Below are 54810 nucleotides of genomic sequence, written 5' to 3' on the forward strand. Positions count from 1 at the left end.
GAGGTGGCTCGGCGAAGCCGAGACGGAGTGGGGGTCGACCAGCGCTGCATAAGACAATGCATGCGCCAAGCTGCCATTCACGCTATCGCCAAGACCAGCCGCTTGGAAATGTGTGCATGCCGTAGACAAGGGTGAAGGGAAATAAAAAACCGGCGTCAGCTTGCTTCTGACGCCGGTCATTCAGGTTTTGGGATCGTCGCACCTGATTTTTCCAAGGAAAAACCGAGGTTGGTTCGATCCGACGCTGACCCGTGGGCGGGGGGCTTGGGGTTTACGAGCCGGTGCCGGACCGAACCGTCTCAGGCAACGCCGGTAAATTCGTCGGACATTGGGGCATGAGCGCGGATTATTTGTGGCGAGAATGTGGCAGAGCATCACCAATTCCAACATGTGTTTCGCAAACGTGACTGGACGTTTGGGAAACCGCGCGACCATCGGGCCTGCTTAGCCAGGCCTTGCAATTCGACCGCGAAAGCGCGAACCTTGGCCGGCGCATGATTCAATCGAAGGATCGAGGCATGACCGATCACAGCAGCGGGACGGAGGATGGGGAAGCATCCGGAATATTGATCCCGTTGCACGAGGCGCGCAACGCCCGCCTCGACCAGCCGGTGCGATTCGACCGGCGCGAGCTCGACCAGATTCTGAGGCTTTACGGACGCATGGTGGCGGCCAATGAATGGCGCGACTACGCGATCGACCATCTCACTGATCGCGCTGTCTTTTCCGTCTTCCGCCGGGCCAGCGAAGTGCCGCTTTTCCAGATCGTCAAGGACCCCAGGCTGGCACGCCGGCAAGGCGCTTTTGCCGTCATCGCCGCAGGCGGCCGCATCCTGAAGCGCAGCCAGGAACTCGGCCGCGTGCTTGGCGTGTTCGATGCGAAGCTCAAGGTTGTCGAGGCGTAGTCCGGAAAGAGGAAGTGAGGAACTGGAGAAAAGGACTCTGAATACCTTTCTTCAATTGCCCAATTCCCCAGTTCTTCAATTCCCCTTGAGCCTTTCGCGAAACTTCCGTTCCGGCAGCGAATTCGGATCGGGCGGCAATTCCGCGCCGCCATTCAGCGAAAGCTGCATGAACACCGTGTCCAGCCAGCGTCCGTGCTTGTAGCCCGATCCTTCCAAGCGACCGGAATGGCGGAAGCCGAGCTTCTCGTGCAGCCGCACCGAGGCGCTGTCCGGGTGGCCATCGCCGATCACCGCGATGATCTGGCGGAAGCCCGCCGCGCGCGCCATCTCGATCAGCGCCCGCATCAGCAGGAAGCCGACGCCCTGCCCCTTGGCCTCCGGCGCGACATAGACCGAATCCTCGATGACGAATCGGTAAGCGGGGCGCGGTCGGAACGGCCCGGCATAGGCATAGCCGAGCACGGCGCCGTCCTTCTCCGCCACGAGATAAGGAAAGCCGCCCGCCGCCAGGCTGTCGAATCGGTTGCCCATTTCGGCGCGGCTGGGCGGCTCCAGCTCGTAGCTCGCCGTGCCATGCGCGACCGCATCGGCATAGATTTCGGTGATTCGGTCGAGGTCGGCCGCGGTGGCGCCCCTGATCGCAACATTGCTCATAATTTGTGCAGGTTCTCTTTCCTGCCTCGATAACAGCAGAGGACTGCGCAAAAAGAAAGGGCGGCCATTGGGCCGCCCTTCGCAAAGTCTATGGTCCACTGAGACCGGGTAACCGCCTTTAGAGCAATTCCAGGAAAGTGTGCGCGGTTTTCCGTCCGGAATTGCGTCAAACAAGGAGATAGAGGGTTCGCCGTTTCCGTGAAACGGCGAACTGCCCTAGCGGCGGTCGCCCATGAACTGCAGCAGGAACATGAACAGGTTGATGAAGTCGAGATAGAGGCGCAGCGCGCCCATGATCGCCTTGCGGCCGGCGACGTCGGCGACGTCACCTTCGAAATACATCTCCTTGATCTTCTGCGTGTCGTAGGCGGTGAGGCCGGCGAACACCAGCACGCCGATCGCCGAGATGGCGAAGCCAAGCGCCGACGACTGCAGGAAGATGTTGATCAGCATCGCGATCAGCAGGCCGATCACGCCCATGATCAGGAACGAGCCGAACGCCGACAGGTCGCGCCTGGTCGTGTAGCCGTAGAGCGACAGGCCGCCGAAGGCCGCGGCCGTGGCGAAGAAGGTCTGGGTGATGCTGGTGCCGGTGTAGACGAGGAAGATCGTCGACAGCGACAGGCCGACAAGGCCGGCATAGACCCAGAATGTGGCCTGCGCCGCGCCCACGCTCATCGACTGGATACGGAACGACAGGAACATCACGGCGGCGAGCGGCGCCAGGATGACGGCCCAGCGGAACGCGCTTGCATAGATGAGCTGGCCGAAGGCGGTCAGCTGGCCGTCGCCGGTGACGGCGAGCTGGAAGGCGCCCCAGGCGGCAAGGCCGGTGATCAAAAGGCCAAGCCCCATGAGGTTGTAGACCTTGATCATATAGGCGCGCAGGCCCTGATCGATATCGACGCGCGCGCCGGGGGCGGCGGACGTCTGGTAGTTGCGAATGGGATCAGCCATTGGAAATCCTCTGTTGCTTCTGCCCCGTCCGGTGACAGGTCCGCTCGGAGCGGTCCAGGGACCAGGCGCCGCTGGCGGAGCTCCAGCATGCCTAGCGCGAAATATGATGGTTCTTGACGTCAAGAACAAGACGGTAACGGGCCGTAACGCTTTGTGAGAAGGCAAAAGGCCGGTTTTCGGGTCTTCCAGGCGGCATTCTTACAAAGATTTAACCGGGCGGACGGCTCTCGGCCCTCCGTCAGAGGTTGCGCAGCACCGGCGCTGCCCTGTGGCCAAGCACCCGCCAGGTGCCGGCAAGGCCGATTCCAACGGTGACCGCCAGCGAAACCAGGATCGTCGCCACCGCGACCTCCGGCATGAAATGCGACGGCAGCGTCATGATATGCGCGACCACGAACCAGGCGGCGATGCCGCCGGCGGCAAGCGCGAACAGCGCCGTCGCGAGGCCGATCAGCATATATTCCAGGGAGAAGGCCGTAATCAGCATCCGTCGCGTCGCGCCGAGCGTCTTCAGCACCACCGCGTCGTGGATGCGCGCCCGGTTGCCGGCGGCAAGCGCGCCGGAGAGCACCAGCACCGAGGCGATCAGCGCCACGCCGGCAGCGGCGCGGATCGCCGTGCCCAATTGCGCGACCAGCCGGTTGACGATGTCGAGCGCGTCCTTGACGCGAACCGTCGTCACCGCCGGAAAGGCGCGGGTGACAGCGTTGAGCAGCCTTGCGTCGTCGGCCGTGCTGGCTTGTTTGTCGGTCAGCGTCGCCAGCCAGCCATGCGGCGCCCCGGCAAAGGTGTTGGGCGAGAAATCCATGACGAAGTTGATGCCCATCGTCTCCCATTGCACCTGGCGGAAATTGGCTATTTTCGCCGTGACGTTGCGTCCCAGCACATTGACGGTCACGGTGTCGCCGAGCTTCAGCCCGATCGCCTTGCCTTCCTCGGCCGAGAACGACACCAGCGGCTCGCCGGAATAGTCCTGCGGCCACCACGCACCTTCGGTCAGCGTCGCGTTCTCCGGCTGTTTCGCGTCATAGGTCAGGCCGCGGTCGCCGCGCAGCACCCAGGCGCCGTCGGCCGGGATCTTCACCTTGTCGACGTCGACGCCGTTGAGCGCCATGATACGGCCGCGCAGCATCGGCACCTTGACCAGTGTTCCCCGAGGCGCCTCCTTGCCGACGAGGCTGGCGAAGGCGTCGACCTCGCTGCTCTGGATATTGACGAAGAAGAAGTTCGGCGCCCGCTCCGGCAGGCTGCCGGAGATCTGCCGCCTGAGATTCCCGTCGATCAGCGCCAGCGTCACCAGCAGGGTCAGCCCGAGGCCAAGCGACAGCACCACCGAGGGCGTCAGCGCGCCCGGACGGTGGATGTTGCCGAGCGCCAGCCGCAGCGAAACGGAACGCACGCGCGGGCTTTTTTTTGCCGCCCACTGCACCAGCATCGCCACCAGCCGCAGCACCAGGAAGGCAAAGACCGTGGCGCCGACGAAGATCGAGGCGATGCGGTAGTCGTTGGCCGAGAGGATCGCCAGCGCCGCCAGCGCCAGCACGATCGCCAGAGCAGCGCCCGTATAGGGCAGGCGCGGCAGGCCGCGGCTCTCGAATCCCATTTCGCGGAACAGCGCCGTCGCCGGCACGTCGCGGGCGCGGCCGAGCGGCAGCAGCGCGAAGGCCAGCGTCACCAGCAGGCCGAACAGTGCGGCCATGGCAAGCGCGCCAGGATAGAAGCCGCCTTGCGCGGGCACCGGGATGACGGACTGCAGGAGCGCGCTCGCCACGAACGGCATCGCGGCGCCCAGGATCAGCCCGAGCACGATGCCGAGGCCCGCGATCAACAGGATCTGCACCAGATAGACGGTGAAGACGAAACCGCCCGAGGCGCCGAGGCTCTTGAAGGTGGCGATGACGCCGCGCTTGCCGTCGAGATAGGCGCGCACGGCATTCGCCACGCCGACGCCGCCGACCACCAGCGCCGTCAGCCCGACGAGCGTCAGGAACTGCGAGAAGCGCTCGATGTTGGCGGAGAGCGCGGGGGCGGCGTTGCTGCGCGTGCGGATCGACCAGCCGGCCTGCGGGAAATCCTTCGCGGCCTCGGCCTGGATGTCCTTGATCCGGGCCTCGGACGCGCCGTCGGGCAGCCGCACCTTATAGGCATTCTCGACCAGGCTGCCGGGCTGCACCAGGCCGGATGCGGCAAGGCCCTCGCGCGAAATCATCAGCCGTGGCGCGAAACCGAAACCGTCCGACACCGCATCCGGCTCGCTGACCAGCCTGGCCCGCAACTCGAAAATGGCGCTGCCGAGCTTCAGCCTGTCGCCGATGTGAACATTGAGCCGGTCGAACAACAGGTCGGGCGCGGCGGCGCCGAACACGCCGGACCTTTCGCCGAACAATTGGTCCTTCGGCAGCGCCGGATCCGTCTCCAGCGCGCCGTAGAGCGGATAGGCGTCGTCGACGGCCTTTGCCTCGACCAGCGCCTGGTCGGAGCCGTCCTCCAGCCGCGCCATCGAGCGCATGCCGGAAGTCAGTGAGACCGTGCCGAGGCCTTTGATGAAGCCGAGCTCGGCATCCGAAGCGCTGCGCTGGTTGACCTGGAAGCGCAAATCGCCGCCAAGCAGCGTCTGGCCCTGATTGGCGACGCCGGCGGAAATCGCCTGCGCCACCGAATTGACGCCGCCGATCGCCGCGACGCCCAGCGCGATGCAGGCAAGGAAGATCATGAAGCCGGACAGGCCGCCGCGCATCTCGCGCAGCGAGAAGCGGATGGCGAGCTTCAATGTCCGCATCAGGCGGGAACCTTCACGGCTTTCGGCGCGTCCTCGATCCGCCCCGAGCGCATCGAGACCTGCCGCGCGCAACGCGCGGCAAGCGCCGGGTCGTGCGTCACCAGCACCAGCGTCATGCCGCGTTCCGCCGCCTTGGCGAACAGAAGATCGGCGATCTGCTTTCCCGTCACCTGGTCGAGATTGCCGGTCGGCTCGTCGGCAATGAGGATGCGCGGCGACGGCGCCAGCGCCCGGGCGATCGCCACGCGCTGCTGCTCGCCGCCGGAGAGCTCGCCCGGATAGTGCGTCACGCGGTCGCTCAGGCCGACGGCGGCGAGATCGCGCGCGGCGACGCCGAACGGGTCGGCATGGCCGGCAAGCTCGAGCGGCACCGCGACGTTCTCGAGCGCCGTCATGTTGGGAATGAGATGGAAGGACTGAAAGACGATGCCAATGTTTCGTCCACGAAACGATGCGATCTGGTCCTCGCTTTTGCCGTTGAGCAGCTCACCGGCGATCTGGACCGTACCCGAATCGACCCGTTCCAGACCGGCAAGAACCATCAACAGGGTTGATTTGCCCGAGCCCGACGGTCCAACGATGCCGGTGGCTTCACCGGCCGCCACGTCGAGGCTCACACCCTTCAGCACATGGACGGAGGACGCGCCCTCGCCGAGCGTCAGCGATACGTCCCTCAGCGCGATGACGGCTTCTGTCACAATGAAAGTGCCCTATATGTGGAAAAAGGGAGACGGCCCGTGTCTCTTTCCTTGGGTTGTTTCGGTCATATGGGGCTCGCCGCATGGCATTCAAACACCGTTTTGCCGCAGCCCTCATCCTTTTCCTCGCCGTTTGCGGCGCCATTACGCCGGCGCGCGCCGTCACCTTCACCATCGTCGGCTTCGGCGACAGCCTGATGGCAGGCTTCGGCCTTGGCCCAGGCCAGGGTTTCACCGACAGGCTGCAGGCGGCGCTGAAGGCTAAGGGCCTCGACATCACCGTCGCCAATGCCGGCGTCTCCGGCGACACATCGAGCGGCGGGCTGGCGCGGCTCGACTGGTCGGTGCCGGACGGCACGAGGCTCGTCATTCTCGAACTCGGCGCCAACGATATGCTGCGCGGCGTCGCTCCCGACATCGCCGAGAAGAACCTCGACGCCATGCTGGGCAAGCTGAAGCAGCGCGCCATCCCGGTGCTGCTCGCCGGCATGCGCGCCGCGCCCAATCTCGGCGCCGACTACCAGAAGACCTTCGACGCCATCTACCCGAAGCTTGCCGCTAAATATGCCGTTCCGCTCTATCCGTTCTTTCTCGACGGCGTCGCCGGCCACCCCGATCTGCAGCTGGAGGACGGCCTGCACCCCAATCCGAAGGGCGTCGACGTGATCGTCGAGCGCATCCTGCCCACCGTCGAGAGGGCGATCGCCGACAATGGCGGCCCGTCGTGAGTCCAAAACGCCACGGTTTCCGCTGGGGAAACTTTGTGGACAACAAAGCTCTTGCCCCGCGCTTGTATCGATGATTCGCTAGGGACGAGAGTTTCGATTCGAGGACAGGAGGCTTCACATGCCACGTCTTTTCACCGCCCTCGAAATTCCGCGTGATGCCGCCCTCTCTTTGTCCCTGCTCCGGGGCGGGTTGCCAGGAGCGCGCTGGATCGACGTCGAAAACTACCATCTGACGCTGCGCTTCATCGGCGATGTCGAAGGCCATGTCGCCGACGAGATCGCCAACGCCCTCGACCGGGTCGACCGCCCCTCTTTTCAAATGACGCTCTCCGGCGTCGGCGCCTTCGGCGGCAAGAAGCCGCATGCGGTGTGGGCCGGCGTGTCGGCTTCGCCCGACCTGGCGGCGCTGCAGGGCGAGATCGACCGCATCTGCCAGCGGCTCGGCCTGCCGGCCGACCCGCGCAAATTCTCACCGCATGTGACGCTGGCGCGCCTGCGCAATGGGAGCCCGCTCGATGTCGCGCAATATCTTTCGGCGCGCGGCAATTTCGCGGCGCTGCCCTTCCGCGTCGGCCGCTTCGTCCTGATGTCGTCGCGCGATTCGGTCGGCGGCGGCCCCTACATCGTCGAAGAAGCCTGGCCGCTGGTCGGCGAAGCGCTGGCCTCGAGCCGCTTCGCCAGCGCCTCAGATGCCTCGCGGATCATGCGATAGACCGAAGCGAAGGCCTCGGCGCCGTCGTAATAGGGATCCGGCACGTCCGCGCTCTGTCCCGTGGCAAAATCCAGATAGAGATGGATGCGGTTGTGCGCGGCCTGCGGCGCCAGCGCCTTGAGTTCGCGCACATTCGCCTTGTCCATGCCGAGGATCAGGTCGAAGCGCGAAAAATCCTCCGCCAGCACCTTGCGCGCCCCTCTGCCCTGAAATGTCGACGCCATGCTTTGCCGCCACCGCCACAGAGCGTGGATCGGGCGCGGAGCCGACCTCCCAGCCGCTGGTCGCGGCCGAATCGAGCACGATGCGCCTGGCCAGCCCGCGCTCGGCCGGCACGCTGTGGAAAACGCCCTCGGCAAGCGGTGACCGGCAGATGTTGCCGAGGCAGACGAACAGAATGGATTTTAAGGGCTTTTCGCGCATCGATCCGGCAGGTTTAAATCTTTGCTTTCATGCATGTCGTCACCCCAAAACCGCCGCGCACTTTTGGGCGACATGCATTATGGTGCAGGCCATTTTCGAATAGCACAGGGACCACACATGAACAGGGAAAAGCTGACCAAGGACGCGATCACCACGGCTCTGGCCGAGCTCGGCGGCTGGTCGCTCGCCGCCGACGGCGCTTCCATCAAACGCAGCTTCGTCTTCAAGAATTTCTCCGAGGCCTTCGCCTTCATGACCCGCGTGGCGCTGGCGGCCGAAAAGATGGACCATCACCCGGACTGGTCGAATGTCTACAAGACCGTCGACGTGACGCTGAACACGCATGACGCCGGCGGCATCACGGCGCTGGATATCGAGTTGGCAAAGCGGATGAACCGATATTTCGGCTGAGTCGAAAAGACTCGCCTTTCTTCGTCATTCCAGGGCGAAGCAAGGAGCGAAGCCCGTGGATGACGATGGGAAGGATGCCTCGGCCAATCGCAGAAACTAGGCGATTGCCAGCCAGGTCACCGCTGGCCAGCAGCCCTTTCCGATTTTCCGGCCAAGCAACCGCCCAAACTCTTGTAGCAGCCCCCCGCTTTCACCACATTTTCCCGCGGTGGGCCGGCGCAACGATGCGACCGGCCGCCAAGGAGCGACTGATGACGCAAGGTACCGGTTTCGATTTCTTCGGCTTCGGCGACAAGCTTGCCGGCGAGGGCGAGGTCCGCGAGAAATTCTGGCGCACCGCGAGGAAGGCGGCGCGGCAGATTCCGTTCATGGACGAGGTGGTCGCCGCCTACTATTGCGCCATGGACAAGGACACGCCGATGCGGGCCAAGGCGATCCTGCTCGGCGCGCTGGGCTATTTCGTCCTGCCGTTCGACTTCATTCCCGATTTCGTCGTCGGCCTCGGCTTCACCGACGACCTTGCCGTGCTGACCGCCGCGATCACCGCCGTCAGCGCCCATATCACGCCTGCCCACAGGCAGGCCGCCAGGGACGCGCTGGCGGACAAGAACTGATCTCGCCTCGCCTCACGCCCGTAAATCAGCGCGTGCGAAAAGACAAACTCTTGCCGTTTTCGTGGCATCCAACTCCGCGCCGGGACGTCGCGCCGGCCTCAATCCACAGTGGCGGCGCGGATGGTGGCGGTTTCCTGGGGTGAGTTCCTTTTCTTCGAGGACAATTCACCGTTTGGTAACCCTGATTAAATCAAAATGAAGCGACGGCAGGACGCCACGCGGCCCGCCTCCGCACCATTTGGAATACGGGAAGAACGATGCGCGGATTGATTGCTATAGTTTCCAGCCTGGTCCTGGTGGCCTCGGCAGTGCCGGTGTTGGCGCAACAGGCGACCAAGATCGGCCAGCACAATGCCTGGGGCACCTACAGCTATCAGTCGGCTGCCGGCAAGGTCTGCTATGTGCTGACCGTGCCCACCGACAAGCAGCCGGCGACGCTCGACCATGGCGACATGTTCTTCTTCGTCAGCCAGCGGCCCGGACAGCAGGTCTCCTACGAGCCGCAGTTCATCGCCGGCTACAACTTCCAGGAAGGCTCGAAGGCCACCGTCACCATCGACAAGAAATCCTTCTCGATGTTCACCCGCGGCAAGTCGGCCTGGGTCGAGAACGCCGCCGAAGAGCCGGTGCTGATCGCAGCCATGAAGACCGGCTCCGACATGAAGGTGCAGGCGAAGTCCGGCCGCGGCAACCCCACCTCCTACGTCTTCTCCCTCAAGGGCATCTCGGCCGCGCTGTCCTCGATCGCCAAGTGCAAATAGGCAAGAGCCACAAACCGCCAAAACGACGAATGAACTGACGCAAGGCCGGGCCATCAGGTCCGGCCTTTTCCCTTCAGCTTGCCTTGTATCCGCGCCGGTTCGTCTCGGCGGGCGGCGTCGGCGAGGCACGGCCGGGAATTCATACCCGCGGCCAATCGCCCGGAAAAATTTCGCGGCCGACGGAATAGTTTCCCGCCGAGCCCGGTAGATAGCGCAAAGAGGGAGAACACGTTTTGACGCGGCCCGTCATTTTCAGGGCCGCGCCGGAAACAGGGAGCGGCGGCAAGCACTGGGGATGAGTGTCTTTCAGGGCTTGCAGTCGGGAGGAGCACGCTCCCAGCCGGCCCAGCGGTTGCCTGTCCCCCTGTCCCTGACCGCTGGGCCGCTTTTCACGCCGGCTTTGGCTGGACAGCGCAGTAAGGTAGGCCCGGCTTGCGCCAACACGGGCATGAGACGGGCGGCATGAGATGGGATGAAAGCGGAGTTCGACGTCATACCGCACCTGGAGGATCTGTGGCGTTACGGCAGGGTGCTCACCGGCAATGATTCCGACGCCGATGACCTTGTACAGGAATCTCTCGCCCGTGCGTTGTCGATGGCCGGCAGCTACGATCCCTCCCGGCCGCTGCTTCCCTGGCTGATCAGGATTGTCCGCAATACCTTCTTCACCGGTGCCAGTCAGGCCGATGCCGACAGGCGGCGCCTTGCGTCCATCGCCGACATGTCGGATGCCGCCTCGCCGCCGCCGCAGGAGCACAGCGCCGAACTTTCCAACGTCGGCAGGGCCCTCGCCCGGATGCCGACCGACCAGGCCGAAATACTGCACCTGGTCGGCGTGCTGGGTTTTACCTATTCCGAGGCGGCCGAACTTCTGGGCGTGCCGACGGGAACCGTGATGTCCCGTCTCAGCCGGGCTCGCGCTGCCTTGAAGCACAACATGGAAAATATGGATGACGGAGCTTCCCGTCATCTGAAGATCATTGGAGGGCGTGATGTGGCCCGATAGTCGCGTTTCCGAGCAGGATATCGGCCGCTTGCTGGATGGCGAGCTGTCGCCGTCGCAGCGATCCGAGCTGCAGGCCCGGCTTGCCCGCGAGCCGGAACTGGCAGCGGAGGTCTTTGCCCACGCGCAACGCATGGAAGCGTTGCGCGATTCCCAACCAAGGCGATTGTTTCCGCCCGGCGCGACCGTCGACAAGGCGAGACAGCTGGAACAGGCGCTTCGCCGCAGGCGGATGTTCGCGATGCTCCGACTTCAGGTCGCCGCCGTCGCGCTAATCGCGATCGGATGGTCGGCCAACTCGCTGACCGTGCCGCTTCGCCAGGGCGGCAAGACGGCGGATGAAACCTTCATCCTGGCCGCGCGGGATGCGCTGCGCGTCGCGCAACTCAATGCCGGTCCCGAAAAGGGCGTCGAGCTCAAACAGGACAAGATCCAGCGGCTGGTTGGCGCCGTCAACGTCAGCATGCCGACGCTGCCCTCGGCATGGGTGGTCAAGGATGTCCAGGTGCAGCCCTGGAACGGACAGCAGAGCCTGGTCGTGACGGCCGATACACCAAGCGTCGGGCGCATCACACTTGTGGCGGCTCCGATGAACGGCGAGGACGCCGTTCCCCCGACGCCTGCCACCGACGGCCGCGTGCCGACGGTTTACTGGCAGTCTGGGGGTACCGCCTATGCGCTGATGGGGTCCGCCGCGCCGGATCGGCTCGAAGTGGAAGCAAAGCAGATCGAGGTCGCCACGCGCCGGAGCGTCGCGCCCAAGACAAGAGGCTGATCGCGGCCGTCGGCTGCCGGACAAGGGAGACAGAATGCACGCGAAGCTGGAATTCACGATCCGCCCATGCCGCATGCCGTCGGATAAGTCCGCGCGATGAAACTCCTGCCGTTCGAAAGGAGATACTATCCGTCCACCTGTCCCGTTTGCGCCGGAGTGGCCCTGGAAGCCGAGGTCATGCTCCGCAAGGTGGAGTTCCAGTGTGCCGCCTGCGGGCCATTCGAGATCACCTCCGCTGCTCGCACCGCGATGAAGGGCCTGTCGCAGGAGCACCGCCGATTGTGGCTGTCGCAAGCGCGGCTGCCGAATTCGACCGTCCCCCTGATTGCCTGCGCGAACGAGATGCTGTCGCAGGTTACCGGCTCCCCAGGTGACCCGGGAAGGTGACCCGGGAAGCGCTGCGCGCGGGCGCTTCCCGACGGCCCGGCATCTCGGCTTGGAGGTTGCGGGGCCGTTTTCGCGCAAGAAGAGATGAGCACGGCTTCATCGACCAGGGACTTATTTGCGATGCGCAGATTGGAAGACTACGAGGAAATCGCACTGATCGGTTATCCTTGCGATGGAGAATACATCGCCGTGATGGCGAATGGCGGGCAGCGGAACTGGCTGCTCGGCGGCGAGCTCTGCGAATGGAACGGCGCCATCCTCGCCGATCAAGCCGCTGCCTTACTCCGATATTATCCGCGGGGGTCGCGCCTCGTCCTCGTTACGATCAAAGGTGACAACCTCGTTGCGATCCGGGACTGCGACACCGCCACGGGCCCGGCAAAGTCGCAGGCGACTGCGAATGCAAAACCGGGCGAAGGGCAAGCCGGTCCGGCCGAGGACGCGCGGCTCGCCGATTTTCGCGCCGCGGCGATGCTGCGCGATTCCGCGTCCATGTCGTTCGACCCGGCCACCGAAATTGCGCTGTCGACGATCGCGGCGCGCATGAAGCTCGGACGCATGGAATTAATCCGTGTCGCGCTTCGCGAGTGGCTGGCGATGCGTGCAGCCATGTGCTTCCCTCCAGACGAAGGCGCGCCATATGGCTCGCAGGCGCCGGACGGTTTCGGCTGACCGCATCGCGCTTCGAGTTACCGCCGAGTAGCCATGCCCCAGGAATCGCCCGCCGACAGGTCCGCTCTCGATCTCTATGAGCCGATCGATGTCCTGAAACCCGTCGCTCCCGATCTGTGGATCGTGGATGGACCACGGATCGGCTTCGGCGTCGGACCGTTTGAATTTCCTTTCACCACCCGCATGACGGTCGTGCGGCTTCGCAGTGGCGACCTGATCCTGCATTCGCCCGTCGCGCTTGCGCCCGCGCTCCGGTCCGCGGTCGAGCTTCTGGGGCCGGTCCGCTTCCTGGTCGCGCCGAACTCCCTTCACTACTGGTGGCTGCCCGACTGGAAGGTCGCCATGCCTAGGGCGGAGGTTTTGGCCGTGCGCGGCCTGCGGGAACGGGCAAAGCGTCCTATCGCCGTGGACCGGCTGCTGGTGGGGCGCGCCTCGCCCTGGCCCGCTGAGATCGACCTTTTGGTCGTGCGCGGCGACGTCCTCACCGAGGCCGTGCTGTTCCATCGCGCATCGCAAACGCTGATCCTCACCGACCTGATAGAGAACTTCGAGCCAGGCCGGATTCATAGCTGGTTTCTGCGATTGCTCGTCAGGCTCGCCGGCGCGATCGATCCGGACGGCAAGGCGCCGATCGACATGCGGCTGAGCTTCTTTCGCCGTCGGCGGGCCTTGCGGGCGGCGATTCACCAAATGCTCGCTTGGCAGCCGGAGCGCGTCATAATCGCGCATGGCCGATGGTATGACAAAGACGGCGCCGCCGAACTCAGGCGCGCGTTCCGTTGGGTTTTGTGACGACGACCCACCTTCGAAGCGCTACGCCTTGACTGCTTCGCTCGTCTCCGCGCGCCGCCGCCGGATCGCCTCGGCGATGAAGACGCGCGACAGCGCGTGATAGAGCGGCTCGTGCGAGATCAGCCGCGCCGTGCCGTAGCCCAGCACCGCCGCGCACATCAGCGCGATCACATTGTCGTGGTTGCCGGTCATTTCGAGGATGATGACGAAGGCCGTCATCGGCGCCTGCACGACGCCGGCGAAATAGCCGGCCATGCCGAGCAGCGCCGCGGTTCCCGTGGCCGCGCCGAAGACCAGGCCGAGCGTGCTGCCCAGCCCGGCGCCCACCGCCAGCGACGGCGCGAAGATGCCGCCCGGTATCCCCGACACCATCGACAGCAGGCCGGCCGCGAATTTCTCGACGAAGAAGACGGCCGGCAGCGGCGTGCCTTCGATCGCGCCGCGCGCCTGCGTGTAGCCGGTGCCGAAGGTCAATCCTCCGGAGGCGATGCCGATCGCGGCCACGGCCAGGCCGCAGACAGCCGCCACGACCAGCGTGCGCGGCAGCGGCTGCAGCGCGTTCCAGCGCCGGACGCGGCGCATGACCTTCAGCGCCGAGAGCGAGAACAGCGCGCCGACACCGCCGCCGATGATGCCGCAAGCCAGCACCAGCGGCCAGTCGGCGGCGAAGGCGACCGTGTCCTTGGCGACGCCGAAATAGGTGTAGTTGCCGATGAGCCCGAGCGAGGCAAGGCCGGCTAGGATAACCGCCGTCAGCACCAGGCCGTTGGTGCGCGATTCATAGGCGCGGCCCATCTCCTCGATGGCGAAGACGATGCCGGCAAGCGGCGTGTTGAAGGCCGCCGCGATGCCGGCGGCCGAACCGGCAAGGATCAGGCCGCGCGCCTGCGCCATGCCGCCCCAGCGCGCCGCCTGCAGCATCAGCGAAGCGCCGACTTGCACCGTCGGGCCTTCGCGGCCGATCGAGGCGCCGCAGGCGAGCCCGACGATGGTGAGCGCGATCTTGCCCGCCGCCAAACGCAGCGACAGGATGTGGCTGCGGTCGTCCTCGTCGCGCAGATGCCGTGCCGCGATCGCCTGCGGAATGCCGCTGCCTTGCGATCCCGGGAAGAAGGAATGCGCCAGCCAGGCGCAAAGGACGAAACCGAGCGGCGTCACGAGCAGCGGCAGATAGAAGCGCCAGCCGCCGTCATTGCCCGTCATGAGATGGAACAGGGTTTGCGCGCGGTCGGCGAGCAATGCGAACAGGACGCTGATCAGGCCGATCGAGATGGCGCCGGCCCAGAAGACCAGGCGCGGCTGCCAGACGCGCCGCGACACCCACATCGCCTGTGAGCGCCGCAGCATACGATTCTTTCGGGATATGCCGGCCATGTCCGCCCTCGTGATGGAATTCAGCCCTAGCACAGGCTGAGGGTCGATCAAGACCGCGCAGGCGTAATCGTGCATGCGCTCAAGATTGTCCCGCCGGCTCCGATGCCGGCGGGAATGTCAGGCGGGCAAGGTGGATCTCACATCGCCATTTTTTCACATTCGGCCTGGGCCTTCTTGGTCGACGTATCGATCATGTAGGCTTTGCCCTTGGCGTCGGTGATCATCATCATGCAATGCTTGATGGGCTTGGCCATCTTCATCATATCGGCGCTCATCTTGGCGTCCGGCATCATGGTGCCCATGTGACCGTCCGGCATGATCGCGGTGACCTGCCCGCCCTTCATCATCGTCATGGCGCCCATCGTGTCCTCGGCGAAGGCCTGCGAGGCGCAAAGACCGGCGAGGCCGGCAACGAGTGCGAACTTGATCGAGTGCATCAGAACAACTCCCATTGTTGAGGGGCGTGGTCGCCCCTTTCAGGTTCGCGGATGCGCTTCGATTGGTTACGCCAACACGAATATGTGATCGATTTTCAGCCGACCATGGTGGGAGCCAGCCCCGTTCCGCCCTGGCACAGGCGGCAGGGCTCAAAATTTGTTGACCCCTGTGCCAGTCGAAATCGCTATCACTTCGCATCGATCGGGACATAAAGCAGTCGGGTGCGGTGGGAAGGCCAGGCCGGCTGGGCCGCACGACATCGACGCCGGCTTGATCGTGGATGGCCCACAGGCGGGCGACCGCTTCCTGCACGACGGAACTGGCGGACAATTGGAACAGCATCTCTTTGCGACCGAGCGCGACCCGCGTCTCAAGCTGATCATCCCGGCAATCGTCGCCATCGCCTTCCTGATGGAGCAGCTCGATTCCACCATCCTCACCACCGCTATCCCGGCCATCGCGCAAAGCCTCGACACCACCCCGGTCCGGCTCAACCTGGCGATCACCACCTACATCCTGACGCTGGCGGTGTTCATTCCGGTCAGCGGCTGGTTCGCCGATCGGTTCGGCGCCCGCAAGATCTTCGCCCTGGCGCTCTTCACCTTCACCCTCGGTTCGGTCCTGTGCGGCGTGGCCGACAGCGTCGGCATGCTCCTGGCAATGCGCGCGCTGCAAGGACTGGGCGGCGCCATGATGACGCCGGTCGGGCGGCTGATCCTGTTGCGCTCCTTTCCGCGCAGCGGGCTCATCACCGCCATGACCTACATGACCTTGCCGGCGATCGTCGGTCCCGTCATCGGTCCGCTGCTCGGCGGCTTGCTGACCACCTATGCGTCCTGGCGCTGGATCTTCTACGTCAACGTGCCGTTCGGCCTCATCGGCATCTTCGCCGCCTTGCGCTTCGTCGACGATTTCCACGGCGAGGAGGCGCAGCCTTTCGACTTCGCCGGCTTCCTCATGGTGGGGGCCGGCGCCGCGCTGCTGCAGTTCGGCCTGGAGAATATCGGCAGGCCGATCATTTCCTCGCTGGCGACCATGCTGGTGCTGGCCGCGTCGGTCCTGCTCCTGCTCGCCTTCGGCCGCTATGCCCGCCGCGTCGCGGCGCCCGCGGTCGATCTCACGCTGTTTCGCTTCCGCTCCTTCTGGGTCGGCACGCTGGCCGGGGGGCTGTGCCGCATCGGCCTCAACGGCGCGCCGTTCCTTTTGCCGCTGATGCTGCAGGTCGGCTTCGGCATGAGCCCGGTCACGTCCGGCTCGCTGACCTTCGTCGGCAGCTTCGGCGCGCTTCTAATGCGGCCGCTGCTGTCGTTCTTCCTGCGGCGCTTCGGCTTCAAGGCCGTGCTGAGCGGCAGCGCGGTGGTCGGCTCTGTTGCCGTGGCGGGCTTTGCCCTGCTCGATGCCGACACCCCGCATTGGCTGATCGGCCTCTATGTCTTTTTCTTCGGCATCGTCCGTTCGGCGCAGTTCATGTCGTCCAACACGCTGTCCTATGCCGACCTGCCGGCGGAGAAGCTCAGCCGCGCCACCAGCCTGGGCGGCGTCCTGCAGCAGCTCAGCGTTTCGCTCGGCGTTTCGATCGCCGCCATGGTGCTCGGCCTCGTCTCCAGCCAGGCGCATGCGCCGACCGCGGATCAGTTCCATTGGGCGTTCCTGCTGACGGCGGTGATCCCGCTGCTTTCCATACCGGGGTTTTTCTTCCTGCATCCGGAAGACGGCCAGCAGGTCAGCGGCCATCGCCGCAAGGCGGAAGCCGACGCCTGAACCTGCGGGGCGCATGACTCCGTCGCCGAGCTGTGCTATGCGCCGCGCTTCCATCTGCTGCCGATGCTGAAATCGGCCGCAAATCGCTTATATTGGCGCCACCATGACCGTTTCGCTTGATCTTACCGCCGAAGGCGCTCGTGACGCCTTGCGCCGCGCAACACCGACCGAGAAGCCGTCGCTGATCGGCCTGACCCGCGCCGAGCTCGGTGAAGCTCTCATCAATGCCGGCATCGTGCCGGAGCGCCAGGCCAAGATGCGCGCCCAGCAGCTCTGGCACTGGATGTATGTGCGCGGCGTTTCCGACTTCGCGCATATGTTCAACATCTCCAAGGACTTGCGCACCGAGCTCGACAAGCATTTCACCGTCGCGCGGCCGGAAATCGTCGAGGAGCAGATCTCTTCCGACGGCACGCGCAAATGGCTGTTCCGCTTTCCGCCGCGCGGCGCCGGCCGTCCCGTCGAGATCGAGACCGTCTACATTCCCGAGGAAGGCCGTGGCACGCTCTGCATTTCCTCGCAGGTCGGCTGCACGCTGACCTGCTCCTTCTGCCACACCGGCACGCAGAAGCTGGTGCGCAACCTCACCGCCGAGGAGATCCTGGCGCAGCTGCTCACCGCGCGCGACCGTCTCGGCGACTTCCCCGATCGCGACACGCCGGACGGCGCCATCGTGCCGGCCGAGGGCCGCAAGGTTTCCAACATCGTCATGATGGGCATGGGCGAGCCGCTCTATAATTTCGAGGCGGTGAAGAAGGCGCTGCTGATCGCGTCCGACGGCGACGGGCTTTCCTTGTCAAAAAGACGCATCACGCTGTCGACCTCCGGCGTGGTGCCGGAAATCTTCCGCACCGGCGAGGAGATCGGCGTCATGCTGGCGATCTCGCTGCACGCCACCAATGACGACCTGCGCGACCTGCTCGTGCCGATCAACAAGAAGTTCCCGCTGAAGGAGCTGATCGCCGCCTGCAAGGCCTATCCCGGCCTCTCCAACGCCAAGCGCATCACCTTCGAATATGTGATGCTGAAGGACGTCAACGATTCCCTCGACGACGCCAAGGCGCTGGTCAAGCTGCTCAGGGGCATCCCGGCGAAGATCAACCTGATCCCGTTCAATCCCTGGCCCGGCACCAACTATCAGTGCTCGGACTGGGAGACGATCGAGAAGTTCGCCGACTACATCAACAATGCCGGCTATGCCTCGCCGATCCGCACCCCGCGCGGCCGCGACATCCTCGCCGCCTGCGGCCAGCTCAAGTCGGAGTCGGAGCGCATGCGCAAGGTCGACCGGCTGGCGCTCGAAGCCATGATGATCGCGGGACACGGCGAGGCGTGAGGCGCATCATCGCCTACCTCATCCGCTTTGCCGCCATCCTGGTCGGCTATGTCGTCGCCTCGCTGGCGGCCAGCGCCTTCCTCAACGTCCTGGTCCTGGCGCATCTGGGCTACACCCCGGCCGATCCGGAGCCGACGGCCACCGCCTCGCTCTATTTCTCGGTGCCTTTCGTGGCGCTGTTCGTCGCCTATTTCGCCTTCATGCCGGCGGCGGTCGTCATTTTGATCGCCGAGGTGCTTGGCCGCCGCGACTGGCTGTTCTACGCGCTCGGCGGCGCCGTCATCGCCATCGTCTTTCTCGGCTTCGTGCACAATGTCGGCGATGCGAATTTCGATGTCACCGAGACCAACGCCAGGCTGGCCGTGATCGGCGCCGGCATGGTCGGCGGCATCTTCTACTGGCTCTCCGCCGGTCGCTGGGCCGGAAGCTGGCGTCGCGCGCCCTTGCTCGACGCGGAGCCGTGAACCCTACTTCGCCTGCGCGGTCAGGATCTTGAGCGCGAAGGCCGAGAACACGCCAGCGAACAGATAGTCGACCACGCGCGTGACGCGCGGGCTTGCCTTCATCGCCGCCGAGAACTTTTCCGCCGCCAGCACCATCGGCACCGTCACCGGGATCGACAGCACGATGAACATCATGCCGAGGAAGAACAGCTTTCCGGACGCGTTCGGATCGTGCGCGGAGACGAATTGCGGCAGGAAGGTCATGAAGAACAGGATGATCTTGGGGTTGAGCAGGTTGACGCCGAGCCCGGCCGCCCAGCTGCGGAACAGGGAGACTTGCGGTCCGGTCCTCTTCTCCGGCGAGAAGGCCGAACCCTTCGTCGCTGCCTGCCAGGCCAGGAACACCAGATAGCCGGCGCCAAAAATCTTCAGGACGAAGAAGGCCATCGGCGAGGCGACGATCAGCGCCGAGATGCCGACCACCACCAGCGTGGTGTGGATCAGCGTGCCGGTGAGCGCACCCGCCATCGAGGCAAAGCCGGTGGCGCGGCCCTGGCTCAGCGTGCGCGAGACGAACAGCGTCATGTCCGGCCCCGGCGTGATCGCCAGGATGACGGTGGCGATGGCGAACTGGATGAGCGTCGAAGTGTCGGGAATAAAGGACATGCGCGCGGCCCTGGGAGAGATCGCGCAGCCTATAACGCGACCATTTTTGCTCCGCCAGCGTCTGCCCGGGCAAACATCTGGCCCAGCCTGTGCTGGAGCCAGGCCTCTGTTCGTCTCTTGCGCCGCCCGGAAAGGCCGTGATACCTCGCCCCGCGAAGCTCTTTTCCCGCGGAACCGCCAAAAATGTCCAAGATCAAGAACGTCAAGAAAGTCGTGCTCGCCTATTCCGGCGGCCTCGACACCTCCATCATCCTGAAATGGCTGCAGACCGAGCTCGGCGCCGAAGTCGTCACCTTCACCGCCGATCTCGGCCAGGGCGGCGAGCTGGAGCCGGCCCGTAAGAAGGCCGAGATGATGGGCATCAAGGACATCCGCATCGTCGATGTGCGCGAGGAATTCGTCGCCGACTTCGTCTTCCCGATGTTCCGCGCCAACACCGTCTATGAAGGCACCTACCTGCTCGGCACGTCGATCGCCCGGCCGCTGATCTCCAAGCACTTGGTCGAGATCGCGAAAGAGACCGGCGCCGACGCGATCGCCCATGGCGCCACCGGCAAGGGCAACGACCAGGTCCGCTTCGAATTGTCCGCCTATGCGCTCAACCCCGACATCAAGGTCATCGCGCCCTGGCGCGACTGGACGTTCAAGTCGCGCACCGATCTGATCAACTTCGCCGAGCAGCACCAGATCCCGGTCGCGAAGGACAAGCGCGGCGAAGCGCCCTTCTCGGTCGACGCCAACCTTTTGCACTCCTCTTCCGAGGGCAAGGTGCTGGAGGATCCGTGGAGCGAGCCGCCGGAATTCGTGCATCAGCGCACCGTTTCGCCAATGGACGCGCCCGATGCCGTCACCGAGATCGAGATCGAATTCCTCAAGGGCGACCCGGTCGCGCTCAACGGCAAGAAACTGTCGCCGGCCACCATGCTGGCGGCGCTCAACGACCTCGGCCGCGACAACGGCATCGGCCGCCTCGATCTGGTCGAGAACCGCTTTGTCGGCATGAAGTCGCGCGGCGTCTACGAGACGCCCGGCGGCACCATCCTGATCGCCGCCCATCGCGCCATCGAATCGATCACGCTCGACCGCGGCGCCGCCCACCTCAAGGACGAGTTCATGCCGCGCTACGCCGAGCTCATCTATAACGGCTTCTGGTTTTCGCCCGAGCGCCTCATGCTGCAGGCGATGATCGACAAGAGCCAGGAAGACGTCGAAGGCACGGTGCGGCTGAAGCTCTACAAGGGCAATGTCATGGTCACCGGCCGCAAGTCGAAGAAGACGCTTTATTCCGATGCGCTGGTCACCTTCGAGGACGACCGCGGCGCCTACGACCAGAAGGACGCCGAGGGATTCATTCGCCTTAATGGCCTGCGGCTGCGGACGCTGGCGGCAAGGAACCGTCGCTGAAGCTGCTAATCTCCCCCCTTGCGGGGGAGATGCCCGGCAGGGCAGAGGGGGGTGTGAAGGATCGCTGCCTCTCTGATTTGCAGCTGGGCGCCAGCGTGAAAATGGTGAGGATTGCCGGACAGGCTGGAGGGACAGCACCCCCCTCTGTCCTGCCGGACATCTCCCCCGCAAGGGGGGAGATTGGCCATCATCCCGGCTTTCGCCAATCTCCAAGTCCAACAAAAAAGCCCGGCGCATGGCCGGGCTGTTCTGCTCAACAGAGATTCAAAGATCAATCCGCGTCGATCGCCTCGGCGATGCGGGCGATGGCCTGCTGGTAGACGCTGGCCGAATTCCAGCCGGCGATTGCGCCCATATTGGCCTCATAGCTCGCGCCGGCGTGCCAGCCATGGCCCTTGAGGTAGTTGGCGGTGGAAGCCAGCGCCGTGTTGCGGTCGCGCAGGTTGCCGCTGCCGACGCCGTATTTCAGCACGTTTCCGGGCAGGAACTGGGTGTGGCCGATCTCGCCATGCATGGCGCCCACCGAGGCGGCGCTGAGCGCGCCGCGATCGACCAGCTTGAGCGCCGCAATGGCGTGCGGCGTGAAATAGTCCGGGCGGCGGCAGTCATAGGCGAGCGTCAGGATGGCCGACACCGTGTTCTGGTTGCCCATCGAGGCGCCGAAGCCGGTCTCCATGCCCCAGATGGCCAGCAGCACGCCCGGCGGCACGCCATAGGTCCGCTCGATATTGGCGAACATCGCCGCGTTCGCCTTCTTCAGCGCACGGCCTCTCGAGATGATGGCGGAAGCGCCGCGACGTTTCATGAACGCCTCAACGGAGCCGCTGAAAGCCTTGTGGATGGCGCGGTCGGCCGAAATCGTCCTTGTCGCGTAGGTCGCCCCGGCCAGCGCCGAAAGGCCCCTTTGGCCGACGCCGTTGGCCTTGGCCTCGGCGGCAAAGTCCTGCTTCCAGGCGTCGAAGCCGGCGCCGTTCTTGCCGCAGCTGGCCGCGGCCTCGGCGCCTGTCGCCAGCCCAAACATCGCCACCACCGCCGCGGTGGCCACGAAAATCCTTCCCTTGGCAAAAAATGCCATATCCGTCTCCTGGTTGCCTTGAATCACGTCCCGGTTGCGAATTTGCCAGCGAAACGCCTGATTGTCACCGCCCCCGCCGGGGACGTGACACCCGACACTGGCGAAAGAAGGGCAATTTGCCTACGATCAGGCATCAGGTGTGGCGGGCTTGCCTCATGAAAGACGTTGACGTCGTGATCATTGGCGCCGGTTCCGCGGGGCTTGCCGCGGCCAAGACGCTTCGAGCGGCCGGGCTTTCCTTCATTCTTCTCGAGGCGATGGATCGGATCGGCGGCCGCGCCTGGACCAGCGACCGCCATTTCGGTGTGCCCTTCGACATTGGCTGCGCCTGGCTGCACGCGGCAGACCGCAATCCTTATTTTCCGGACGCCCAGGCGGCCGGCTGGACGCTGCATCACCACGACATGAATGTCGACCACCTCTATTACCGCAAGCGCAAGGCGGGCGAGGAGGAAGAGGCCGAGATGAAGGCGGCCGATGCCAAGCTGTTCGAATTGCTCGCCAATCACCAGGTCGAGGAAGGCGACGACGACCGGCTGTCGGCGCTGCTCGCCAAGGGCCAGGCGCCGCGCGCGGCCGCCACCTTCGCCGGCCCGATGGATTTCGGCGCCGACGAGGACGAGATCTCGATCCGTGACTTCCAGGCGGCGGCCGACCTCGACCCCAATTATTTCAGCAAGGAAGGGTTCGGCGCGCTGGTCGCGCGCTTCGGCTTCGATGTGCCGGTCGAGCTGTCGACGCCGGTGCGCAAGATCCTCTGGGATGTACCGGGCGTCGCCTGCGTCACCGACCGCGGCACGGTGCGCGCGAAGGCGGTGATCGTCACCGCCTCGCCGGCCGTGCTCGCCTTCGAGGAGATCGAGTTCTCGCCGGCGCTGCCAGACGCGCATTTCGGCGCCTTCTTCGACCTGCCCATGGGCATGCTGACCAAGCTGCCGGTGGAGATCAAGGGCACGCGGCTCGGCCTTGAACCTTTCGACGACCTTCTGATCGAACGCATGGCCAGGCACGACATCTATTTCCTCTGCTTCCCCTTCGATCTCGACCTGATGGTCGGTTTCGTCGGCGGCGACTTCGCCTGGGAAATGTCGGCCGCCGGCGAGGCGGCCGGGGTCGATTTCGTCGTCGACCGCCTGTGCGGCATCTTCGGCGGCGACGTGAGGAAGCATGTCGGCCGCGCCATGATGACGAACTGGGGCGCGGAGCGCTTTGTGCGCGGCGCCTATGCCGCGGCGCGCCCTGGCCGTTCGGAGGCGCGCGCGACGCTGCTGCAGCCGCTGGCGGAAAAGATCTTCTTCGCCGGCGAGCATGTCGCCGGCCCGCTGATCCAGACCTGCGGCGGCGCCAGGCTTTCGGGCGAAAGCGTGGCCCGGCAGGTCATTGCCCAGCTCGCTACGAAATAGCTTCGGAACGCCGGAGGCCCGGCGGACGTTTCGACGAGGCTTCCACCTCTTCCGCATGTTGAAAACAAGATGAAGCTGTTCGACTGTCCAAACTGCGGCCACCGCCTTTATTTCGAGAACGCCCAGTGTCTGAACTGTTCCAGCCTGGTGCTCTACGACCCGTACGAAGCACGTTTCCTGCTGGCGGGTGCGAGCGGCGTTGCCGCATGCGGCAATGCCGATGAATGCGCCTGCAACTGGCGGGCCGAGGCTGGCCGGACTTTCTGCCGCGCCTGCGCCCTCAACCAGGTCATTCCCGACCTTTCCATCGACGGCAACCGTCGGCGCTGGATCCGGGTCGAAGCAGCGAAGAAGCGGGCCGTCTATTCACTGCTCGCCTTTGGCCTGCCGGTCGTTCCCAAGGCCGACGCCAAGGATGAGATCGGCCTTGCCTTCGACCTCCTCGCCGATCCGATCGGCGCCGGTCCGGGCGGAGAGCGCATCCTGACCGGCCATGACAACGGCCTGATCACGCTCAACGTTGCCGAGGCCGATTCCGTCGAGCGCGAGCGACGACGCGTCGAAATGGGCGAGAATTACCGCACCCTGCTCGGCCATTTCCGCCACGAGCTTGGCCATTATTATTGGGACCGGCTGATCCGTGGCGATCCCGCTCGGCTTTCAGTCTTCCGCGCGCTCTTCGGCGACGAGCAGGCCGATTACGAACAGGCCCTGAAGGCATACTACGCCAATGGCGCGCCGCCGGACTGGCAGCAACGCCACATCTCCGCCTATGCCGCATCCCATCCCTGGGAGGACTGGGCCGAGACCTGGGCGCATCATCTCCACATCGCCGACACGCTGGAAATGGTCCATGCGCTGAATTTTCCGCTGGGCCGGCTGGAGACGGTGGATGCCGACGCCATCCCGCGCGGCGACACTGGTGGCCGTCTGCACCCGGCGCCCGCCGATCCCGACCTGGATCCGGAGCCATTTGAAAGGATCCTGGCCCGCTGGCTGGTATTGTCGGAGGCATCCAACTCGATCAACCGCTGCATGGGTCTGCCGGATCTTTACCCCTTCGTGATTTCCGAGGTGGCGGCGCGCAAACTCGCATTCGTGCACGATCTTTTGACAGGCGCGCCGAAAAAGGCCTGGAACAATTCGTGAGCGGGCGCAAAGCACTTTAGCCGGAACGCATAAGCCTTTGTTTCGTTTCCGATCCCGAGGGAGCGTTGAAAACGGAGAGAAGAACCATGACACGCGTGTTGTTTCCGGCTCTGGCCGGTGCGCTGCTCACAATCTCGGGCGCAGCTTTCGCCGACACTCCCGTACAGGCGGTGACCGACTTGAACGTTCGCGCTGGCCCCGGGCCGCAATATCCGGTTATCGGCGTGCTGGCGGCAGGGCAGTCGGCCACGCTTAACGGCTGCATCGAAGGCAGCAAATGGTGCACGATCGCCGAAGCCGACGGCAAGGGCTGGGTCTATTCCGACTATGTGACGGGCGATTTCGGCGGCAGCCGCGTCGTCGTGACCCGCCGCCCGGCCAATGCCGAGATCGCCGTCGTCGCCCCGCCGACCGACAACATCTACACGACCGATACCTACACCGGCGCCATCGTTTCCAACGACGACGCCATTGAGTCGATCGGCAGGCCGCCGGCCGAGGTCGGCACCTATGTCGCCACGCACCGGGTCGACCCGGTCTATCTCGACGGCGAGGTGGTGACCGGCGCCACACTGCCCGACACGGTCGAGCTGCGCGAGATCCCCGATTACCGGTATCGCTACGTCTATGTGAACAACCAGCCGGCGCTGGTCGACCCTGGCACGCGGCGCATCGTCTATGTGATGCGCTGATCGGGCTTGATCGCTGTCAGATAACGGCCGCCATCGCTGGCGGCCGTTTTTTGATCCTGCGCGCGGCAACTCCGCGTGGACGGTAATTGCGCGGTAACTGCCGATCTCCTAGACCCATGTGGCGAAAGCCTTCGGCAGGGGAGCCGCGTGACGATCGAAAATGCCGCCTTCGAGCGCTATCGCCGCTCGCCGAACGAAAAGACCAATTTGCTGCGCCTGTTCTTCGGGACGGCGATCGTCATCGCCTTCTGGATGGCGATGACGGCTCTGGTGCTGTTTGCCGGCACCTATGTCTACATTGTCTGGCGTCTCCCCGGCCCCTCGACCGGGCGCTACATGCAGGACTTCCTGGCATCGCCCACCGGCATCCTGAGCGCCCTGACCTCCTTTGCCGGCATCTGGATCGGCCTGTGGGTGGCGATGCGCTTCGTCCACGGCGAGCCGCTGTCGGCCCTGTTCGGCGTCAGCCGCCGCGTCGCGGGCGGCGATTTCCTCAAGGGCCTGGCCGCGGTGATGATCACCTCGCTCTTTTCCGAGGTCTTGCTCTATTGGCTGCAGCCCGAGATCGCGCGCGGACCGATCGCCTTTTCGTCCTGGCTGCTCTTCCTGGTGCCGATCGTGCTGCTCGCCTTCCTGCAGACCTCGTCGGAGGAGATGCTGTTTCGCGGCTATCTGCTGCGCGGCCTCGCCTATCGCTTCAGCAGCCCGCTGGTCTGGGCGCTGCTGCCCGGGCTGCTGTTCGCGTCGCTGCACTGGAATTCGGCCTCGACACTTGCCATCAATGCCTGCGTGCTGGTCTCGATCGGCACCTTTGCGCTGCTGCTCACACTCCTGGTCTATGTCACCGGCAATCTGGGCGCCGGTTTCGGCGCCCATCTCGGCAACAATCTGACCGGCTTCCTGCTGATCTCGCACCAGGAGGGCTACAATGGCTTCGCGCTGCTTAATGCCAAGCCCCTCGAAGGCCCCGGCTGGACCAATCTGGACGCCGTTCTCATCGCCGCGATCGGTATCGTCAGCACGCTTTTGACGATGCTGCTGCTTTTGCACCGGCGCTCGCCGCTCAGGGTCGGGACGAGCAAGCAAAGCCTGGGCTGAATCGCCAATAGCGGCGTTTTGGCTCGGATTCCGGCATTGTTTTTTGATGGATGCCGTTGCCGCAAAACCGCTGCGCACTTTTGCGCGACATGCATCAGCCTTGACTCCGCGGCCAATTTCCTGTCTAGAGCTGCTGAATTCCGCGACGAGTTTTCTTTCGCGAAAGCCGCCCAGGACGCCGAAGCCTCTTTGAGGCGGGTGCTGTAAAGAGATCCTGGAGGCCAACATCCGGCAGCGCGATGCGCCCCCGGGTGCTTTTTGGCTTTGCGCTTTTGCTTGGCGACTTGCTGCGAACGCACTACCTCTCGGGCATCCACAGGTGCCAGGGAAAAGGAAGAAGAATGTTTGAATCACTACAGGAGCGTCTTGGCTCCATCCTGAACGGCCTGACTGGCCGCGGCGCGCTGTCCGAGGCGGATGTCTCGGCGGCTTTGCGCGAGGTGCGCCGTGCGCTGCTCGAGGCCGACGTCGCGCTGGAAGTGGTTCGCTCCTTCACCGACAAAGTGCGCGAGAAGGCGGTCGGCGCCGCGGTGCTGAAGTCGATCAAGCCTGGACAGATGGTCGTCAAGATCGTCCATGACGAGCTGGTCGACATGCTCGGCGCCGAGGGCGTCGCCATCGACCTCAACGCGCCGGCGCCCGTCGTCGTCATGATGGTCGGCCTGCAGGGCTCCGGCAAGACGACCACCTCGGCCAAGATCGCCAAGCGCCTGACCGAGCGGCAGAACAAGAAGGTCCTGATGGCCTCGCTCGACACGCGGCGTCCGGCCGCGCAGGAGCAGCTGCGCCAGCTCGGCGAGCAGACCAAAGTGGCGACGCTGCCGATCATCGCCGGCCAGAGCCCGGTCGATATCGCCAAGCGCGCCGTGCAGGCCGCCAGGCTTGGCGGCCATGACGTCGTCATCCTCGACACCGCCGGCCGCACCCATATCGACGAGCCGCTGATGGTCGAGATGGCCGACATCAAGAAGGTGTCGAGCCCGCACGAGATCCTGCTGGTCGCCGACTCGCTGACCGGCCAGGACGCCGTGAACCTTGCCAAGAGCTTCGACGAACGCGTCGGCATCACCGGCCTGGTTCTGACCCGCATGGACGGCGACGGCCGCGGCGGCGCGGCGCTGTCGATGCGCGCCGTGACCGGCAAGCCGATCAAGCTGATCGGCACCGGCGAAAAGATGGACGGGCTGGAGGAATTCCACCCCAAGCGCATCGCCGACCGCATCCTCGGCATGGGCGACATCGTCTCGCTCGTCGAGAAGGCCGCCGAAACCATCGACGCCGAGCAGGCGGCGGCGATGGCCAAGAAGATGCAGTCGGGCAAGTTCGACCTGAACGACTTGGCCCAGCAGCTTCAGCAGATGTCGAAAATGGGCGGCATGGGCGGCATCATGGGCATGATGCCCGGCATGGGCAAGATGAAGGACCAGCTGGCCGCCGCCGGCCTCGACGACAAGATGTTCGGCCGCCAGCTCGCCATCATCTCCTCGATGACCAAGGCCGAGCGCGCCAACCCCGACATGCTCAAACACTCGCGCAAGAAGCGCATCGCCACCGGCTCCGGCACCGACGCGGCCGAGATCAACAAGCTGTTGAAGATGCACCGCGGCATGGCCGACATGATGAAGGCGATGGGCGGCAAGGGCAAAGGCGGCGGCCTCATGCGCGGTATGATGGGCGGCCTCGCCTCGAAAATGGGCCTTGGCGGCATGATGCCGGGCGGCGGCATGCCCGATCTTTCCAGGATGGATCCCAAGCAGCTCGAGGCCCTGCAGAAGCAGGCGCAGGCCGCCGGTCTCGGCAAAGGCATGCCGGGCGGACTTCCCGGTGGCGGCGGACTGCCGGACCTGCCCGGCAGCATGAAGCTTCCGGGTCTTCCGGGCCTCGGCGGCGGCGGGCTGCCCGGCCTCGGGAAAAAGAAGTGAGGGGGCGATGAACGAGGAGAAAGACATGGCCGACGCACGCGCCATCCTGGCTGGCCACCGCGCTTCGATCGACAACATCGACGCCGCCCTCATCCATATGCTGGCCGAGCGCTTCCGCTGCACCAAGGCGGTCGGCGTCCTGAAGGCCGAGCATGGCCTGCCGCCCGCCGACCCGTCGCGCGAGCAACAGCAGATCGCCCGCCTTCGCCAGTTGGCGAAAGATGCGAACCTCGACCCGGATTTCGCGGAGAAGTTCCTGAACTTCGTCGTCCGCGAGGTGATCCGGCATCACGAACAGATCGCCGCTTCCAACGGTGTGACGAAAACGGGTTGAAGAAACCCAGACTTATTCAACGAAATCAGAGCTTTAGGAGAAAACAATGGCACTGAAGATCAGACTGGCCCGTGCGGGCTCGAAGAAGCGTCCTTACTACCACGTCGTTGTCGCCGACGCCCGTTCGCCGCGCGACGGCCGGTTCATCGAGTCGCTCGGCTCGTGGAACCCGCTGCTGCCGAAGGACGGCGAGCGCGTCAAGGTCGACGCCGATCGCGTCAAGCATTGGCTGTCGCATGGCGCCCAGCCGACCGACCGCGTGTTGCGCTTCCTCGACGAGGCCGGCCTTGCCAAGCGCGAGACCCGCTCGAACCCGAACAAGGCCCTGCCCGGCAAGAAGGCGCAAGAACGCGCCGCCCTGTTGAAGAAGGCCCAGGAAGACGCGGCCGCTGCCGCCGCCGCGGCGACCGCCGCGCCGGCCGAGGCTGAAGCCGCCACCGCCGAGTAATCACGGCTTTTTCGTTAACGAGAACGGCGGGCCCATGCCCGCCGTTTTTTATTCGATTGTCCGGTCCGATGCCTCAATAGCCGGACGGGCAGCGCGCCACATAAACGCGTCCGTAGCGGTCGCGGTAGCGGCACTGGCCGGCTTCGCTGGCATGGCCGATCAGCGCGCCGGCCACTGCGCCAACAGCGCCGCCGACCACCGCGCCTTGCACCGGATCGCCTGCCACCGCGGCACCGACCGCCGCACCGCCCAGGCCGCCGATCGCAGCACCCTTTTCTGTTTGCGAGCAGGCGCCAAGGGCCACCGTCAGCACCAGGATGGTAATTGCTTTCTTCATTGCTGTTCCTCTCTCAAGCGCCGTCCTCGCCGCCATGCCCTAAACTCACGAACAGCTGAATTGATCCCGCAGATGATGAAGATTGGCCGGCTACGCGCCGGCCGGATTTACGGCACTGAGCGCCAACGCATTGAAACTTCGCGGTTTTCACCGCTCGGCGAGGCGTCTCAGATTGCTCAGCCCAGCCTCGAAATCCTTGCCGATCAGCGTGTCGAAATTCATGAACAGGCCCATCAGCTTGGCGACGAAGGGCCTCGCGCCGCGCATCGCCCAGGTCACGGTCGTGCCCTCGCCGGACGGCGAAAGCGAGAAATCGACAGTGTTGTTGGCCCTGAACGGCTTTTCGAAATCGAGCTTGAGCGAAACCAGCGAGGACGGCACCGAGTTGACGATTTCCATGCGCCCCTTGCCGGCCTTGGAATTGCCCTCCCAGGCATAGGCCGCGCCCTTGCCGCTTTCGGCGCCGGAGAGCGTGCGCTTCATCTTCGGATCGAGCTTTTCGTAGGGCGACCATTCGGGCCAGCGCCGAAAATCGTCGATCAGCGGGAAGATCGTCTCGGCAGGCGCCTTGATGCTGGCCGAGCGGGTGACGACGAAATCGTTCGGCCGGGTCGCGGCATAGACCAGCACGGCGGCGATGATGAGGGCCAGGATGATGAGGATGGTGGCAAACATCTCTTCTCCTCCCTATCGCGAAAACGGGATCAGCGCGCGCACCCTTGCGTCGCGCAGATAGAGCCCGCCCCACAGGATAATGCCGAGATAGACGCCGAACAGCGTGTGCGAGAACAGCGGGTTGCCAATCCGCACATGCGTCGAAATCGCGCCGCCCATATAGGCGGTGAGCAGGATGGCGCCGAGCACCGACGTGCGTGGCCATGCGTAGAGCGCGGTCGAGACCAGGCCGATGACGCCCAGCATGCGCGCCACATTCGGATCGGCCGGCCAGCCGAGCTGCGCCATCGTTTGCGTGACGATGTCGAGCGGCGGCAGCTTGATGGCGCCGTCGAAGATCATGAACAGGACGATGACGCCGCTGAGCGCGCGCCCGGCCCACAAAGCGCCTTTTGAAGCAGGCGCGGCTTCGGAAATGCTCATGGATATTCCCTCCTGATGGTTTCGAATGCCGGCCATTTGCCGGGTTCGATCCAAGGACGAAGGAACATGCCGCGATCCTACACGCCTTCGTCATACTCGGGCTTGACCCGAGTATCCATGCCGTGACGTCGAACGAAGAATGCAGCGCTCTAGAATGAAGCTCCAGCCAGGCGATCTTAACTTCTGGGTCTGCGCCGCGTCGCTTCGCTCCTTGCTCCGCCCTAGAATGACGAAGAGAACACAGCGCTTTCGACCAATCTCCGAGGGCAGAGCCCTCGTGGATCGACCTCCTAAGAGAAGTAGAACTTGTCGGCCGCGATCATCTTCGGCGGCGTCTCGTCCATCGCCTCGAACACGGAGATCTCGCAGACGCGGCAAAGGCCGTCGAGCGCCAAGTCGTTGGCCTCGATGCCGAACGGGTCCTCGAGCTCCTCCGACAGCGCGTCGAGGCCGAAGAATGTATAGGCGATCAGCGCCGTGAACAGCGGCGTCGCCCAACCCGTGGTCGAGACCAGGCCGATCGGCAAGAGCAGGCAGACGACATAGGCCGTGCGGTGCACCAGCAGCGTATAGGCGAAGGGCAAGGGCGTGCCGGCGATCCGCTCGCAGCCGGCCTGGATGGCGGCGATCGCGGCCAGCCTTTCATCGAGGATGCGGAAGCCGATCGGGTCGAGCGCGCCCGCCTCGCGCCGCGCATTGGCGCGCCGGCCCATGCGGCGGACCATGTCGTCGGCCGGATTGGTGCGGGCGGCGGCCTTGTCGACCTCGTCGCCGATGAAGGCGCGGGCGTCCTTTATGCTGTCGATTTTGCGCAGTTGCCCGCGCAGCAGGTGGCAGAAGGCAAGCGCCTCCATCAGAAGCGCGCGCTGCTCGGCGCGTTCGCCGACCAGGCTGGTGGTGGCGCGCGCCAGGTTGCGTATCTCGAAAACCAGCGCGCCCCAGAGTTTGCGCGCCTCCCACCAGCGGTCATAGGCGGCGTTGTTGCGGAACGACAGATAGATCGAGAGCGTCACGCCGACGAGCCCGAAAGGCGCGATGCTGAAAGCGCTGAGGTCGAGATGGAACTGTCGCGCCAGAAGCAGGATGACCGCCGAATAGAGGGCGAAGCCGAAAATCTGCGGCAGGATGCGCGGCACCACCGAACCACGCATGATGAAGAACAATTGCAGGAATGTCGGGCGCGGTCGGACGATCATCGGGTTAACCTTTGCAAGCCGGCTTGGCTTTGATGTCTTATTGTGCGGTCGATGCCCGCGGCGCGACAGCAAGCGACATCGAGATGTCGTCGGCACGGCCGGACCGTCGGCCCTTGCATGTATTGAGACATGCGACTGCGACTGCCAAGAGGAGGAGCGACGATGACGGGCGAGACCGACCTGCAAAAACTGCTCGCGTCGATGACGCCGCAACTGCTTGCCGACGTCTATGTGTTCGCGACGCTGACGCCGGACACGCCGGTCCCGGCGAGACTCGATCCCATCATGCAATTTCGCGAGCGGGAAGGCCTGACCCTGATCACAACCGAAGACGAGGCGAAATCAGCCGGCCTCGCCGGCACGTTCCGCTGCCGAATGATAACATTGAACGTGCACTCCTCGCTGGAAGCCGTCGGCTTCCTCGCCGCCATCACGAGACGGCTCGCGGCGGCCGGCATGGGCGTCAATCCGGTCTCGGCCTTTTACCACGACCATCTCTTCGTGCCCGCCGACCGGGCCGAGGAAGCGCTGGCCATATTGCAGCGGTTGGCGGCGGAAAGCGGTGGGTGAACTCAGCGCCTGAGCGCGTAGAGATGGTTTCGGCGACGGCTCGGCCAACAAGGAAGGCCTGCCGGATATTTCGCGATGGTGGCGGCATCGGAGCCGATGGCCGGGCGCAGGGTGATTTCGGTCCGGTCACTCATAGGCCGGCGCTGCCCCTCATCCGCCCTTCCTTCTCCCCGTTGAACGGGGAGAAGGAAGGGCGTCCCGGCCGAAGGCCGAGCCCGCGACCGCGGGCCACCGGTCGTCCGGCGCCCCCCGCGGAGGGCCAGCCGCAGCAGCGGCGACACGGCCCGTGAGCGAAAACAAACTGCCGAAGGCCGAGCCCGCGACCGCGGGCCGCCGGTCGTCCGGCGCCCTCGCGGAGGGCCAGCCGCGGCAGCGGCGATACGGCCCGTGAGCGAAAACAACTGCCGAAGGCCGAGCCCGCGACCGCGGGCCGCCGGTCGTCCGGCGCCCTCGCGGAGGGCCAGCCGCGGCAGCGGCGATACGGCCCGTGAGCGAAAACAAACTGCCGTCAGGCCGCCTTCTTCTTCGGCTGGATGAGGCCGCGCTCGACCAGCAGCTCGGCGATCTGCACGGCGTTCAGCGCCGCGCCCTTGCGCAGATTGTCGGAGACCACCCACATCGACAGGCCGTTGTCGACGGTCGAATCCTCGCGGATGCGCGAGATGAACGTGGCGTCCTCGCCGGCCGATTCGAGCGGCGTGATGTAGCCGCCGTTCTCGCGCTTGTCGAGCACCTGGCAGCCGGGCGCCTCGCGCAGGATCTCGCGCGCCTCATCCGCCGTGATCGGCTTCTCGAACTCGATGTTGACGGCTTCCGAATGGCCGATGAATACCGGCACGCGCACGCAGGTCGCCGTCAGCTTGATTTTGGGGTCGAGCATCTTCTTGGTCTCGGCGACCATCTTCCACTCTTCCTTGGTGAAACCGTCGTCGAGGAAGACGTCGATATGCGGGATGACGTTGAAGGCGATGCGCTTGGTGAACTTCTTGACGTCGACCTGGTCGGCGACGAACACCGCGCGGGTCTGGGTGAACAGCTCATCCATGCCTTCCTTGCCGGCGCCGGAGACCGACTGGTAGGTGGCCACGACGACGCGCTTGATGGTGGCGACGTCATGCAGCGGCTTCAGCGCCACGACGAGCTGCGCGGTCGAGCAGTTCGGGTTGGCGATGATGTTCTTGCGTGTAAACAGCGAGATCGCGTCCGGGTTGACCTCCGGCACGATCAGCGGCACGTCCGGATCGTAGCGGAAGGCCGACGAATTATCGATGACGACGCAGCCTTGCTTGCCGATCTTCGGCGACCATTCCTTCGACACATTGCCGCCCGCCGACATGACGCAGATGTCGGTATCGGAAAAATCGTACTGGTCGAGCGCCTTGACCTTCAGCGTGCGGTCGCCGAAGGACACTTCGGTGCCCTGGCTGCGCCGCGACGCCAGCGCCACCACTTCGCTCACCGGGAAGCCGCGTTCGTCCAGAATGTTGAGCATTTCGCGACCCACATTGCCCGTGGCGCCGACTACCGCAACCTTGAAACTCATCTGATATCTCCTGTCCCTCTCCGCTTGGTTGTTGGAGAAACCCGCCGGCCTCATGCGGGTTCCGTCCCCGGGCCAGACCCGGGAGAGGGTGGTTAGGCCAAGGGAATCACACCGTTTTGGTGGTGGTTTTGGCCGTAGTTTTGCTGGAACGGACGGACGCGTCTAAGCGCCCAGCCCAATGCGTTACATTGTGGCTGGGGGAGTCGAATGCAAGAAGAGCCATCAAAAGGCCGCGCATTGAAAAACGATCCCGTTCGACGCGGGCTTTTACGCGGTTTGATAGAAGAGTCAATCGGCGCAACGCTCTCCTTCTCCCCGTCACTATACGGGGAGAAGGTGCCCGAAGGGCGGATGAGGGGCGGCGCCGACTTCGACAGTTAGCTCGTCCGGAAGTGAGGCCTGAAGCCCCGCCCCTGCCTTACCTATCAGCGGTCGCGCTGCCCCTCACCTGCCTGCCGGCATCCTCTCCCGTATAGTGACGGGGAGAGGGCGCTCTCGCGAGCGGTTTCGCCAGTCGCCGGCACAGCATGGTCGCGGTCCTGGTGGAGCCCATGCACTATACAAGTGAGGCCGCAAGAAGTACGAACGCCCAGATATCCTTTGGCTGGCGCAGTGCCGGCCTTGTGCTCCACGACGAGCACAGAACCCCGAATTCCGAAAGAAGAAAATGTCCAGTTTCGAAACGATCGTTCCTGCGCTGGCGGAGGCGCTGGAAAAGCGCGGTTATTCAGCGCTGACGCCGGTGCAGAAGGCGGTGCTGGAGACGGAGCTCGGCCAGGCCGACGCGCTGGTTTCGGCGCAGACCGGATCCGGCAAGACCGTCGCCTTCGGCCTCGCCGTGGCGCCGACCCTGCTTGGCGGCGCTGAGCGTTTCGCCGGCGCCGGCGCGCCGCTGGGGCTGGTCGTGGCGCCGACACGCGAGCTGGCGCTGCAGGTGCGGCGCGAGCTCGAATGGCTTTACGAACTGACTGGCGCGCAGATCGCCTCCTGCGTCGGCGGCATGGACATGCGCACCGAGCGGCGCGCGCTGGAACGCGGCGCCCACATCGTCGTCGGCACGCCGGGGCGGCTGCGCGACCACATCACGCGCGGCGCGCTCGACATGTCGGCGCTGAAGGCGGTGGTGCTCGACGAGGCCGACGAGATGCTAGACCTCGGTTTTCGCGAAGACCTCGAATTCATCCTCGATGCCGCGCCGCCCGAGCGCCGCACGCTGATGTTTTCCGCCACCGTGCCGCGCTCCATCGCCACGCTCGCCCAGGGCTACCAGCGCGATGCGGTGCGGATCTCCGCCGGCGGCGAGGAAAAGCAGCATCTCGATATCGAATACCGAGCGCTCAGCGTTGCCCAGGCTGACCGGGAAAACGCCATCATCAACGTGCTGCGCTACTACGAGGCGCAAAACGCGCTGGTGTTCTGCAACACACGCGCGGCGGTCAACCACCTGACGGCGCGCTTCAACAACCGCAATTTCTCCGTCGTGGCGCTGTCGGGCGAGCTCAGCCAGAACGAGCGCAGCCACGCGCTGCAGGCGATGCGCGACGGCCGCGCAAAAGTCTGCATCGCAACGGATGTCGCGGCGCGCGGTATCGACCTGCCCAATCTCGAGCTGGTGGTGCATGCCGATCTGCCGACCAACCCCGAGACGCTGCTGCATCGCAGTGGTCGCACGGGCCGCGCCGGGCGCAAAGGCGTCAGCGCGCTCATCGTGCCGGGCAATGCCCGCAGGCGCACCGAGCGGCTGCTGCACAATGCCGGCATCAAGGCGACATGGGCGAGCCCGCCCTCGGCCGACGATGTGCTGCGCCGCGACGACGAGCGCATTCTGGCCGATCCCGCGCTTGCCGAACCGATCAACGAGGAGGAGCGCTCCTTCATCGAGACGCTGCTCGACCAGCACGGCGCCGAACAAGTGGCGGCTGCCTTTGTGCGGCTTTGCCGCAGCAGCCGCTCGGCGCCTGAGGACCTGCTCGACGTCGCGCCGTTCACGCCTTCGCATGAAAGATTGGCGGGCGAGAAATTCGCGCGCCGGGAGGAGACACCCAGGCGCCGCGACGATTTCGGCGACAGCGTCTGGTTCTCGCTTTCGGTCGGCCGCCGGCAGAATGCCGAGCCGCGCTGGCTGATCCCGATGCTATGCCGCACCGCCGGCATGTCCAAGCGCGAGATCGGCGCCATTAAGATGCAGCCGGAAGAAACCTTCGTGCAGATCGCCGCCGACTGGGCCGACCGATTCGTCGCCGCGATCGGCCCCGACCGCAAGCTTCAGGGCAACATCGCGGTCAAGCGGATCGACGGCACGCCGGACCTGTCGCGGGCCGGCTACCAGCCGCCGAAGCCGGACAAGAAGCCGCATCGCGGCAAGGGTGCTTTCGACCAGAAGAGCCCCAGATTCGAGAAGCGGGAACCGGGCGAGCGACAGCCTGGCGGCGAGGCGAAATCTTGGGCGAAGAAGCCGGCAAAGGCGAAGTTCGACAAGCCGAAATCCGACCAGTCGGCAAAGCGCAAGAAGCAGAAGAAGCGGCCAGCGTAAGATCGCGACGGAAGTTGGAAGCCGACCCGCGGCGAGCGCCGGGTAGATCGCCAACCTCGGAGATTAGCTGAAGCGTCCGAACTTCGTCATCCACGGGCGGAGCGGGAGCGAAGCGGACGCGTAGACCCGAGGATCCATTCCGTGACCTCGCGCGAAGAGTCGCAACGGTGCGGAACGAAGGCTTTTTCTGAACCGCTGCGACGCTCATAGGTCACGGAATGGATTCCATGGTCTGTGCTGCGTCGCTTCGCTCCTTGCTCCGCCATGGAATGACGAAGGCGTGGTGGCTGCCGGCTCCCGCAACGTCGGGCTGACCGGCTGGTTTCACCCCAGGAACTTGGCGATGATGGCGTCGCCCATTTCGGTGGTGCCGACTTCCTTCATGCCTTCCGAGAAGATGTCCTTGGTGCGCAGGCCGTCGTCGAGCACGGCGGCGATCGCCGCTTCGAGCTTGTCGGCCTCGGCGACCATGCCGAAGGAATAGCGCAGGCACATGGCGAAGGACGCGATCATCGCGATCGGGTTGGCGATGCCCTTGCCGGCGATGTCGGGCGCCGAGCCGTGCACCGGCTCGTAGAGCGCCTTGCGCTTCTTGGTCTTCACATCCGGCGCGCCGAGCGAGGCCGACGGCAACATGCCGATCGAGCCGGTCAGCATGGCGGCGATGTCGGAGAGCATGTCGCCGAACAGATTGTCGGTGACGATGACGTCGAACTGCTTCGGCCAGCGCACCAGCTGCATGCCGCCGGCATCGGCCAGCATGTGGTCGAGCTTGACGTCGCTGTATCTGGCCTTGTGCGTCTGGCTGACCACCTCGTTCCACAACACGCCCGACTTCATGACGTTGCGCTTTTCCATCGAGGTGACGTGATTCTTGCGCGTGCGCGCCAGCTCGAAGGCGACGCCCGAAATGCGCTCGATCTCGAACGTGTCGTAGACCTGGGTGTCGATGCCGCGCTTCTGGCCGTTGCCGAGATCGATGATCTGCTTCGGCTCGCCGAAATAGACGCCGCCGGTGAGCTCGCGCACGATCAGGATATCCAGGCCCTCGACCACGTCCTGCTTGAGCGAGGAAGAGGCGGCCAAAGCCGGGTAGCAGATCGCCGGCCTGAGGTTGGCGAACAGCTCCATGTCCTTGCGCAGCCGCAGCAGGCCGGCCTCGGGGCGCATCTCGTAGGGCACGGCATCCCATTTCGGCCCGCCGACGGCGCCGAACAGCACCGCATCCGCCGCCATCGCCTTTGCCATGTCTGCATCGGAGATCGCCGCGCCATGCGCATCGTAAGCGCAGCCGCCGACAAGCCCCTCGTCGGTGGCGAAGCCGCTGCCGAGCTTGTCGTTCATGGCCTTGATCAGCTTCTTCACCTCGGCCATGGCCTCGGGGCCGATGCCGTCGCCGGCGAGCAGGAAGAGATTTTTCGAAGCCATGGAGAACCGTCCGGTGAGAGAATTGAACCGGCGCCTTGCTAAACGGCAAGCGCTTGCGGCGCAAGGGGACGAGCGCCGAGATCCTTCACACCCCCCTCTGCCCTGCCGGGCATCTCCCCCGCAAGGGGGGAGATCGATGCACTTCGGCCTTCGCCAATCGCCGACGTTGAAAAAGAGGAGCGGGGCGGCCAAGCTGCCAATCTCCCCCTTGCCGGAGATGTCCGGCAGGACAGAGAGGGGTGCTGTCCCGCCAGCGTCTCAAAGAAGACCGGCAGCGCCTACCGATGCGACAGAACATTCACCAGCCGGCCGAACGGGTCGCGCACATAGAAGCGACGCACGCCCCAGGGTTCATCGGCCGGGCCGTATTCGATGGCAAAACCGGCCTTCTCCATACCCGCAAGCGCCGCATCCACGTCGTCGACCTCGATCGACAGGTCCGGCACCGGCGTCCCCGATCCGCCCTCGGCCATGAAGCTCACCTGCACCTGCATCCGTTCCTCGGAGCCGTAGGTGGCGATCCAGCCCATATCCATGAGCAGATCGAGGCCAAGCACGTCACGATAGAAGCGCTTCGCCGCGGCGATGTCCCTTGTGGCGATGTTGGTTACGATGCGCCGAACCGCCATCCCTCAGCTCCTATGCCGTGCGCCGCAGCGCCGTCACCTCGATCTCGATCTTCATCTCCGGCTTGTTGAGCTGGCACACGATCATCGTCGCTGCCGGGCGGATGTCGCCGAACGCCTCGCCGAGGATCGGGAAGACCACGTCAACGAAGGCCTGGTCGGTGATGTAATAATGCGCCCGCACCACGTCGGCCATGTCGAAGCCGCCATCGGCCAGCGCCTTGGCGATGGTCGCGAGGCAATTGCGCGTCTGCGCCTCGACCGTATCCGGCATGGTCATGGTGGCATAGTCGTAGCCGGTCGTTCCGGACACGAAACACCAGTCGCCCTGCACCACCGCGCGCGAATAGCCGGCGGTCTTCTCGAAGGGGGAGCCAGTGGAGATGAGCTTGCGCATGGGGCCTCCTCGTGATGGTTGCGCCCCCTCTAGCAGGGGAAGACGGGTCTGGTCGTGGGCCAAGCCAGGCGGACCGTTGTCAGGAAAGGTAAGCGCGACATGGGTGATTGGCCGAAACCTCCCTCCGGTCGTCATTCCTGGGCGGAGCAAGGAGCGAAGCGACGCGCGCAGACCCTGGAATCCATGCCGTGACGTCGAAGCGCCGCAGCGTTTCAGAATTCTGCACCGTTTGCACCCTACGGTAACCGTCACGGCATGGATTCTAGGGTCTGCGCTCCGCTACGCGTCGCTCCGCCCTAGAATGACGAAGGCACGGATGGTCGCCCTAGTTCCCCTGCGCGTCGTCATAGGCCTTCTTGATGTCATCCGGCCAGTCCTTGACCGGTGGCCAGGCGTGCGGCTCGCCATTGTCGCCGCGGCGGGCGAAATAGACTTTCTGCTTGGCCGGGTCGACCGCCATGAAGCCGTCATTGCCGCCGCAGTCATGCGGCACGCAGCCGGTGGCGTAGAAGGTGCCCGAGGCCGTCTTTTCGGTGCCGCCACCGACCAGCAGGCTGGTCGCCATGTCGGGCATGTCCTTGCCGAGCAGCGCCTGTCCGGCCTTGTAGACGGCCTCGTTGTGGAAGGCGTCGATGATGTTGTCGTATTTCGACGGGTCGACATCCTTCCAGCCGGTGCCGGGTTCGGGCGTGTAGGTCAGGTTGCCGGAGGTCGTCAGCCCTTCCGTAGGCGACCATTGCAGCGCCGGCTTGGAATCGCCCGGCAGCAGATAGGGCACGAAATAGATGGCGCTGTCGGAGACTGCCGCCGGCGGCGCGCCGCATTCGTCCTGCTCGACCGTGGTGGTCTGGATCTCGCCGTCCTTCGGCTTCCAGACGATGACCTTGGCCGGCCCGCACTGGTTGCCGCCGTCGCCGACATCGACCAGCGCCACGTTGACGTCGCCGATCTTGACGATCCTGTCGAAGAAGACGTCGTAATTGCTGGCCAGCTGCTTGCCGTCATAGGACAGCACCTTCTCGCCGTCCTGCTCCGGCTGCGTGATGGTGAGCTGGCCGCCTTCGAACGGGATCGGCGCCTGCTTGTCGTCATCCGACGCGGCCTGGTCGCTGCCCGATCCCTGGTCGGATGCGCCTTGATCGGCGGCCGGCTGGTCGGACGTCGCGGGCGCCGGCTGCGTGGCCGGCGCGGCGGTCTGCGCATTCGCGCCGATTGTGGCGAGAGCGAGTGCCACCGAAGCAGCCAGAAGCGAGCGTGTCATGACTGTCCCTCCATTCAGCCGCCACGAACCCGGCCTGCCATGGCCGGGGCCTATCGATATAGCTTAGGTGCTCAGGCCCAGGGGCGCTGCTCGGCATTCTTCTTCTCGAAGGATGCGATGGCGCCGGCCTTCTCCATGGTCAGCCCGATGTCGTCGAGGCCGTTCAAGAGGCAATGGCGCTTGAAGTCGTCGAGGTCGAAGGTCACCACGCCGCCGTCCGGCCCGCGGATTTCCTTGGCTTCCAGATCGATCGACAGCGTCGCGTTGGAGCCGCGCGAGGCGTCGTCCATCAGCTTGTCGAGGTCTTCCGGGCTGACGGTGATCGGCAGAATGCCGTTCTTGAAGCAGTTGTTGTAGAAGATATCGGCGAACGAGGTCGAAATCACGCAGCGGATGCCGAAATCGAGCAGCGCCCAGGGCGCATGCTCGCGGCTCGAGCCGCAGCCGAAATTGTCGCCGGCGACCAGGATCTGCGCCTTGCGGTAGGCCGGCTTGTTGAGCACGAAATCCGGGTTCTCCGAACCGTCCTCGTTGTAGCGCATCTCGGCGAACAGGCCGGTGCCGAGCCCGGTGCGCTTGATCGTCTTCAGATAATCCTTCGGGATGATCATGTCGGTGTCGACATTGACGATCGGCATGGGCGCGGCGACGCCGGTGAGCTTGGTGAATTTATCCATGATCCTTGCCCGTCTTCTTGGCTTGCGGGGAGTTTTGCGGGACGGTTTACACAAAGCCGGCGGCAAATGAAAGGCAACTGTTCGTGCGCGGGCCTTGGGCCAAGTCGAGCATGGCATGCGCGCCGGAGCTGCAATACCTAAAAAACGGCTTCGAAATCCTGGCCGGCTGGTGCAGTCTGCGATCATGGTTGAGCCTTCCAAAGTCCTTTACGCCAGCGAGCCTGCCCTCGACGTCGCCGAATTCCGCCGTGTGCTGATCGAATCCGGCCTCGGTGAAACACGGCCCGTGGACGACGAAGCGCGCCTTAAGACAATGCTCGGCAATGCCAATCTGGTGCTGACAGCGCGGCTCGACATCGAGGGCAAGCCGCTGATCGGCGTCGCGCGCGGCATCACCGATTTTTCCTGGGTCTGCTACATCTCCGAACTCGCCGTATCCGCTTCGGCACAGGGTCTCGGCGTCGGCAAGGGCCTGATGGACGAAGCACAGCGCCACCTTGGCCCTTCCGTCGCCATCAGCCTGATCTCGATGCCCGACGCCGTCGGCTTCTACGAGCGCATCGGCATGACGCGCATGAGCGACGCCTTCTGGTTCTCCCGCAAACGCTGACCTGAACCGCCACCGATATCGGAGCCGACTCCTGCCTGGAACCGGCGAGCCAGATCGACCCCCACTCCGTCGAGCTTCGCTCGACACCTCTGCCCCGATCGACCGGGGAGAGGAACCGTGCGAGGTCGCCGACCCTGGCTCCCTTCCTCTCCCTCCGGAGGGGGGAGAGGTGGCGCTGCGAAGCAGCGACGGAGTGGGGGAAGGCGCTGCTCAAAAGCGAAGCCACCTCAAGACAGGCACAATCCGGCAAGCAAGAAAACTTAGGCAAGCAGTCATCAGGCGGCAGAATATTTTTGCCACCGCTTGACATGCAACCAAATGGTTGCATATTAGAGCCATGAGCATGGATGCCGTCTTTCGCGCTTTGGCCGACCCGACCCGCCGGCAATTGCTGGACAGTCTCCATGCCCGGAACGGGCAGACGCTGAACGCGCTCTGCGAGCACATGGAGATGACGCGCCAGGCGGTGACCAAGCACCTGGCGATCCTCGAGGAGGCCAACCTCGTCACCACCATGCGCCGCGGCCGCGAGAAGGAGCACTACCTCAACCCCGTTCCGATCAACGAGATCGCCGAGCGCTGGATCGGCAAGTTCGAGCGGGGGCGGCTTGCTGCCCTCAGCCACCTGAAGCAACGCCTTGAAAGGGAAGAGCCGTGAGCGAGAACAGCTTTGTTTATGTCACCTATATCCGCACGACGCCTGAAAAACTTTGGCAGGCGCTGACCGATCCGGAATTCAACCGGCAGTTCTTCCTCTGCTCCTATCAGGAGAGCGACTGGAAGGTCGGCTCGAGCTGGAAACTGATCTTCCCCGACGGGCGCGTCGCCGACTCGGGCGAGATTCTCGAGGTCGACCCGCCAAAACGCCTGGTCATCAAATGGCGCAACGAATGGATGCCCGAGGTCAAGGAGGACGGCTACACCCGCTGCACCTTCACCGTAGAGCCCGACGGCGAGTTGATGAAGCTCGCCGTCATCCACGAGGCCGACGGCCCGCACAGGCTGATCCCGAACGTCTCCAAGGGCTGGCCGCTGGTTCTGGCGAGCCTCAAGAGCCTGCTTGAAACCGGCAAGGGTTTCGAGCGCCCGCCGTCAAAGGGGTGAACGTTCGTTTCGGATACGAGACAATCCTTGGTGGGATTGAATCTGATGCTTCACTTGTCGTTACCGCAAGCCATGGCGAATGCAGACACGGTCATGGCCTCGGCCGAGCTTTGCGCCTCACCGGGCGAGGTTATCGCGGCGCTGGTCACCAGTGAAGTCGAGCGCTGGTGGGGTTCGCCCGAAACCTACCGCATGACCGACTGGTCCGCCGATCTGCGCGTCGGCGGCGGTTGGAACGTCACGGTGCAGGCCGCCGACGGCAGACACCTCCCCGCCGGCGGAAAATTCCTCGAAATCGAGATGCCGCGCCGCATCGTGCAGACGCGGCGCTACGATTGGGACCATCCGGCGCTGGGGCATCACGAGACGACGGTGGCCTATCTGCTTGAGCCGATCGGCGGCGGCACGCGGCTCACCGTCTGCCATGGCGGCTTCGCGGGTTTCCCGGATGCGGCGGCCGAACATGCCGAAGGCTGGGCGCGGGTGCTTGGATGGCTGCAGGGCTATTTTGCCGGCGCGGCCGCCCCTTCGCCCCTTGTGCCCCTTGTGGGGGAAGGGAGCGCTGACGCTAGATCACATTCAATTCCCTGAACGCCCTTCCCTCCGCCACCCGTTCATATCCAAACGCCCTGCAGTCCACCGTCCTGTACCCGCCATGCACGATCAACTCGGCGAGCGACTTGCCGACCGCCGGCGCCTGCTGCAGGCCGTGGCCGGAGAAACCGTTGGCGAAGAGGAAGTTCTCGACCTCCGGATGCGGCCCTATCACCGCGTTCTGGTCGAGCGTGTTGTAGTCGTAATGCCCGACCCAGGCGCGCGTCGGCTTGATCGCTTCGAAAGCCGGGATGCGGGCGGCTAAGGTCGGCCAGATCACCTCTTCGAACAGCGGCCAGTTGACGTCGAAGTCCTTCGGGTCGGGCGCGACATCGCCCTCCTCCGGCTCGGCGCCGCCGGTGAGGTAGACGGAGCCTTCCGGCCGCACATAGATGCCCGACGGATCGACCAGCAGCGGCATGTCGGCATATTTCTCGCGCGCCTCGAAGACGAAAACGTTGCGCTTGCGCGGCTCGACCGGCAGCGCAAGCCCGGCAAAACCCGCCACCTTGCCGGCATTCGGCCCGGCGGCGTTGACGACAATGCCCGCTTCCAGCGTCTCGCCATTGTCGAGGCTTACACTGGTGACGCGATTGCCCTCGCGCGAAATGCCGGTGGCGGAAGCCGCGATGAAATCGATCTTCTTGTCGCGCAGCGCCTTGCGGAACAGCGCCAGCAGCGCATGCGCGTCGAACCAGCCCTCGCCGCTGCGGCCAAAGGCGCCGGCGGTGATGCCTTCGACCGACAGCCACGGGAAGCGGCGCGCCAGCTGCCCGGGGTCCTCGAGCAGGATATCGGCGCCCTCGGCGACCTGCGTCTCGTGATTGGCCTTGAGGATCGGTAGGCCGGCCTCGCCGGCGAGGATGAGGTAGCCGCCCTCGCGAAAGCCGATATCGGCGTCGGCGCCGAAAATCTCCTTCAGCCGCCGGAACAGTTTCAGCGTGAACTGCGACAGGCGGATGTTTTCCGGGATGGAGAATTGCTGACGGATCGAGGCGAGCGACAAGGTCGTCGCCGCGTGCGGAAACTGCGGATCGCGCTCGATCAGCGCGATCGAGCCGGTAAAGCCCTCATCGCGCAGGTAGTAGGCGACCGAGGACCCGACGATGGCTCCGCCGATGATGACGATGTCGTAGCGCATTTTTTCTCCGATCATTCGGTCGCGTCTTCACGCAACCGGCAAGTCGATCTCGAAGCGCGTGCCGCGCTCGGAGTCAACCAGCCTGATCGTGCCATCATGCGCTTTCAGGAGGGCCAGTACGATGCCGAGCCCCATGCCGGTGCCGCCGGACTCGCGCCGCGTGGTGAAGAACGGCTCGAAGATCCTGGCGCGGTTGGCGGCCGAGATGCCGTCGCCGTCGTCGCCGATCTGGACCGACACGCGCTCGCCATCGGCTGAGGCATGGATCGCCGCCTGTCGGGCGCCATGCCTCGCCGAGTTGTCGATGAGGCTGGCGAGCACGATGCCGAGATTCTCGGCCGAGATGCCGAGCCTGATGTCGCCGCCGCCTTCAAGCCGCGCTTCCAGCCTGGTGTCGATCGGCAACGATGCCAGGGCCGCATGAAGCGTCGTGCTGTCACCGCTCGGTTCCAGGTTCTCGGCGCGCGCCAGGTCGAGCAGCCGGCGCACCAGGAGATTGAGCCGCCCGGCGTCGGTGACGATGTTGTTGGAGAAGCGCCGCCGCTCGGCCTCGTCCATCGCGCCGCCGGAATCCCTGAGCAGCTCCGCCGCGCCCTGGATCGCCGTCAGCGGCGATTTCAATTCATGCGAGACATGGGTGGCGAAGGTCTGGATGCTGTCGGAGCGCGCCTGCAGCTTTTGCGCCATGTCGAGGAAGGCCGCGGACAGCGCCGCCATCTCGCGCGTGCCGTGATGGTCGAGCGGCCTGATTGCGTCGCGGTCGCCGGCGGCGATGCGCTTCGTGCGGTCGATCAGCGCGTAGATCGGCCGGCTGACGGTGCGGATGAACACCAGCGCGATCAAAAGTGTGCCGCCGAGGATGGCGATGGCCGCCAACGTCACCTTGCCGCGCTCGCCATAGAGGTGCTTGACGATGTTGTTCGGCGTTCGCGACAGGTACACGACGCCGGCGACCCGGCCGTCGAGCTCGACCGGCATGGCGACGAAGACGCGCACCTTGGTGCCGCGGCTGACCGAATAGAGCGGCGGGGTCGGCTGGTCGGGGATGCGCAGCCTGAGCTCGCTGGCATAGGTGCCGGAAAGCGCGGTCCGCACCTCTTCGATCTGGCCGAGCGACTGGCCGACCTCGTCGCCACCGGCGATCACCACGCCGCGTGGATCGAGCAGCCGGAAGCCGGCGAGCGTCGTTTTCTGCGTCTCGTCGAGAATGCCGTCGAGCCGCGCGCCTATTGCCGCGAAGGCGGGATCGGGCGTGGCGGGAAGCGCCGCCGGCCGCGACGGCATGACATCGTCCGAGGCAAGGTCGAGGCGCGGCTCGATCGGATCATAGGGATAGTTGTTGTCCCTTGCCGGATCGGCCGAGACCGGCGCCCCCAGTCTTTCCGGGGCGATGCCGGCCGCGCGCACCTCGCTGGCATAGACGGCGGCGACGACCGCCCCTTGCGCGATCAGCTCGCCCTCGGTCTGGCGGATCAGCTGGTTCTCATAAAGCCGAAAGAAGAACAGCCCAACCAGCGGCAACGCCATGACCAGGATCAAGATGACGACGACGACGGTGGCGAGCCGCGGCCGCCACCTTTCCTTGCTCAACCACCGCATCGGCCGAGCCGGAAGCCGACGCCATGCACCGTCGCGATCGCATCGATGCAGCCGACCGCGGCCAGCTTGGCCCGCACGTTGCGGATGTGGCTGTCGACCGTGCGTTCCGAGACATGAATGTTGGAGGCATAGGCATTGGCCATCACCGCGTCGCGGCCAAGCACGTGCTGCGGACGGGCGAGGAAGCCTTTCAGGATCGCGAACTCGATCGCCGTCAAGGTGAGCGGCTTGCCGCCGAAACTTGCTTCATGGCTTGCCGGGACGAGCATGAGCTTGCCATGCGTGAATTCACGATCGTCCGCCTCTTCCTCCGCGGCGGCCGGCCGCGCGCGCCGCAGGATGACATTGACGCGGGCGACCAGCTCGCGCGGGCTGAACGGCTTGGTCACATAGTCGTCGCCGCCCATCTCCAGACCCAGAATGCGGTCGATCTCTTCATCCCGCGCGGACAGGAACAGCACCGGCACGTCGGATTTTTGCCTGAGCCTGCGGCAGACCTCGAGCCCGTCCATCTCCGGCATGCCGATGTCGAGCACGATGAGGTCGGGCGCGCGGCGCTCGACCGCCTGGAGTGCTGCGGCGCCGTCGGCGACGGCGGCCGTCTTCATGCCGGCCTTTTCCAGCGCGAAGCAGATGATCTCGCGGATATGCGGGTCGTCGTCGGCGACGAGGATATTGTGTGGCATCGATCAATGGCCCGGTGCGGACGGTTGCACAGATGGAGGAAGCACGAGCGGGCCTCTGTTGTCGAGAACCCGTACCAGCCGCCAGTCGCGAAAGCTCCAGGCGCGCCATTTCTTTTGTTCGGCGAGATAATTGTCGATCATCACCTGGTCGGCCAGATAAGTGGTCGGCATTCCGATCTTGTGTGTGTGGTAGCGGTCCAGCGCCGGCATGGCGACAGCGCCGAGCGAATGCAGATACGGCGTGTCGAGCGGAGTGCCGGATCCGGTCATTTCCAGGGAATGGTCGACATTGAAGTTGGCGATCGTTGCTGCGAAGTTGACGAAGCAGCAGGCATAAAGCGTCGCCGATAGTGTCACAAGATTGGCGGAAAGCAGCCATTCGCCGGATTTTTGAAGCGCGATGCGGGCGACGATGAGGGCCAGCCCCGCCGCCACCAGTCCCATCCAGATGAAGGCGGCGATGCGCAGATAGGTGAGCGCATAGACGTCGATATAGAGATCGAGCCGCAGCATCGAGGAGATCACCAGCGCGATGTTCTGCGCCACCCAGAGATAGACCAGCCCGCGGATCAGCGGATCCCGGGACGTCTCGCTGCCCGAGCGCAGCGCCGCCAGCACGAAGCCGGCGGCGAGCAGCGCGGTGGCGACCAGCGGATAGGCGCCGCGATGCGCATAGGCGGCATAGGTCATCCCGTTGGGCAGGGCGACTCCGCCCCAGAGATAGGTGGCGTCGAGCGCGCTCTGCACCGCGAACAAGCCATTGAAGACAATCAGCGCGCGCAGGATGGCCGCCTTGCCGAAGAGGATGTCCTCGGCCTTCGCCGGTCTCGCTGCAGGCGTAACAGGCAAAACGCGCCTGACACGGAAAGCGAAGCGCGGCAGGCGCGGCCGCAGGAACGCCCAGACGCCGGCAAGCACGATCAGCCAGAAGATCAGCCGCGCGAACTCGATTTTTTCGAAGAGCGCGTAGAGGTCGATCAACGACAGCCAGTGCTCGATGATCGGATTGGCGGTGCCGAACAGCGCCAGGAAGACGACGCCAAGCGTCAAGGGCATGATCCAGACGACAATCGCCGTAAGCTGAAGCCGCCGCTGGCCGAGTTCCCGCGCTGCCTTGCGCCAGCGGAAGAAGTCGCGGGCGAAGCGGAAGGGCGCTGCGATCAGGAACAGGCTGAGCTGGCGGGCTATTCGGGCAGGTTCGCCGCGCAGCCGCCCGGCCAACGACAGCGCGAAGACCGCAAGTGCCGCGACTGCGACCAGCAGCGAAAGCGGGCTGACATTTTCGACCAGCGGCAGCAGCGCGGCGAACAGCGCGGCCGGCTTCAGCCAGACCCGGCCGTCGCTGAGCGCCGCCGGATGCATGGCGACGACCGTGGCGGCGAGCACGGTCGCGAAGATGAAGACGGTGATCCCGACCGGCTGGCCGTAGAAAAGAAAATCGGCCAGCGCCACCAGCAGCGCGGCGGCGCCGACGCGGCGGCAGTAGCTCGGGACAGGCGATGTCGTGCTCGCCGGCGCCGTCACGGTCATCGTCGTCATCGCTGGGCTTTCCTGGCTGTGTTAGCGCCGCCGCATGCCGGCCGCGATCTGAACGGAAGCACCGTCGCCGTCACGCGCCGCCTTTGCGGCTCGACGAGCCACCAGCCTTCGTCGCGGAGCCGGCGCGGCAGGAACCAGCGGGATGTGTGAGGTGTTCGCATGCCGCCGGTTTCGCCGACGGACACGGTGAACGCGCGGCGGATTGGAGGAGGTTTTCCGCACAGATTTGCAGATTTGGTGCAAGACAGCCTGGCGCCGGCGCCCGAGACGCTCGAGTACGGCATCGCATATGGCGGTGCCAGCCCCTGGGATGCCGTCAAAGGCGATAGAGAGGGTTCTTGCGCGTGAAGCTGCGATCTATCCTTCGTCATTCTAGGGCGGAGCAAGGAGCGAAGCGACGCGCGCAGACCCTAGAATCCATGCCGTGACATTAGCCGTAGAATGCTGCCGTCCAGAATAGCCGTTGGCGATGGCGCCAGGTAAGATCGAAGCATGACAGGCTACGTCTACATGACCGCAAGCCAGAAAGGCGGCACGATCTATATTGGTGTCACCAACGACCTTGCTCGCCGGATGCCCGAGCAGGACGGGTTGGCAGGACAGCGTGCGCCTCCGCCCTGCCGGGCATCTCACCCTTGCGGCCCCTCAAGGAGAAGATTACTCCCCGCCTTGCCTCATCCGCCATCACCCTGCATAGATCGGCCATGGCTCAGGAACCCTGCCGCCCGCGCCGCTCGGTGCTTTACATTCCCGCCTCGAACGACAAGGCGCTCGCCAAGATCGGCGCCTTGGCCTGCGACGCCGTCATCATCGATCTCGAGGACGCCGTCCTGCCCGCCGACAAGAAGGCGGCGCGCGACAAGATTGCCCGCATTCTCGCCGGGCGCGAAAAACGCTGCGAGATGGTGGTGCGCATCAACCCGCTCGCCGGCGAATGGGGCGCCGACGACCTGTTGGCCGTGGCCAAGGCCGAGCCCGACGGCATTCTCCTGCCCAAGATCGGCACGCCGCGCGACATCCTCGAGGCGGGCGACCTGCTCGACGACAATTTCGCCCCGGACAGCGTGAAACTATGGGCGATGGTCGAGACGCCCAAGGCGCTGCTCAACATCGGCGCCATCGCCGAGCTTGGCCGCGATCCAGCGTCGCGCCTCGCTTGTTTCGTTGCCGGAACGAATGATCTGGTGAAGGCGACCGGCATCCTGGCGACGCCCGACCGGCGCTATATGATGCCTTGGCTGATGCAACTGGTGCTCGCCGCGCGGGCCGGCGGCCTCGACGTGATCGACGGCGTCGCCAATGATTTTCGCGACCTCGACGCCCTGGCGCGCGAATGCGCCGACGGCGCGGCCATGGGTTTCGACGGCAAGTCGCTGATCCATCCCGCCCAGATCGAACCGGCGAACCATGCCTTTTCGCCGTCGCCCGAGGCGCTGGCCAGGGCGCGTGCGATCAGGGATGCGTTCGCGCGGCCCGAAAATGCCGGCAGGGGCGTGATCGCGATGGACGGCCGCATGGTCGAGCGGCTGCATCTGGCGGAAGCCGAGAAACTTCTGGCGAAGGCGATAATCATCGGCGCATGATGCGCCGATATTCAAGACAGGCTCGAAAATGAAACTCTACCGCTTTCTGTCCGGCCCGGACGATTCAACCTTCTGCCACAAGGTGACGGCGGCGCTGAACAAGGGCTGGCACCTGTTCGGCTCGCCGACCTACGCCTATGACAAGAAGACCAAGTCGATGCGCTGCGGCCAGGCCGTGGTGAAGGATGTCGAAGGCCAGGACTACGGCCCGGACACCAAGCTCAGCGACTGGTAGAAAGGGCGGCAGCCCCCAACTTCGTCATTCTAGGGCGGAGCAGGAGCGAAGCTCCGTCGCGAAGACCCTGGAATCCATGCCGTTACCTGAGCCGAAAGGCGCAGCGGATCAGAATATAGGGGACGTTTGCGGGTGTCGGGCGGCAAGCGTTCCGTTCTGCACCGCGGGTTTGGTGTTGATGGAACGGCATGGATCCTAGGGTCTGCGCGCGTCGCTTCGCTCCTTGCTTCGCCCTAGGATGACGAAGTGCGCGCTCAGCCCGCCGCCGCCTGCTCGGCCGCCTCCTCGATGCGCTCCATGTCGTCGTCCGACAGGCCGAAATGGTGACCGATCTCGTGGATCAGCACGTGGGTGACGATGTCGCCCATCGTCTCTTCGTTCTCGGCCCAGTAGTCGAGTATGGCGCGGCGGTAGAGCGTGATGCGGTTCGGACCTTCGCCGGTCTGCGGGTTCCAGCGCTCGGCGATGCCGCGTCCCTCGAACAGGCCGAGCAGGTCGAAGGGCGTCTCCAGCGACAGATCGTCCATGATCTCGTCGGTCGGGAAATCGGCGATCTGGATGATGATCTCGCCGGTGAGCTTGCGGAATTCGTCCGGCAGATGGGCATAGGTCTCCAGCGCCAGAAGCTCCATCTCGTCCATCGACGGGGAGAGCTGGTCGTGCCAGGTGCGTGTCTTGTAGATGCGGGCCATGAAATTTCCTTTGATCCCGGCATATAGGCTTTCGCGCCGATAGAGGCAAATGAGCCGGCTGGGCGTTCGCTTTCAGGGTAAAGGGCGAAGGAATAAATTCTCAATTATATACTTGACAAAGCAGGCGCCCCTTGGGATAAATGAATCCAAGGAGTTAGCCAAATGCGCCTCGATAGCCCGATCTTCCAAGATACCGAAGCCGCCCGCGAGCATCTTGAGGCTCAGCGCTGGCCGGAAGGTCCGAACTGCCCGCATTGTGGCAACGCTCGCCCGGATCGCATCAAGAAGATGGAAGGCAAGGCTCACCGTCCCGGCCTGTACAACTGCATGGAATGCCGCGAACAGTTCACCGTTACTGTCGGAACTGTTTTTGAGCGCTCTAAGATCGCTTTGAATAAGTGGCTCCTGGCGACGTTCCTCATGGCTTCGTCCAAAAAGGGCATGAGCGCTCACCAGCTGCACCGTATGCTTGGCGTCACCTACAAGACCGCTTGGTTCATGGCGCACCGCATCCGCGAAGCGATGGCAGAAGACGTTAAGTCGTCCGGTCCGCTTGGTGGCGAAGGCAAGACCGTCGAAGCCGACGAAACCTATTTCGGCCGCCGCGAAGACGGCTATGTTTCGCCGCACCGCAAGGGCCTGCCCTACCTCAAGCGCAAGAAGCCGATGAAAAACGCTGTCGTCGGTCTGGTCGAGCGCGGCGGCAAGGCCCGTATGTTCCATGTCCAGCACGCCAATAAGGCGGAAGTCCGCGAAGTGCTGGTCCGCAACGCCGACCGCAAATCCACGCTTTACACCGACGAAAGCAACCTCTATCCGGTCACCGGGCTTGAGTTCGCCAATCATGACACGGTGAAGCATTCAGCCAAGGAATATGCTCGCGGCGATGTCCACACCAATACCATCGAAAGCGTATTCTCAGTCTTCAAGCGCGGCATGGTCGGCACGTACCAGCATTGCGGCGAGGCTCATTTGCATCGCTACCTTGCCGAATTCGATTTCCGCTACAACCGTCGCCCGCCTTGAATGTTTCGGATACGGAACGCCACGACCAATTGCTAGCCATGATCGAAGGCAAGCGCCTCACCTATCGGCGGATTGGTGAAGCCCAGAACGCTTAAGCAGAAGGCACGAAGGCTTATCTTTTTGAGGAAAAGGAGGGCGAAGCCTTAACGACTTTCGCCTTTCTCTTTTCCGCCTGACTCTGCTTACTCTTGTCGCTATCGTGCGGCGCTGGTGGCGTCTTCAGCATCCGCTTAAGCGTTTCGTTGAACTTGGCTTCATCAGTTTGCTTTTGGTCTGGTGCGTTCATGATACCGAAATCCGTTCATCAAGCGGCTCAACGGCTACACTCAGCTCAAGACGCCCTCGCCGCATTTGACGCGGCCGACACAGCGTCCGATGTTGAAGCCGCTCGCCGCCATTGGTGGAGCTTTCTCGTCGGCGTATCTGGAGCTTATTCGAAACTGGAACAGGGGGCAAAGTGCTGCGGGCGGTGTACCGCATGGTTTGGTCGCGTAAAACATCTGCGAAGGACAGACCCATTGTTATCCTACCTTCACCACGCGCGCGACTCCGATACACATGGATTGGCAGACGTGACTGCTAGCGTACCGCAAGGTTTTTCGATCAAGACTAGCGGCGCATTTGGGATGGGTGAGTCTGGCATTGATTTCAAATTCAAGAACCAAGACGACGCCGAGCCAAGGGCTGTTAAGATCAAAGTCAATGACGGGCAAGGGCCAGAGCGAGATGTAATCTCTCGGGTTTTGCAGCAGTCAATCGACCATCGACTGAGACTGGTAAGGGTCACAGATGATCGGTTCAGTGACAGCTTCAATCCTCCCACCAAGCACTTGCAGATGGACCTCGACGACACATCTCCCGGAGCGGTGGGAAACCTAGCTGTCGCCTACATGCGCAAACTCATGGAAGAGGCTGAGTCTATGCCTTGCGACGCGCAAGGCGCTCCTCCGTGACCATCGCCACGTAAACGGCGCGAGCTATATCTGCTAGCTCGCGTGCCTCACCATATTTAAGCTCATAAACCGCCGCCTCGATCATCTCTGGCGTGATTTCAATGGGCTCGATTTCCTCAGTCTTTTCAGTGCCGGCCTGTCGGCCCGGATCATAGGACATATTCCCATACTTTCTCAAGTATATAATTGGGAATAAATTCCTTATGACTCCGCTTGACTCTTCCGGCACCCTCTGGAATCTATAGGAACATAACAGGAACAATTGCTGTCGGAAGTGAATGTCATGGCGATGAGCGCCGTGGCGCGGGACACTGTTTTTGCCCTGCGCCGCCAGATCGCGAAGATCGAGGGAACGCTGCCCGAGCGCCTGCAGGCGCCGACGGCCGGTGGTATCGTGGATGCCACTCGATCGGACAGGACGATCGTCCGGCGTGGCCTCGCCGTGGCTTCGGCGGACGCCTTCCTGCATACCGGCATCGGTCGCCTCGACGCCGCCCTCGGCGGCGGCCTGCCCAAGGCGGCGCTCAGCGAAATCCATGGCCTGGAGACCCGCGATGCCGGCGCCGTTGCCGGCTTCGCGCTGTCGCTCGTAAGCCTGGTCCTCAGAGAGAAGCAGGGCCTGCCGATCCTCTGGGTCGGGACGGCGGAAATCTTCCATGAGGCCGGCTTTCCCTATGCCAGGGGCCTTCACGCCCTGTTCGGCATCGAGCCGGAGCAATTGCTGTTTTCCGAGGCGCCAAAACTGCTCGATGCGCTGTGGATCGCCGAGGAGGCCGCCCGCATGACGGCCTTTGCCGCGGTCATCCTCGAGATCCGCGGCAGTCCGCAGCGGCTCGACCTCACCGCCACGCGCCGGCTGCACGCCCGCGCCCAGAATGCCGGCCGGCCGCTGCTTTTGCTGCGCCAGGCCGGCGAGGCCGACCCCACCGCCGCCCCGGTGCGCCTCATCGTCTCGGCGGCGGCGGCGGCAAGCCGCGAAACCGTCGCTGGGCCGCTCGCCGGCTCGATCGGCCGCCCCGCCTTCAAACTCGATATCGGCAAGAGCCGCACGGCCCTGCCCGGACAATTCACACTGGAGTGGAACCCAAATGAGCACGCTTTTGCAGAAAGAACAGAGAATTCTGTCGCTGTGGTTCCCGCATCTGGCCGCGGAGCGGATCCTGCGCCAGCGCCTGGGGCGGTCCTGGCGTTCCCGGCCCCCGCATCACCTGCCGTCACCTCACCCGCCGCTTGTGATCAGCCATCGCGACAACAACACCCAGCGCATCGCGGCCCTCGACGAGCGGGCTGAGGCGCTCAGATTGAAGCGCGGCATGGGCATCGCCGATGCGCGCGCCATGCATCCCTCGATCGATGTGGTCGAGGCCGATGCGGAAGCCGACCGCCGGCTGCTCGAAGGCCTTGCCGACTGGTGCGACCGCTACACGCCGCTGGTGGCGATCGACGGCGAGGACGGGCTGTTCCTCGACGTCACCGGCTGCACGCATTTGTTCGGCGGCGAGCGCGCCATGCAGGACGAGATCCTCACCCGCTTCTTCCAGCAGGGCTTCGATGTCCGCGCCGGGCTGGCTTCGACGCCGGGCGCCGCCTGGGCGGCGGCGCGCTTCCATGGCGACCGCATCATCGCCGGCGGCGAGGAGGAGGCGCTCCTGGCGTCATTGCCACTGTCGGCGCTGCGCATCACGCCGGAAACCCGCGTCGGCCTGGAAAGTGTGGGCCTGCGCACCGCCGGCGCGGTGATGGCCGCGCCCCGCGCGCCGCTCGCCCGCCGCTTCGGCGCCACCTTGCTTCTGCGCCTCGACCAGGCGCTCGGCCGCCTCGACGAGGCCGTGTCGCCGCGCCTTCCCGTCGCGCCGCTCTCGGTCGAGCGCCACCTTGCCGAGCCGGTCGTGCTCACCGACGACATCGAGCGGCTGGTGAGCCGGCTGGCGATCGCCTTGAAGACCGACCTCGAACGCCGCGGCGAGGGCGCGCGCACGCTGGCGCTGCTTCTCTTCCGCGTCGACGGCGCCGTCAGCCGCATCGCCGTCGGCACCTCGCGCCCGATGCGCGAGCCGCGGCTGATCCAAAGACTGTTCCATGAGCGGCTCACCGCGCTGGAGCAGACCATCGACGCCGGCTTCGGCTTCGACCTCGTGCGGTTGTCCGTGCTGTCGGTCGCGGCCTTCGACTTGGCTCAGGGCGACCTCACCGGCAAGACGAACGACGATGACGCCGACATCGCGCTCTTCGCCGACCGCGTCCGCGCCCGTCTCGGCGAGACCGCCATGCTGAAGCCGGTGGCCGTCGAAAGCCATCTGCCGGAACGCGCTGTCAAAACCGTGCCTTTCGCCGAAGCGCCGCAAAGACGCGCTCCGGCCGGCCGGGCAGCACCCCCCCGAACGGCGCCGCCGATGACCGTCTATCCGCCGGAGCGGCCGGTGCGCCTGTTCCGCTCGCCCGAGCCGATCGAGGTGCCGGCGACCGAGATACCGGAAGGTCCGCCGATGAATTTCCGCTGGCGGCGCGCGCTCTACCGCGTCGCCCGCGCCGAGGGGCCGGAGCGCATCGCCGCCGAATGGTGGCGGC

58 protein-coding genes and 3 pseudogenes (1 of these 61 only partly in view) are annotated in these 54810 nt (G+C 64.8%); 34 read left to right on the plus strand and 27 right to left on the minus strand.

All coding sequences use genetic code 11. The features are described 5' to 3' along the window. A partial coding sequence (locus FJ417_RS33350; protein WP_210240642.1) for a hypothetical protein occupies nucleotides 1-180 on the minus strand: 180 nt, incomplete at its 3' end. Nucleotides 181-518: 338 nt separating this feature from the next. Between FJ417_RS33350 and FJ417_RS08615 the strand changes: the two genes are divergently transcribed. Continuing rightward, nucleotides 519-905: a DUF2794 domain-containing protein gene (locus FJ417_RS08615; protein WP_140658621.1), complete on the plus strand. Its 387-nt coding sequence runs from the start codon at nucleotides 519-521 to the stop codon at nucleotides 903-905. Between the two features lie 75 nt (nucleotides 906-980). Here FJ417_RS08615 and FJ417_RS08620 read toward each other — a convergent pair whose 3' ends face one another. The 4 genes from FJ417_RS08620 to FJ417_RS08635 form a co-directional block, all read right to left on the minus strand. After that, entirely contained in the window at nucleotides 981-1559 is a 579-nt protein-coding gene (locus FJ417_RS08620; RefSeq protein ID WP_140783161.1) for a GNAT family N-acetyltransferase, read from the minus strand. A 216-nt stretch (nucleotides 1560-1775) separates the two neighbouring features. Beyond that, nucleotides 1776-2516 (minus strand): Bax inhibitor-1/YccA family protein, encoded by a 741-nt coding sequence (locus tag FJ417_RS08625; protein WP_140783162.1) that lies wholly within the window; start codon nucleotides 2514-2516, stop codon nucleotides 1776-1778. A gap of 238 nt (nucleotides 2517-2754) precedes the next feature. Then, entirely contained in the window at nucleotides 2755-5295 is a 2541-nt protein-coding gene (locus FJ417_RS08630; protein WP_140783163.1) for an ABC transporter permease, read from the minus strand. Then, nucleotides 5295-5993, minus strand: a complete 699-nt coding sequence (locus FJ417_RS08635) for an ABC transporter ATP-binding protein (protein ID WP_140783164.1) — start codon at nucleotides 5991-5993, stop codon at nucleotides 5295-5297. The genes FJ417_RS08630 and FJ417_RS08635 overlap by 1 nt, the downstream gene beginning before the upstream one ends. Before the next feature lie 83 nt (nucleotides 5994-6076). Between FJ417_RS08635 and FJ417_RS08640 the strand changes: the two genes are divergently transcribed. Further along, complete coding sequence (locus tag FJ417_RS08640) at nucleotides 6077-6721, plus strand: arylesterase (RefSeq protein ID WP_140783165.1); 645 nt, start codon at nucleotides 6077-6079, stop codon at nucleotides 6719-6721. 118 nt (nucleotides 6722-6839) lie between these two features. Continuing rightward, a complete protein-coding gene (thpR, locus tag FJ417_RS08645) occupies nucleotides 6840-7433 on the plus strand; it encodes an RNA 2',3'-cyclic phosphodiesterase (RefSeq protein ID WP_140647851.1) in 594 nt (197 codons plus the stop codon). Here the strand turns inward: thpR and FJ417_RS08650 are convergent. After that, nucleotides 7340-7856, minus strand: a pseudogene (locus tag FJ417_RS08650) (low molecular weight protein-tyrosine-phosphatase). The gene thpR and the pseudogene FJ417_RS08650 sit on opposite strands and share 94 nt — an antisense overlap. A gap of 117 nt (nucleotides 7857-7973) precedes the next feature. Here FJ417_RS08650 and FJ417_RS08655 point away from each other — a divergent pair. The 8 genes from FJ417_RS08655 (at nucleotide 7974) to FJ417_RS08690 (ending at nucleotide 13271) form a co-directional block, all read left to right on the plus strand. Further along, entirely contained in the window at nucleotides 7974-8267 is a 294-nt protein-coding gene (locus FJ417_RS08655; protein ID WP_140783166.1) for a 4a-hydroxytetrahydrobiopterin dehydratase, read from the plus strand. Between the two features lie 251 nt (nucleotides 8268-8518). After that, complete coding sequence (locus FJ417_RS08660; RefSeq protein WP_140647854.1) at nucleotides 8519-8881, plus strand: YkvA family protein; 363 nt, start codon at nucleotides 8519-8521, stop codon at nucleotides 8879-8881. Nucleotides 8882-9138: 257 nt separating this feature from the next. Beyond that, a complete protein-coding gene (locus FJ417_RS08665) occupies nucleotides 9139-9642 on the plus strand; it encodes an invasion associated locus B family protein (RefSeq protein ID WP_140658627.1) in 504 nt (167 codons plus the stop codon). Nucleotides 9643-10114: 472 nt separating this feature from the next. Continuing rightward, nucleotides 10115-10648, plus strand: coding sequence for a sigma-70 family RNA polymerase sigma factor (locus tag FJ417_RS08670; RefSeq protein WP_140783167.1), 534 nt, complete (start codon nucleotides 10115-10117; stop codon nucleotides 10646-10648). Beyond that, nucleotides 10635-11420 carry a hypothetical protein gene (locus FJ417_RS08675; protein ID WP_140647857.1) on the plus strand — a complete coding sequence of 262 codons (786 nt, stop codon included), beginning with the start codon at nucleotides 10635-10637 and terminating at the stop codon, nucleotides 11418-11420. The genes FJ417_RS08670 and FJ417_RS08675 overlap by 14 nt, the downstream gene beginning before the upstream one ends. Nucleotides 11421-11516: 96 nt before the next feature. Further along, nucleotides 11517-11807, plus strand: coding sequence for a hypothetical protein (locus FJ417_RS08680; RefSeq protein ID WP_140647858.1), 291 nt, complete (start codon nucleotides 11517-11519; stop codon nucleotides 11805-11807). A 120-nt stretch (nucleotides 11808-11927) separates the two neighbouring features. Further along, nucleotides 11928-12479 carry a hypothetical protein gene (locus tag FJ417_RS08685; RefSeq protein ID WP_140783168.1) on the plus strand — a complete coding sequence of 184 codons (552 nt, stop codon included), beginning with the start codon at nucleotides 11928-11930 and terminating at the stop codon, nucleotides 12477-12479. A gap of 33 nt (nucleotides 12480-12512) precedes the next feature. Beyond that, on the plus strand, nucleotides 12513-13271 hold the full coding sequence (locus FJ417_RS08690) for a DUF4336 domain-containing protein (protein ID WP_140783169.1): 759 nt from the start codon (nucleotides 12513-12515) through the stop codon (nucleotides 13269-13271). 21 nt (nucleotides 13272-13292) lie between these two features. On the opposite strand, the gene FJ417_RS08695 is transcribed toward FJ417_RS08690, so the two are convergent. Both FJ417_RS08695 and FJ417_RS08700 read right to left on the minus strand, forming a co-directional pair. Continuing rightward, nucleotides 13293-14645 (minus strand): chloride channel protein, encoded by a 1353-nt coding sequence (locus FJ417_RS08695; protein ID WP_140783170.1) that lies wholly within the window; start codon nucleotides 14643-14645, stop codon nucleotides 13293-13295. Between the two features lie 137 nt (nucleotides 14646-14782). Continuing rightward, nucleotides 14783-15082 carry a hypothetical protein gene (locus tag FJ417_RS08700; RefSeq protein WP_140647862.1) on the minus strand — a complete coding sequence of 100 codons (300 nt, stop codon included), beginning with the start codon at nucleotides 15080-15082 and terminating at the stop codon, nucleotides 14783-14785. A gap of 277 nt (nucleotides 15083-15359) precedes the next feature. Here FJ417_RS08700 and FJ417_RS08705 point away from each other — a divergent pair, with 277 nt between their 5' ends. The 3 genes from FJ417_RS08705 (at nucleotide 15360) to FJ417_RS08715 (ending at nucleotide 18644) form a co-directional block, all read left to right on the plus strand. Continuing rightward, nucleotides 15360-16844, plus strand: coding sequence for a DHA2 family efflux MFS transporter permease subunit (locus tag FJ417_RS08705; protein ID WP_246687423.1), 1485 nt, complete (start codon nucleotides 15360-15362; stop codon nucleotides 16842-16844). Nucleotides 16845-16947: 103 nt separating this feature from the next. Beyond that, nucleotides 16948-18180 (plus strand): 23S rRNA (adenine(2503)-C(2))-methyltransferase RlmN, encoded by a 1233-nt coding sequence (gene rlmN, locus FJ417_RS08710; protein WP_140783171.1) that lies wholly within the window; start codon nucleotides 16948-16950, stop codon nucleotides 18178-18180. Next, complete coding sequence (locus FJ417_RS08715; protein WP_140783172.1) at nucleotides 18177-18644, plus strand: hypothetical protein; 468 nt, start codon at nucleotides 18177-18179, stop codon at nucleotides 18642-18644. The genes rlmN and FJ417_RS08715 overlap by 4 nt, the downstream gene beginning before the upstream one ends. A gap of 3 nt (nucleotides 18645-18647) precedes the next feature. Here FJ417_RS08715 and FJ417_RS08720 read toward each other — a convergent pair whose 3' ends face one another. Beyond that, entirely contained in the window at nucleotides 18648-19289 is a 642-nt protein-coding gene (locus FJ417_RS08720) for a LysE family translocator (protein ID WP_140783173.1), read from the minus strand. A 183-nt stretch (nucleotides 19290-19472) separates the two neighbouring features. On the opposite strand from FJ417_RS08720, the gene FJ417_RS08725 reads away from it, so the two are divergent. Then, nucleotides 19473-20693 (plus strand): argininosuccinate synthase, encoded by a 1221-nt coding sequence (locus tag FJ417_RS08725; RefSeq protein ID WP_140647867.1) that lies wholly within the window; start codon nucleotides 19473-19475, stop codon nucleotides 20691-20693. Nucleotides 20694-20964: 271 nt separating this feature from the next. Here the strand turns inward: FJ417_RS08725 and FJ417_RS08735 are convergent, their stop codons facing one another. Continuing rightward, entirely contained in the window at nucleotides 20965-21768 is an 804-nt protein-coding gene (locus tag FJ417_RS08735) for a lytic transglycosylase domain-containing protein (RefSeq protein ID WP_140647868.1), read from the minus strand. Nucleotides 21769-21923: 155 nt separating this feature from the next. On the opposite strand from FJ417_RS08735, the gene FJ417_RS08740 reads away from it, so the two are divergent. From FJ417_RS08740 to rpsP, 7 genes are all read left to right on the plus strand, one after another. Continuing rightward, entirely contained in the window at nucleotides 21924-23171 is a 1248-nt protein-coding gene (locus FJ417_RS08740; protein WP_140707260.1) for an NAD(P)/FAD-dependent oxidoreductase, read from the plus strand. Nucleotides 23172-23240: 69 nt separating this feature from the next. Then, nucleotides 23241-24320, plus strand: coding sequence for a putative zinc-binding metallopeptidase (locus tag FJ417_RS08745; RefSeq protein WP_140783174.1), 1080 nt, complete (start codon nucleotides 23241-23243; stop codon nucleotides 24318-24320). An 86-nt stretch (nucleotides 24321-24406) separates the two neighbouring features. Beyond that, the gene (locus tag FJ417_RS08750) at nucleotides 24407-25012 is read left to right on the plus strand and encodes a DUF1236 domain-containing protein (protein WP_140647871.1); all 606 of its coding nucleotides are present in this window, start codon (nucleotides 24407-24409) and stop codon (nucleotides 25010-25012) included. Nucleotides 25013-25159: 147 nt separating this feature from the next. After that, on the plus strand, nucleotides 25160-26110 hold the full coding sequence (locus tag FJ417_RS08755) for a type II CAAX endopeptidase family protein (RefSeq protein WP_140783175.1): 951 nt from the start codon (nucleotides 25160-25162) through the stop codon (nucleotides 26108-26110). 341 nt (nucleotides 26111-26451) lie between these two features. Next, complete coding sequence (ffh, locus tag FJ417_RS08760) at nucleotides 26452-28032, plus strand: signal recognition particle protein (protein WP_140783176.1); 1581 nt, start codon at nucleotides 26452-26454, stop codon at nucleotides 28030-28032. 7 nt (nucleotides 28033-28039) lie between these two features. Then, entirely contained in the window at nucleotides 28040-28366 is a 327-nt protein-coding gene (locus FJ417_RS08765) for a chorismate mutase (RefSeq protein ID WP_140783177.1), read from the plus strand. A gap of 46 nt (nucleotides 28367-28412) precedes the next feature. Continuing rightward, a complete protein-coding gene (gene rpsP, locus FJ417_RS08770) occupies nucleotides 28413-28814 on the plus strand; it encodes a 30S ribosomal protein S16 (protein WP_140658644.1) in 402 nt (133 codons plus the stop codon). Nucleotides 28815-28887: 73 nt separating this feature from the next. Here the strand turns inward: rpsP and FJ417_RS08775 are convergent, their stop codons facing one another. From FJ417_RS08775 to FJ417_RS08790, 4 genes are all read right to left on the minus strand, one after another. Then, nucleotides 28888-29151: a YMGG-like glycine zipper-containing protein gene (locus tag FJ417_RS08775; RefSeq protein WP_095770014.1), complete on the minus strand. Its 264-nt coding sequence runs from the start codon at nucleotides 29149-29151 to the stop codon at nucleotides 28888-28890. Between the two features lie 147 nt (nucleotides 29152-29298). Beyond that, nucleotides 29299-29826 (minus strand): SRPBCC family protein, encoded by a 528-nt coding sequence (locus tag FJ417_RS08780; protein WP_140783178.1) that lies wholly within the window; start codon nucleotides 29824-29826, stop codon nucleotides 29299-29301. A 12-nt stretch (nucleotides 29827-29838) separates the two neighbouring features. After that, on the minus strand, nucleotides 29839-30249 hold the full coding sequence (locus tag FJ417_RS08785; RefSeq protein ID WP_140647876.1) for a DoxX family protein: 411 nt from the start codon (nucleotides 30247-30249) through the stop codon (nucleotides 29839-29841). A 290-nt stretch (nucleotides 30250-30539) separates the two neighbouring features. Then, entirely contained in the window at nucleotides 30540-31445 is a 906-nt protein-coding gene (locus FJ417_RS08790; RefSeq protein ID WP_140783179.1) for a bestrophin family ion channel, read from the minus strand. Between the two features lie 162 nt (nucleotides 31446-31607). Between FJ417_RS08790 and FJ417_RS08795 the strand changes: the two genes are divergently transcribed. Beyond that, nucleotides 31608-32015 (plus strand): ACT domain-containing protein, encoded by a 408-nt coding sequence (locus FJ417_RS08795; RefSeq protein ID WP_140783180.1) that lies wholly within the window; start codon nucleotides 31608-31610, stop codon nucleotides 32013-32015. 508 nt (nucleotides 32016-32523) lie between these two features. On the opposite strand, the gene FJ417_RS08800 is transcribed toward FJ417_RS08795, so the two are convergent. Further along, nucleotides 32524-33558, minus strand: coding sequence for an aspartate-semialdehyde dehydrogenase (locus tag FJ417_RS08800; protein WP_140647880.1), 1035 nt, complete (start codon nucleotides 33556-33558; stop codon nucleotides 32524-32526). Between the two features lie 667 nt (nucleotides 33559-34225). Between FJ417_RS08800 and FJ417_RS08810 the strand changes: the two genes are divergently transcribed. Then, nucleotides 34226-36091, plus strand: coding sequence for a DEAD/DEAH box helicase (locus FJ417_RS08810; RefSeq protein WP_140783182.1), 1866 nt, complete (start codon nucleotides 34226-34228; stop codon nucleotides 36089-36091). Between the two features lie 324 nt (nucleotides 36092-36415). On the opposite strand, the gene leuB is transcribed toward FJ417_RS08810, so the two are convergent. From leuB to leuD, 5 genes are all read right to left on the minus strand, one after another. Beyond that, entirely contained in the window at nucleotides 36416-37519 is a 1104-nt protein-coding gene (gene leuB / locus FJ417_RS08815; RefSeq protein ID WP_140783183.1) for a 3-isopropylmalate dehydrogenase, read from the minus strand. A gap of 278 nt (nucleotides 37520-37797) precedes the next feature. After that, nucleotides 37798-38148, minus strand: coding sequence for a VOC family protein (locus tag FJ417_RS08820; RefSeq protein WP_140783184.1), 351 nt, complete (start codon nucleotides 38146-38148; stop codon nucleotides 37798-37800). Between the two features lie 10 nt (nucleotides 38149-38158). Further along, the gene (locus tag FJ417_RS08825) at nucleotides 38159-38542 is read right to left on the minus strand and encodes a RidA family protein (protein ID WP_140783185.1); all 384 of its coding nucleotides are present in this window, start codon (nucleotides 38540-38542) and stop codon (nucleotides 38159-38161) included. 325 nt (nucleotides 38543-38867) lie between these two features. Then, nucleotides 38868-39803, minus strand: coding sequence for a hypothetical protein (locus FJ417_RS08830; RefSeq protein ID WP_140783186.1), 936 nt, complete (start codon nucleotides 39801-39803; stop codon nucleotides 38868-38870). 71 nt (nucleotides 39804-39874) lie between these two features. Continuing rightward, nucleotides 39875-40480, minus strand: coding sequence for a 3-isopropylmalate dehydratase small subunit (gene leuD, locus FJ417_RS08835; RefSeq protein WP_140647189.1), 606 nt, complete (start codon nucleotides 40478-40480; stop codon nucleotides 39875-39877). 184 nt (nucleotides 40481-40664) lie between these two features. Between leuD and FJ417_RS08840 the strand changes: the two genes are divergently transcribed. From FJ417_RS08840 to FJ417_RS08860, 4 genes are all read left to right on the plus strand, one after another. Next, nucleotides 40665-41090 (plus strand): GNAT family N-acetyltransferase, encoded by a 426-nt coding sequence (locus FJ417_RS08840; protein WP_140783187.1) that lies wholly within the window; start codon nucleotides 40665-40667, stop codon nucleotides 41088-41090. A 337-nt stretch (nucleotides 41091-41427) separates the two neighbouring features. Next, nucleotides 41428-41748 carry a metalloregulator ArsR/SmtB family transcription factor gene (locus FJ417_RS08850; protein ID WP_140647191.1) on the plus strand — a complete coding sequence of 107 codons (321 nt, stop codon included), beginning with the start codon at nucleotides 41428-41430 and terminating at the stop codon, nucleotides 41746-41748. Beyond that, nucleotides 41745-42194, plus strand: coding sequence for an SRPBCC family protein (locus FJ417_RS08855; protein WP_140783188.1), 450 nt, complete (start codon nucleotides 41745-41747; stop codon nucleotides 42192-42194). Before FJ417_RS08850 ends, FJ417_RS08855 begins: the two co-directional genes overlap by 4 nt. A 72-nt stretch (nucleotides 42195-42266) precedes the next feature. Beyond that, complete coding sequence (locus FJ417_RS08860; protein WP_246687420.1) at nucleotides 42267-42785, plus strand: SRPBCC domain-containing protein; 519 nt, start codon at nucleotides 42267-42269, stop codon at nucleotides 42783-42785. Here FJ417_RS08860 and FJ417_RS08865 read toward each other — a convergent pair. Genes FJ417_RS08865 through FJ417_RS08880 form a run of 4 tightly spaced genes read right to left on the minus strand, consistent with a single transcriptional unit; the run spans nucleotide 42763 to nucleotide 47753 of the window. After that, nucleotides 42763-43929, minus strand: coding sequence for an FAD-binding oxidoreductase (locus FJ417_RS08865; RefSeq protein WP_140783190.1), 1167 nt, complete (start codon nucleotides 43927-43929; stop codon nucleotides 42763-42765). The genes FJ417_RS08860 and FJ417_RS08865 overlap by 23 nt on opposite strands. Nucleotides 43930-43956: 27 nt before the next feature. Continuing rightward, nucleotides 43957-45528 carry a HAMP domain-containing sensor histidine kinase gene (locus tag FJ417_RS08870; RefSeq protein WP_140783191.1) on the minus strand — a complete coding sequence of 524 codons (1572 nt, stop codon included), beginning with the start codon at nucleotides 45526-45528 and terminating at the stop codon, nucleotides 43957-43959. Further along, the gene (locus FJ417_RS08875) at nucleotides 45516-46214 is read right to left on the minus strand and encodes a response regulator transcription factor (RefSeq protein ID WP_140783192.1); all 699 of its coding nucleotides are present in this window, start codon (nucleotides 46212-46214) and stop codon (nucleotides 45516-45518) included. The genes FJ417_RS08870 and FJ417_RS08875 overlap by 13 nt, the downstream gene beginning before the upstream one ends. 3 nt (nucleotides 46215-46217) lie before the next feature. Further along, a complete protein-coding gene (locus FJ417_RS08880) occupies nucleotides 46218-47753 on the minus strand; it encodes a DUF4173 domain-containing protein (protein WP_246687421.1) in 1536 nt (511 codons plus the stop codon). Nucleotides 47754-48245: 492 nt separating this feature from the next. Between FJ417_RS08880 and FJ417_RS08885 the strand changes: the two are divergent. The 3 genes and pseudogenes from FJ417_RS08885 to FJ417_RS08895 form a co-directional block, all read left to right on the plus strand. Next, nucleotides 48246-48335 (plus strand): annotated as a pseudogene (locus tag FJ417_RS08885) (GIY-YIG nuclease family protein); the annotation flags it as partial. A gap of 122 nt (nucleotides 48336-48457) precedes the next feature. Then, nucleotides 48458-49336, plus strand: a complete 879-nt coding sequence (locus FJ417_RS08890) for a CoA ester lyase (protein WP_140783193.1) — start codon at nucleotides 48458-48460, stop codon at nucleotides 49334-49336. A gap of 28 nt (nucleotides 49337-49364) precedes the next feature. Then, complete coding sequence (locus tag FJ417_RS08895; RefSeq protein WP_140647198.1) at nucleotides 49365-49571, plus strand: DUF1737 domain-containing protein; 207 nt, start codon at nucleotides 49365-49367, stop codon at nucleotides 49569-49571. 254 nt (nucleotides 49572-49825) lie between these two features. Here the strand turns inward: FJ417_RS08895 and FJ417_RS08900 are convergent, their stop codons facing one another. After that, nucleotides 49826-50263, minus strand: a complete 438-nt coding sequence (locus FJ417_RS08900; RefSeq protein WP_140647199.1) for a metallopeptidase family protein — start codon at nucleotides 50261-50263, stop codon at nucleotides 49826-49828. A 162-nt stretch (nucleotides 50264-50425) separates the two neighbouring features. Here FJ417_RS08900 and FJ417_RS08905 point away from each other — a divergent pair. Continuing rightward, nucleotides 50426-51384: pseudogene (locus FJ417_RS08905) on the plus strand (IS1595 family transposase). Nucleotides 51385-51401: 17 nt separating this feature from the next. Here the strand turns inward: FJ417_RS08905 and FJ417_RS33065 are convergent. After that, nucleotides 51402-51575 carry a hypothetical protein gene (locus FJ417_RS33065; RefSeq protein WP_181183186.1) on the minus strand — a complete coding sequence of 58 codons (174 nt, stop codon included), beginning with the start codon at nucleotides 51573-51575 and terminating at the stop codon, nucleotides 51402-51404. A gap of 632 nt (nucleotides 51576-52207) precedes the next feature. After that, the gene (locus FJ417_RS33070; protein ID WP_181183187.1) at nucleotides 52208-52402 is read right to left on the minus strand and encodes a hypothetical protein; all 195 of its coding nucleotides are present in this window, start codon (nucleotides 52400-52402) and stop codon (nucleotides 52208-52210) included. A gap of 123 nt (nucleotides 52403-52525) precedes the next feature. On the opposite strand from FJ417_RS33070, the gene FJ417_RS33480 reads away from it, so the two are divergent. Next, entirely contained in the window at nucleotides 52526-53533 is a 1008-nt protein-coding gene (locus tag FJ417_RS33480) for a hypothetical protein (protein ID WP_140783194.1), read from the plus strand. Then, nucleotides 53475-54810: the 5' portion of a DUF6504 family protein gene (locus FJ417_RS08915; protein WP_140783195.1), read on the plus strand. It continues 152 nt past the right edge of the window; only the first 1336 of its 1488 coding nucleotides appear in the window; it begins with the start codon at nucleotides 53475-53477; its stop codon lies off the right edge, out of view. Before FJ417_RS33480 ends, FJ417_RS08915 begins: the two co-directional genes overlap by 59 nt.

Origin of the sequence: Mesorhizobium sp. B3-1-7, assembly GCF_006439385.1 — a bacterium.
In the GTDB taxonomy this organism is placed as follows: Bacteria; Pseudomonadota; Alphaproteobacteria; order Rhizobiales; family Rhizobiaceae; genus Mesorhizobium.

Coding starts and splice junctions, on each gene's coding strand:
- FJ417_RS08615 (WP_140658621.1), top strand. CDS start 519: ATGACCGATCACAGCAGCGGGACGGAGGATGGGGAAGCATCCGGAATA.
- FJ417_RS08620 (WP_140783161.1), bottom strand. CDS start 1,559: ATGAGCAATGTTGCGATCAGGGGCGCCACCGCGGCCGACCTCGACCGA.
- FJ417_RS08625 (WP_140783162.1), bottom strand. CDS start 2,516: ATGGCTGATCCCATTCGCAACTACCAGACGTCCGCCGCCCCCGGCGCG.
- FJ417_RS08630 (WP_140783163.1), bottom strand. CDS start 5,295: ATGCGGACATTGAAGCTCGCCATCCGCTTCTCGCTGCGCGAGATGCGC.
- FJ417_RS08640 (WP_140783165.1), top strand. CDS start 6,077: ATGGCATTCAAACACCGTTTTGCCGCAGCCCTCATCCTTTTCCTCGCC.
- thpR (WP_140647851.1), top strand. CDS start 6,840: ATGCCACGTCTTTTCACCGCCCTCGAAATTCCGCGTGATGCCGCCCTC.
- FJ417_RS08655 (WP_140783166.1), top strand. CDS start 7,974: ATGAACAGGGAAAAGCTGACCAAGGACGCGATCACCACGGCTCTGGCC.
- FJ417_RS08660 (WP_140647854.1), top strand. CDS start 8,519: ATGACGCAAGGTACCGGTTTCGATTTCTTCGGCTTCGGCGACAAGCTT.
- FJ417_RS08665 (WP_140658627.1), top strand. CDS start 9,139: ATGCGCGGATTGATTGCTATAGTTTCCAGCCTGGTCCTGGTGGCCTCG.
- FJ417_RS08670 (WP_140783167.1), top strand. CDS start 10,115: ATGAAAGCGGAGTTCGACGTCATACCGCACCTGGAGGATCTGTGGCGT.
- FJ417_RS08675 (WP_140647857.1), top strand. CDS start 10,635: ATGTGGCCCGATAGTCGCGTTTCCGAGCAGGATATCGGCCGCTTGCTG.
- FJ417_RS08680 (WP_140647858.1), top strand. CDS start 11,517: ATGAAACTCCTGCCGTTCGAAAGGAGATACTATCCGTCCACCTGTCCC.
- FJ417_RS08685 (WP_140783168.1), top strand. CDS start 11,928: ATGCGCAGATTGGAAGACTACGAGGAAATCGCACTGATCGGTTATCCT.
- FJ417_RS08690 (WP_140783169.1), top strand. CDS start 12,513: ATGCCCCAGGAATCGCCCGCCGACAGGTCCGCTCTCGATCTCTATGAG.
- FJ417_RS08695 (WP_140783170.1), bottom strand. CDS start 14,645: ATGGCCGGCATATCCCGAAAGAATCGTATGCTGCGGCGCTCACAGGCG.
- FJ417_RS08700 (WP_140647862.1), bottom strand. CDS start 15,082: ATGCACTCGATCAAGTTCGCACTCGTTGCCGGCCTCGCCGGTCTTTGC.
- rlmN (WP_140783171.1), top strand. CDS start 16,948: ATGACCGTTTCGCTTGATCTTACCGCCGAAGGCGCTCGTGACGCCTTG.
- FJ417_RS08720 (WP_140783173.1), bottom strand. CDS start 19,289: ATGTCCTTTATTCCCGACACTTCGACGCTCATCCAGTTCGCCATCGCC.
- FJ417_RS08725 (WP_140647867.1), top strand. CDS start 19,473: ATGTCCAAGATCAAGAACGTCAAGAAAGTCGTGCTCGCCTATTCCGGC.
- FJ417_RS08735 (WP_140647868.1), bottom strand. CDS start 21,768: ATGGCATTTTTTGCCAAGGGAAGGATTTTCGTGGCCACCGCGGCGGTG.
- FJ417_RS08740 (WP_140707260.1), top strand. CDS start 21,924: ATGAAAGACGTTGACGTCGTGATCATTGGCGCCGGTTCCGCGGGGCTT.
- FJ417_RS08745 (WP_140783174.1), top strand. CDS start 23,241: ATGAAGCTGTTCGACTGTCCAAACTGCGGCCACCGCCTTTATTTCGAG.
- FJ417_RS08750 (WP_140647871.1), top strand. CDS start 24,407: ATGACACGCGTGTTGTTTCCGGCTCTGGCCGGTGCGCTGCTCACAATC.
- ffh (WP_140783176.1), top strand. CDS start 26,452: ATGTTTGAATCACTACAGGAGCGTCTTGGCTCCATCCTGAACGGCCTG.
- FJ417_RS08765 (WP_140783177.1), top strand. CDS start 28,040: ATGAACGAGGAGAAAGACATGGCCGACGCACGCGCCATCCTGGCTGGC.
- rpsP (WP_140658644.1), top strand. CDS start 28,413: ATGGCACTGAAGATCAGACTGGCCCGTGCGGGCTCGAAGAAGCGTCCT.
- FJ417_RS08775 (WP_095770014.1), bottom strand. CDS start 29,151: ATGAAGAAAGCAATTACCATCCTGGTGCTGACGGTGGCCCTTGGCGCC.
- FJ417_RS08780 (WP_140783178.1), bottom strand. CDS start 29,826: ATGTTTGCCACCATCCTCATCATCCTGGCCCTCATCATCGCCGCCGTG.
- FJ417_RS08785 (WP_140647876.1), bottom strand. CDS start 30,249: ATGAGCATTTCCGAAGCCGCGCCTGCTTCAAAAGGCGCTTTGTGGGCC.
- FJ417_RS08790 (WP_140783179.1), bottom strand. CDS start 31,445: ATGATCGTCCGACCGCGCCCGACATTCCTGCAATTGTTCTTCATCATG.
- FJ417_RS08795 (WP_140783180.1), top strand. CDS start 31,608: ATGACGGGCGAGACCGACCTGCAAAAACTGCTCGCGTCGATGACGCCG.
- FJ417_RS08800 (WP_140647880.1), bottom strand. CDS start 33,558: ATGAGTTTCAAGGTTGCGGTAGTCGGCGCCACGGGCAATGTGGGTCGC.
- FJ417_RS08810 (WP_140783182.1), top strand. CDS start 34,226: ATGTCCAGTTTCGAAACGATCGTTCCTGCGCTGGCGGAGGCGCTGGAA.
- leuB (WP_140783183.1), bottom strand. CDS start 37,519: ATGGCTTCGAAAAATCTCTTCCTGCTCGCCGGCGACGGCATCGGCCCC.
- FJ417_RS08820 (WP_140783184.1), bottom strand. CDS start 38,148: ATGGCGGTTCGGCGCATCGTAACCAACATCGCCACAAGGGACATCGCC.
- FJ417_RS08825 (WP_140783185.1), bottom strand. CDS start 38,542: ATGCGCAAGCTCATCTCCACTGGCTCCCCCTTCGAGAAGACCGCCGGC.
- FJ417_RS08830 (WP_140783186.1), bottom strand. CDS start 39,803: ATGACACGCTCGCTTCTGGCTGCTTCGGTGGCACTCGCTCTCGCCACA.
- leuD (WP_140647189.1), bottom strand. CDS start 40,480: ATGGATAAATTCACCAAGCTCACCGGCGTCGCCGCGCCCATGCCGATC.
- FJ417_RS08840 (WP_140783187.1), top strand. CDS start 40,665: ATGGTTGAGCCTTCCAAAGTCCTTTACGCCAGCGAGCCTGCCCTCGAC.
- FJ417_RS08850 (WP_140647191.1), top strand. CDS start 41,428: ATGAGCATGGATGCCGTCTTTCGCGCTTTGGCCGACCCGACCCGCCGG.
- FJ417_RS08860 (WP_246687420.1), top strand. CDS start 42,267: ATGGCGAATGCAGACACGGTCATGGCCTCGGCCGAGCTTTGCGCCTCA.
- FJ417_RS08865 (WP_140783190.1), bottom strand. CDS start 43,929: ATGCGCTACGACATCGTCATCATCGGCGGAGCCATCGTCGGGTCCTCG.
- FJ417_RS08870 (WP_140783191.1), bottom strand. CDS start 45,528: ATGCGGTGGTTGAGCAAGGAAAGGTGGCGGCCGCGGCTCGCCACCGTC.
- FJ417_RS08875 (WP_140783192.1), bottom strand. CDS start 46,214: ATGCCACACAATATCCTCGTCGCCGACGACGACCCGCATATCCGCGAG.
- FJ417_RS08880 (WP_246687421.1), bottom strand. CDS start 47,753: ATGACGACGATGACCGTGACGGCGCCGGCGAGCACGACATCGCCTGTC.
- FJ417_RS08890 (WP_140783193.1), top strand. CDS start 48,458: ATGGCTCAGGAACCCTGCCGCCCGCGCCGCTCGGTGCTTTACATTCCC.
- FJ417_RS08895 (WP_140647198.1), top strand. CDS start 49,365: ATGAAACTCTACCGCTTTCTGTCCGGCCCGGACGATTCAACCTTCTGC.
- FJ417_RS08900 (WP_140647199.1), bottom strand. CDS start 50,263: ATGGCCCGCATCTACAAGACACGCACCTGGCACGACCAGCTCTCCCCG.
- FJ417_RS33065 (WP_181183186.1), bottom strand. CDS start 51,575: ATGAACGCACCAGACCAAAAGCAAACTGATGAAGCCAAGTTCAACGAA.
- FJ417_RS33070 (WP_181183187.1), bottom strand. CDS start 52,402: ATGTCCTATGATCCGGGCCGACAGGCCGGCACTGAAAAGACTGAGGAA.
- FJ417_RS33480 (WP_140783194.1), top strand. CDS start 52,526: ATGGCGATGAGCGCCGTGGCGCGGGACACTGTTTTTGCCCTGCGCCGC.